48 protein-coding genes (1 of these 48 running past the window's edge) are annotated in these 57,671 nt (G+C 46.0%); 20 read left to right on the forward strand and 28 right to left on the reverse strand.

Annotated features, from left to right (window positions below; genetic code table 11):
* Positions 1–210: 210 nt before the first annotated feature.
* From L0U89_RS17970 to L0U89_RS18000, 7 genes are all read right to left on the reverse strand, one after another.
* A complete protein-coding gene (locus L0U89_RS17970) occupies positions 211–528 on the reverse strand; it encodes a nucleotidyltransferase domain-containing protein (RefSeq protein WP_234862783.1) in 318 nt (105 codons plus the stop codon).
* Between the two features lie 149 nt (positions 529–677).
* Positions 678–3,284, reverse strand: a complete 2,607-nt coding sequence (locus L0U89_RS17975) for an SIR2 family protein (RefSeq protein WP_234862784.1) — start codon at positions 3,282–3,284, stop codon at positions 678–680.
* A gap of 239 nt (positions 3,285–3,523) precedes the next feature.
* On the reverse strand, positions 3,524–4,435 hold the full coding sequence (locus L0U89_RS17980; RefSeq protein WP_234862785.1) for a helix-turn-helix transcriptional regulator: 912 nt from the start codon (positions 4,433–4,435) through the stop codon (positions 3,524–3,526).
* 76 nt (positions 4,436–4,511) lie between these two features.
* Positions 4,512–5,387, reverse strand: a complete 876-nt coding sequence (locus tag L0U89_RS17985) for a DUF5777 family beta-barrel protein (protein WP_234862786.1) — start codon at positions 5,385–5,387, stop codon at positions 4,512–4,514.
* A 12-nt stretch (positions 5,388–5,399) separates the two neighbouring features.
* Positions 5,400–5,948 (reverse strand): YceI family protein, encoded by a 549-nt coding sequence (locus L0U89_RS17990; protein ID WP_234862787.1) that lies wholly within the window; start codon positions 5,946–5,948, stop codon positions 5,400–5,402.
* Entirely contained in the window at positions 5,948–6,442 is a 495-nt protein-coding gene (locus tag L0U89_RS17995; RefSeq protein ID WP_234862788.1) for a QcrA and Rieske domain-containing protein, read from the reverse strand. The genes L0U89_RS17990 and L0U89_RS17995 overlap by 1 nt, the downstream gene beginning before the upstream one ends.
* 182 nt (positions 6,443–6,624) lie before the next feature.
* The gene (locus tag L0U89_RS18000) at positions 6,625–7,188 is read right to left on the reverse strand and encodes a hypothetical protein (protein ID WP_234862789.1); all 564 of its coding nucleotides are present in this window, start codon (positions 7,186–7,188) and stop codon (positions 6,625–6,627) included.
* A 211-nt stretch (positions 7,189–7,399) separates the two neighbouring features.
* Between L0U89_RS18000 and smc the strand changes: the two genes are divergently transcribed.
* Together smc and L0U89_RS18010 are read left to right on the forward strand one after the other, a co-directional pair.
* A complete protein-coding gene (gene smc, locus L0U89_RS18005) occupies positions 7,400–10,939 on the forward strand; it encodes a chromosome segregation protein SMC (protein ID WP_234862790.1) in 3,540 nt (1,179 codons plus the stop codon).
* Positions 10,940–11,117: 178 nt separating this feature from the next.
* A complete protein-coding gene (locus tag L0U89_RS18010; protein ID WP_234862791.1) occupies positions 11,118–12,521 on the forward strand; it encodes a TlpA family protein disulfide reductase in 1,404 nt (467 codons plus the stop codon).
* 128 nt (positions 12,522–12,649) lie between these two features.
* On the opposite strand, the gene L0U89_RS18015 is transcribed toward L0U89_RS18010, so the two are convergent.
* Both L0U89_RS18015 and L0U89_RS18020 read right to left on the reverse strand, forming a co-directional pair.
* A complete protein-coding gene (locus L0U89_RS18015) occupies positions 12,650–14,197 on the reverse strand; it encodes a DUF1501 domain-containing protein (protein ID WP_234862792.1) in 1,548 nt (515 codons plus the stop codon).
* 4 nt (positions 14,198–14,201) lie between these two features.
* Positions 14,202–15,929, reverse strand: coding sequence for a DUF1800 domain-containing protein (locus L0U89_RS18020; protein ID WP_234862793.1), 1,728 nt, complete (start codon positions 15,927–15,929; stop codon positions 14,202–14,204).
* Positions 15,930–16,279: 350 nt separating this feature from the next.
* On the opposite strand from L0U89_RS18020, the gene L0U89_RS18025 reads away from it, so the two are divergent.
* The gene (locus tag L0U89_RS18025) at positions 16,280–17,473 is read left to right on the forward strand and encodes an esterase (RefSeq protein ID WP_234862794.1); all 1,194 of its coding nucleotides are present in this window, start codon (positions 16,280–16,282) and stop codon (positions 17,471–17,473) included.
* Between the two features lie 94 nt (positions 17,474–17,567).
* Here L0U89_RS18025 and L0U89_RS18030 read toward each other — a convergent pair whose 3' ends face one another.
* Positions 17,568–18,938, reverse strand: coding sequence for an AGE family epimerase/isomerase (locus L0U89_RS18030; protein WP_234862795.1), 1,371 nt, complete (start codon positions 18,936–18,938; stop codon positions 17,568–17,570).
* Between the two features lie 106 nt (positions 18,939–19,044).
* On the opposite strand from L0U89_RS18030, the gene L0U89_RS18035 reads away from it, so the two are divergent.
* Positions 19,045–20,922: a DUF4139 domain-containing protein gene (locus tag L0U89_RS18035; protein WP_234862796.1), complete on the forward strand. Its 1,878-nt coding sequence runs from the start codon at positions 19,045–19,047 to the stop codon at positions 20,920–20,922.
* 104 nt (positions 20,923–21,026) lie between these two features.
* On the forward strand, positions 21,027–21,962 hold the full coding sequence (locus L0U89_RS18040; RefSeq protein ID WP_234862797.1) for a DMT family transporter: 936 nt from the start codon (positions 21,027–21,029) through the stop codon (positions 21,960–21,962).
* Between the two features lie 75 nt (positions 21,963–22,037).
* Here the strand turns inward: L0U89_RS18040 and L0U89_RS18045 are convergent, their stop codons facing one another.
* Positions 22,038–22,556, reverse strand: coding sequence for a hypothetical protein (locus tag L0U89_RS18045; protein WP_234862798.1), 519 nt, complete (start codon positions 22,554–22,556; stop codon positions 22,038–22,040).
* 87 nt (positions 22,557–22,643) lie between these two features.
* Positions 22,644–23,009, reverse strand: coding sequence for a hypothetical protein (locus L0U89_RS18050; RefSeq protein WP_234862799.1), 366 nt, complete (start codon positions 23,007–23,009; stop codon positions 22,644–22,646).
* Positions 23,010–23,131: 122 nt separating this feature from the next.
* On the opposite strand from L0U89_RS18050, the gene L0U89_RS18055 reads away from it, so the two are divergent.
* Positions 23,132–24,097 carry a calcium/sodium antiporter gene (locus L0U89_RS18055; RefSeq protein ID WP_234862800.1) on the forward strand — a complete coding sequence of 322 codons (966 nt, stop codon included), beginning with the start codon at positions 23,132–23,134 and terminating at the stop codon, positions 24,095–24,097.
* 54 nt (positions 24,098–24,151) lie between these two features.
* On the opposite strand, the gene dinB is transcribed toward L0U89_RS18055, so the two are convergent.
* From dinB to L0U89_RS18070, 3 genes are all read right to left on the reverse strand, one after another.
* Positions 24,152–25,261: a DNA polymerase IV gene (gene dinB / locus L0U89_RS18060; RefSeq protein ID WP_234862801.1), complete on the reverse strand. Its 1,110-nt coding sequence runs from the start codon at positions 25,259–25,261 to the stop codon at positions 24,152–24,154.
* Complete coding sequence (locus L0U89_RS18065; protein ID WP_234862802.1) at positions 25,258–26,514, reverse strand: anthranilate synthase component I family protein; 1,257 nt, start codon at positions 26,512–26,514, stop codon at positions 25,258–25,260. Before L0U89_RS18065 ends, dinB begins: the two co-directional genes overlap by 4 nt.
* Positions 26,515–26,581: 67 nt before the next feature.
* Positions 26,582–27,301 carry a YceI family protein gene (locus tag L0U89_RS18070; protein WP_234862803.1) on the reverse strand — a complete coding sequence of 240 codons (720 nt, stop codon included), beginning with the start codon at positions 27,299–27,301 and terminating at the stop codon, positions 26,582–26,584.
* 127 nt (positions 27,302–27,428) lie between these two features.
* On the opposite strand from L0U89_RS18070, the gene L0U89_RS18075 reads away from it, so the two are divergent.
* The 8 genes from L0U89_RS18075 (at position 27,429) to L0U89_RS18110 (ending at position 34,475) form a co-directional block, all read left to right on the forward strand.
* Positions 27,429–27,950 (forward strand): gamma carbonic anhydrase family protein, encoded by a 522-nt coding sequence (locus L0U89_RS18075; protein WP_234862804.1) that lies wholly within the window; start codon positions 27,429–27,431, stop codon positions 27,948–27,950.
* Complete coding sequence (locus L0U89_RS18080) at positions 27,947–28,432, forward strand: hypothetical protein (protein WP_234862805.1); 486 nt, start codon at positions 27,947–27,949, stop codon at positions 28,430–28,432. The genes L0U89_RS18075 and L0U89_RS18080 overlap by 4 nt, the downstream gene beginning before the upstream one ends.
* A 205-nt stretch (positions 28,433–28,637) precedes the next feature.
* Positions 28,638–29,351: an alpha/beta fold hydrolase gene (locus tag L0U89_RS18085; RefSeq protein WP_234862806.1), complete on the forward strand. Its 714-nt coding sequence runs from the start codon at positions 28,638–28,640 to the stop codon at positions 29,349–29,351.
* Positions 29,352–29,367: 16 nt separating this feature from the next.
* Positions 29,368–30,324, forward strand: a complete 957-nt coding sequence (locus tag L0U89_RS18090) for an ATP-grasp domain-containing protein (RefSeq protein ID WP_234862807.1) — start codon at positions 29,368–29,370, stop codon at positions 30,322–30,324.
* Between the two features lie 3 nt (positions 30,325–30,327).
* Positions 30,328–31,440 (forward strand): carboxylate-amine ligase, encoded by a 1,113-nt coding sequence (locus tag L0U89_RS18095; RefSeq protein ID WP_234862808.1) that lies wholly within the window; start codon positions 30,328–30,330, stop codon positions 31,438–31,440.
* Positions 31,441–31,535: 95 nt separating this feature from the next.
* Positions 31,536–32,360, forward strand: coding sequence for a type 1 glutamine amidotransferase (locus L0U89_RS18100; RefSeq protein ID WP_234862809.1), 825 nt, complete (start codon positions 31,536–31,538; stop codon positions 32,358–32,360).
* Between the two features lie 15 nt (positions 32,361–32,375).
* On the forward strand, positions 32,376–33,572 hold the full coding sequence (locus tag L0U89_RS18105) for a hypothetical protein (protein WP_234862810.1): 1,197 nt from the start codon (positions 32,376–32,378) through the stop codon (positions 33,570–33,572).
* Between the two features lie 117 nt (positions 33,573–33,689).
* Entirely contained in the window at positions 33,690–34,475 is a 786-nt protein-coding gene (locus tag L0U89_RS18110) for an AAA family ATPase (RefSeq protein ID WP_234862811.1), read from the forward strand.
* Positions 34,476–34,586: 111 nt separating this feature from the next.
* On the opposite strand, the gene L0U89_RS18115 is transcribed toward L0U89_RS18110, so the two are convergent.
* Positions 34,587–34,970 carry a hypothetical protein gene (locus L0U89_RS18115; RefSeq protein ID WP_234862812.1) on the reverse strand — a complete coding sequence of 128 codons (384 nt, stop codon included), beginning with the start codon at positions 34,968–34,970 and terminating at the stop codon, positions 34,587–34,589.
* Positions 34,971–35,375: 405 nt separating this feature from the next.
* Positions 35,376–35,801 (reverse strand): hypothetical protein, encoded by a 426-nt coding sequence (locus L0U89_RS18120; protein ID WP_234862813.1) that lies wholly within the window; start codon positions 35,799–35,801, stop codon positions 35,376–35,378.
* 461 nt (positions 35,802–36,262) lie between these two features.
* Between L0U89_RS18120 and L0U89_RS18125 the strand changes: the two genes are divergently transcribed.
* Entirely contained in the window at positions 36,263–37,660 is a 1,398-nt protein-coding gene (locus L0U89_RS18125) for a membrane dipeptidase (RefSeq protein WP_234862814.1), read from the forward strand.
* A 13-nt stretch (positions 37,661–37,673) separates the two neighbouring features.
* On the opposite strand, the gene L0U89_RS18130 is transcribed toward L0U89_RS18125, so the two are convergent.
* A complete protein-coding gene (locus tag L0U89_RS18130) occupies positions 37,674–38,132 on the reverse strand; it encodes a hypothetical protein (RefSeq protein ID WP_234862815.1) in 459 nt (152 codons plus the stop codon).
* A gap of 240 nt (positions 38,133–38,372) precedes the next feature.
* Positions 38,373–39,929, reverse strand: a complete 1,557-nt coding sequence (locus tag L0U89_RS18135) for an AbgT family transporter (RefSeq protein WP_234862816.1) — start codon at positions 39,927–39,929, stop codon at positions 38,373–38,375.
* Positions 39,930–40,009: 80 nt separating this feature from the next.
* On the opposite strand from L0U89_RS18135, the gene L0U89_RS18140 reads away from it, so the two are divergent.
* From L0U89_RS18140 to L0U89_RS18160, 5 genes are all read left to right on the forward strand, one after another.
* Positions 40,010–40,966, forward strand: a complete 957-nt coding sequence (locus L0U89_RS18140; RefSeq protein ID WP_234862817.1) for an endonuclease/exonuclease/phosphatase family protein — start codon at positions 40,010–40,012, stop codon at positions 40,964–40,966.
* A gap of 12 nt (positions 40,967–40,978) precedes the next feature.
* Positions 40,979–41,890 (forward strand): SMP-30/gluconolactonase/LRE family protein, encoded by a 912-nt coding sequence (locus L0U89_RS18145; protein WP_234862818.1) that lies wholly within the window; start codon positions 40,979–40,981, stop codon positions 41,888–41,890.
* 281 nt (positions 41,891–42,171) lie between these two features.
* Entirely contained in the window at positions 42,172–43,977 is a 1,806-nt protein-coding gene (locus L0U89_RS18150) for an FAD-dependent oxidoreductase (protein ID WP_234862840.1), read from the forward strand.
* Entirely contained in the window at positions 43,974–45,812 is a 1,839-nt protein-coding gene (locus L0U89_RS18155) for a 2-oxoacid:acceptor oxidoreductase subunit alpha (protein WP_234862819.1), read from the forward strand. Before L0U89_RS18150 ends, L0U89_RS18155 begins: the two co-directional genes overlap by 4 nt.
* Positions 45,787–46,839: a 2-oxoacid:ferredoxin oxidoreductase subunit beta gene (locus L0U89_RS18160; protein WP_234862820.1), complete on the forward strand. Its 1,053-nt coding sequence runs from the start codon at positions 45,787–45,789 to the stop codon at positions 46,837–46,839. Before L0U89_RS18155 ends, L0U89_RS18160 begins: the two co-directional genes overlap by 26 nt.
* 66 nt (positions 46,840–46,905) lie before the next feature.
* Here the strand turns inward: L0U89_RS18160 and L0U89_RS18165 are convergent, their stop codons facing one another.
* From L0U89_RS18165 to priA, 9 genes are all read right to left on the reverse strand, one after another.
* The gene (locus L0U89_RS18165; RefSeq protein ID WP_234862821.1) at positions 46,906–48,531 is read right to left on the reverse strand and encodes an FAD-binding oxidoreductase; all 1,626 of its coding nucleotides are present in this window, start codon (positions 48,529–48,531) and stop codon (positions 46,906–46,908) included.
* Between the two features lie 80 nt (positions 48,532–48,611).
* Complete coding sequence (locus L0U89_RS18170) at positions 48,612–48,947, reverse strand: Bor family protein (RefSeq protein ID WP_234862822.1); 336 nt, start codon at positions 48,945–48,947, stop codon at positions 48,612–48,614.
* A 247-nt stretch (positions 48,948–49,194) separates the two neighbouring features.
* Positions 49,195–50,352 carry a hypothetical protein gene (locus L0U89_RS18175; protein WP_234862823.1) on the reverse strand — a complete coding sequence of 386 codons (1,158 nt, stop codon included), beginning with the start codon at positions 50,350–50,352 and terminating at the stop codon, positions 49,195–49,197.
* A 144-nt stretch (positions 50,353–50,496) separates the two neighbouring features.
* Positions 50,497–51,126, reverse strand: coding sequence for a response regulator (locus L0U89_RS18180; protein ID WP_234862824.1), 630 nt, complete (start codon positions 51,124–51,126; stop codon positions 50,497–50,499).
* A gap of 41 nt (positions 51,127–51,167) precedes the next feature.
* A complete protein-coding gene (locus tag L0U89_RS18185; RefSeq protein WP_234862825.1) occupies positions 51,168–52,955 on the reverse strand; it encodes a tetratricopeptide repeat-containing sensor histidine kinase in 1,788 nt (595 codons plus the stop codon).
* A gap of 300 nt (positions 52,956–53,255) precedes the next feature.
* Positions 53,256–53,780 carry a YfiT family bacillithiol transferase gene (locus tag L0U89_RS18190; RefSeq protein WP_234862826.1) on the reverse strand — a complete coding sequence of 175 codons (525 nt, stop codon included), beginning with the start codon at positions 53,778–53,780 and terminating at the stop codon, positions 53,256–53,258.
* A 33-nt stretch (positions 53,781–53,813) separates the two neighbouring features.
* Entirely contained in the window at positions 53,814–54,530 is a 717-nt protein-coding gene (locus tag L0U89_RS18195) for a DUF3307 domain-containing protein (protein WP_234862827.1), read from the reverse strand.
* Positions 54,527–55,171: a hypothetical protein gene (locus L0U89_RS18200; RefSeq protein ID WP_234862828.1), complete on the reverse strand. Its 645-nt coding sequence runs from the start codon at positions 55,169–55,171 to the stop codon at positions 54,527–54,529. The genes L0U89_RS18195 and L0U89_RS18200 overlap by 4 nt, the downstream gene beginning before the upstream one ends.
* 133 nt (positions 55,172–55,304) lie before the next feature.
* Positions 55,305–57,671, reverse strand: the 3' portion of a protein-coding gene (priA, locus tag L0U89_RS18205; protein WP_234862829.1) for a replication restart helicase PriA. 153 nt of this gene lie beyond the right edge of the window; only the last 2,367 of its 2,520 coding nucleotides appear in the window; the start codon falls outside the window, past its right edge — the gene reads right to left on this strand; its stop codon occupies positions 55,305–55,307.

Raw genomic sequence — 57,671 nt, forward strand, 5'->3', positions numbered from 1 at the left:
TTCATAGCTTTAAGTGTGTGAAGGTATCCCGAAAAAGTTATTTCCGTAATTTTTCCAGGCCTTTCAAGGGGCCGAAAAATTCCAGAATAACTTTTCCCGCCAATTACACACTTATCGGGACGCTACCCGATTACGACCTGATTTTTCTTCTCCGAAAGCAGAAGGCTCTTTTTTAATCGATTTCCATTTTGGAAAACAGGATAAATGATGTCACTTTATAGTAGCAACCTCCTTTGCGTAAAATTCCTTCCCAACCCGATTGATATGCGAACGCAAGTCCTCGGATTCGATTTGGTGAAAAACGGCCAAATCAATCAAGTAAGGTGAATCAAGATCATCCAAATCTATCCAAACACGGGTGCGTGTCGTATCATTCACCCGGCTTCCTACCAAAACGAGATCGATGTCACTCCCCTCGCGGTAATTCCCCATCGCCCTCGAACCATAGATCAACACCTGATCGATTTCGGGGTATTTGGCGAATACCTCGCGGAACTTGAAAATCAAATCATCTTTCAATCCGAACATCATATCAAATTCTTCATCGTATTGTAAAACTCACTGAATAGGTCGAAATAGTTTTCGATATTGTTTTGTACAACTTTGTCGGGCTGTAGTTTGATCAAATTAATAAATCTTATGTTCAATTTTCACCAATTCGGGTAGGGTTAGACAATTTATGAGGGTAAAAATTTTGCAATTATTGCCTGAAAATCAGGGTTTCCATTGTATGATATCCAATCTTCATCTTTAATTACCTCGTTGACCGAAACTTCATTGTTTTTCAAGCCTACTTCCAAATAATGAAAAACTTCTTTGATGTTTCCTGTTTTTGCGAACATTGAAGCTAGACTATAACACCTCCCAGTTAATTCAAAGACTTTGAGAAATTTTTCAATCGCCTGTTGGTACAAATGTACTTGTTTCTCTCCCTCCTTTTGAAGTGCGAAGTCAAATAAACAAACTCCCCAATTGTTATATGCCTCAAAATAGTCCGCCTTAATGTCTACCGCTTCTTCAAACTTTCTAAAACATCTCAAATACAAATCGTCTTTTTCGCTGAGGTCTTTCTTCTTGGCAAGCGCTCCCAAAAAATTTCCCCAATTATAGTAGACTTGAGGATATTTCGGGTTAATTCTTAATGCCTCTTCATATTTCTTAAATGCCTCCAAAAATAAGCGTTCAGCTTCCTCTCCATTTTTTACTTCCGCCAACGCAGCAAGGTTATTTCCCCAAGAGAAGTATGTTTTTTCGTCATCGCAATCGAGTTCTATTGCTCTTTGGAAATAAGTGAAAGATTGCCTAAGCAAATTTTCTGAATCTATCCCATCCTTCGACTTCGCAAACATCCCCATATAAAAACCTAGGTTATAATATGCAGGTTGAAAGTTCGGATTGATCTGAATTGCCAAATTGAATTTCTCAAAAGACTCTTTGAATAGTTGATCCTGTTCCGATCCTTCTTTCCGATGTGCCATTTCAGCTAAAACGTAGCCCCAATTAAGATACGCCTCATAATCATCAGGTTTTTTTTCTAATGCTTTTTGGTACAATTCAACAGACTGGCAATTCAATTCATACGAATCCTCACCACTTTTCATTTTAGCATAACCCTGTAGGCAATTTGCGTAGCTGTAATAAAAACTGTAATCATTTGCGCCAAATTTTAATGCCTTACCAAATGTTTCGATGGATTTCTGAAACAATTCTTCTGCCACCTGTCCATCTTTGGTATACGCAAAATTTAAGAATGAAACTCCCAAATTCGAAAGGTACTGTGGATCATTTGGCTTCAATTCCAAAGCAATCAAAAGTTTAATTAACGATTGACTGAATAGGTCTTCGGACTCTTCTCCAGTTTTCATTCTCGCTAAGCTACGTAATGAAATCCCCCAATTATAGAATGCTTCCGCAAATTCAGGCTTTATTTCAGTTGCAAGCTGAAATTTGCTGAACGATTCTTTGTAAAATTTTTCGGTTTCGTTTACATCACTCATCCTTGCCAAGTTCACTAAAACTCCTCCCCAATTATTCAAAGCTTCGAATCTTTCAGGATTTATATCAATACATTTTTCGTATTTCTTAAGTGACTTAAAAAACAAATTCTCAGAATCTATCCCCGATTTGCTTTGCGCAAGTTTTCCTAAAAAGACTCCCCAGTGAAAATACAAATCACCCAATAACTTCGACGCCTCAGAATCCTTGCTGATGATTACTTTCTTTTCAATTTCACTAATCTCTGTGTCATCGAATTTTTCTGAGATTATCAAGTCGATAATTTCTCTTTTTAAAAGATCAATCTTGTTTTCATTAGAACTTCTAGAGGTTTCTGTTTCGCCTAACTCATATTGCAGTATCGCATCTTCTACCTGCCGTTTTGAAATGTCCAACCGTTCCTTTACACCTTTAAAGTGCTCCTCTTCATCGATATCAACAATTTCCTCTAGTAAATTTTGCATAGCGGTAAACGGCTTATCAACTATCGTAGGTTGCTCCAACCCGAGCTCTCTATTTAATTTTAACATGAAGGAATCAGAATCATACCCTCTTATAAGAAAGCCGTTCGAATTAACATCTGAAATGAATTCCAAGACGTTCTTATCTGGTAGATTATCCTTGTATATCACCCAATAAAGACCGTTATCAAATCGCCCTAAATTTCTAATATGCTCAAAAATCGGATCCTCTCCACTATATCCTAAAAAGATCCAGGGTCTCCGATTTTTTATAGAGTCAAAAATTTTCGGAACTGTCATTTTGACCCTTTCCATTTCCTCCGGAGTATTTAGCAACCATAGTCCGTGATGTTGCCCGTGTAAATAAACTACCGATTTTTCCTTAAAGGTTGACGTTGTTAGGTCATTCAGGATAGCCATATCGTATGTAGACGGAAAAATATTGTAGAGCGCTAATGCCCTTAACATCAAATTATCAAAATTCACAGTTAGAACATAATCTACGTACCCCTCTTTGATCAGCTGGGCCAAGTAAATATGTGTTACATTAATCTTAGCTCTATCTATGTATTCTTTAAGTAACTCATCCCTCTCGTTAGGAAGCAGGCAACCCATTAGTTTCGCATATGAACGTTCGGAGGCTGGTAATTCCTCGATGAACGGGTGGCCCGGATATTCCTTCAAGATTTTCCTAGCTATTTCATCCGCCAAGGGAATCTGCCCAGACTTAGAGGCACCAGCCCCCAAAAAGAAAATCGGTTGGGGCTTATTCTTAGCCCTTGCTTGTTTTAGATGATATGCTAAGTGTTCAATCTTAATTTCTCTCATATTAATTTCAAAAAAAAGACCATTGGCTCGTCGAAGAAAGGATTAAATACTCTATAAAAAACAAGTTACTAAAGATTTAACTTACTTGCATTATCTAGAAATAATTAGGCATTAATACAAACTTCACCAACAGGTGACAACGTTAGACTGTTAATTTTGCATCATCATACCGGAATCAATCCGTTTCCCGTCTAAAGATGAATTCACAAATGAGTTTCAAATTCGACTTTGGCTAAGCATCAAAACCTCACCTTCTGTACCTGCTCTTGCAGATATTCCTTTAGCTCTTCGCCTTCCAGGACTTTGATTTCACCGGGAAGGCCAAGGATAAACCTTGCCAAGCCGGGCAATTGGGGGATTTTTCCTTCAAAAAAGTATTGGTTTCGGTTTTTGGTGTAGGTAAAAGGCTTCGCATCCGGAAATTCCTCCACCATGTACTGGTAGGCTTTTTTACTCATTTTGAGCAGTACATAAAACTGGCTTTGTCCCGAAAACCCGAAAAGTCCCTGCTGCAATGGCTTGTGGAACTCCTTGAATCGAAAAGGCTTGGCCGTAAGCATCAATTCCCCGATTCGCTCGACTTTGAACATCTTCATTTCCTTGGTCTCCACCTCCAAGGCATAAATCGAATCAAAGTTCTTATTGAAAGCCACCGGCTCGACCAAGCGATCTGAGACAGAATCCGAACTGACGGAGTAATAATCCTTCAAGATCACTTGGTTTTCGTCCTTGATCGCCCGGGCAATCAGGTCCACGAATACGCCTAGGTTGGCATTGAATAGCTGATTGACACTTTGGCGAAAATCAGAGCGGATATTGATCTTTTGGAGAATGGAGTCCTTCAGCAGGTTTTTGCTTCCTTGTTTTGCAATCAACTCGTTCAGAAACTGGATTTCCTCATCGTTGAAAGTGCCAAAAGACAAATCGATCGGATTCTCGACCCGATCCACGATCCGGAATTTGGAATATTTTTTCTCGATCTCAAACCCCAGCGCCTCCAACAATTTGAAATAGCGGTAGATTGTTCTTGGATCGGTCTCCAAGGACTCTGCCAACCGGTGTACAGGCTTGCCGATGTTTCCCCTCAGAAGGTTGATGAGTTTGAAAACCCGAAGTATCTTTTGTTGTTCGATCGTGTTTGACTTTGCCATGGCTTTTTGGAAAAGGCAAAATATACGGCATCACTTCCACTCCCGCCAAACCAATGACACAAAATGTCACCAAATTCTATTCCCTGGCGGCCCTTTTTCTTCCCGTTGCAAAAATCCTGTTGACATTGAAGCCCAAGCGGAATTCCTCTCCCGGCACACCATTTCCACCCGCAAGGAGGTATTGCTCATTCAGGAATTGGGATGTGACAAAATACATCTGGAAAACATGGCCACCAGCTTCCAAATCGATTCCGACGCCAAGATTGTTACGGAGATCTGAGTTGAGATTGGGGATCCACTGTGCCGTGACAGATGCACGTTTAGAGACCTTGTATTTGCCGCTAAATCCCAAGGCAAGATAAAGGTTCTGATCTCCTTCGATGAAATAAATCTGTCGGGGATCCACAAAATAAGCCAACATCGGACTGACCTGTAGACTGAATTTGTCTGAAAATTTCCTTGCCAACATCAATTGCAAGGCGTATGAAGTTCTTTCCGAAAAGTTGGGCGCTTCGTTTTGTAGGAAGTCATAATTGGAAGTATTGACACCTGCACCGCCCATTACCGATAGCGATAGCGGCATGTTGTTGTTCTCGGTCTGCTTGAGTAAATGGTAGCGCCCGTACAGGTTGTATACTTTGTCTCGGCTTTGCCTGGCAATTCCGAGTGAGAATCTCTGCGAAAAACCATATTCAAAACTCAACTGGATGTTTGCGCCATTGTCCAATCCCCAAAGATTCTGCGCACCACCGTCCACTGTACCGAAGGTATGCATGATTGCAAAATGCAATCCACGCTTTTCCAAGGGCTCTACTGTCAGCAAATTGATGTGCCTCGGCGCGTGGAAGGTCAACTCTACCTCTTGATTGGCGTTGGCGAGTTTGCGCTCAAGCTGGGAAAAAGTGGGAAAGCTGATGAGCAAAGTCACAGCGACTGCAAAATATCTTTTCATAGGATGATGGGATTATTTTTTCAAGTTGGCCTGAATGGTCACGAGCTGTTCCTCGGCCAATTCATAGAAAACAACGGAAGGGATTTCGATTTTGAAATCGCCCAACAAAATCGGGAAGGACGCATCCAAAAGTAGCTCATTCGCAGACAACATCTTGATGGTTCCTTTGACGGAAATTTCCTTTTGCACGCCATGGATCTTAAAAACCCCCTTGGCGACTACAGGCCGCGACTCACCCACCGCCATTATGGGAATGGACTCCAATTTACCCGTAAACTCCGCAAACGGATACTTCTTTGTCTCGAGGTAATTGTCGCGCATATGGCTGTCGCGCAGTCCGATACCTGTTTTCAGGGTGTTCAAGTCGACATAAAAATCCAACAGGTTTTTGTCCAAATCAATCAAGCCATTTAGCTTGGAGGATTTCCCTGTGAATTCATTCATCGGCGCTTTTGACAAAAAAGTCACATTTCCGGATTCTGTCTTAAAAGATTGGGCCCGAAGTGCGGAACTCCATCCAATAAGGAATATCCAAATGATTACCGAGAGTCGGGACCTCATCAGCTTTTGGTAACGGTGAGCGTTTTGCCGTTGAGGCTAGTGGCATAGCTTCTCAATGGCTGAATCGCCGGCCCTGTCAATACTGCCCCGGAAGTATCGAATCTTGATCCATGGCAGGTACAGGTAAATACATTGCTGGCAAAAGTCCAGTTCCGATCGCAGCCAGTGTGGGTACATACCGATGTAAGCGCGCTGAAATTGTTGGAACCTGTGTTGACGATCAGCGTTTGGGCTTCCACTACCAATGCCCAACCACCAGTATTGGCTAATGCGGTCGCAAGGTCCAAGTTGACAGTGATGGTATTCCCGGAAACCGTGATTCCAGAGCCTCCAACCGGAGGATTTGGATTAGGCTGTGTGTCATCGTCGGAACTACAACCTGTAAAAAATGCTACTCCAAAAAGGGACATGGCGGCAAGCGCACCTGATTTTCTGATAAATTCTCTTCTCTCTGGGCTAAGTTGCCCTGATTTAGTTGCGGTGATCGTCTTCATTTGTTCAAATGCAGATTAAGGAGTTGATTTGGATGATTTTGAAACGCCCAAAAGCCCGTTTTGTTTGAACGGTTGCGTGATTTTCGAAAAAAAGAGCGTAGAGTTAAAAGGAGATTTTTAGTCCAATCCCTGTTGGACACTCATATGGCAATTAAAAAAATATCATGCTTACTTAGACCCTCTTAAAAATGCTTCCTCGCCAAGACCTCGCTTAGGATGATCGCATCCTTTGCTGTCTTGGGGTTCAAGAGCAGTTGTTTGTAGCGGTTCTCATGAACTTCCACTTGTTCCTTTTCTTGTAATATTGTCGACTTGATGCCCGAAATATGTGATGAAAGACGCTCTTGGTCCGCCAATTTGACCCTTTCGGGTGCTGTGCGCTCTTCTACCACACCTTCATAAGTCTGGTATTTGTTGGTTTTTTTAGCAGGCTTTGGGGCTTTTTGTTTTGGCTGCTCAAGGGGACGACCTCCCTTTTCACCCCGCATTTGCTCCGGTGTACGAGAAGGTGTAGGCTGGTTGATTTCACGCTCCCTTTGTTCCTGCCCTTGGCGGATTTCCTTCAACAGCTCTTCGAAAGAAACAGGCTTTTTCTTTGGTTCAGACATGGTAGGCTGACCAGGCTCCTCCAATTCTTCGCCATTTTTGTTCTTTTTGATTGCCGTGTAGATAAAATAAATGATGACGGCTGCCAAATAAACCAGATTCCCTGCGTCCACTTTTCGAATGGTTAAATTTCGAACCAATATAAAAAGAATTTGAGGAGATGCAATCCGTAGGGAGGAAGGATGTAGTCAGAATTTGGAATGATAAATGGTCTTTGCAAACCGGAAACTGATCTCTACAAACTGGTGACTGATCTCTGCTGTCTGAGCACTGAGCCCTGCCGACTTATCGGCCTTGGTTAATTTCCGAATTCAAGTAATTTTGTCGGGATACAATTCAAGGATATTTGGGATGCTGCTAAGCAAGCTGGAGATAAAAGGTTTCAAGAGTTTCGGTGACCGTATGGTCATTCATTTTGACAAAGGGATTACGGGTGTGGTCGGTCCAAACGGATGTGGAAAATCCAATGTGGTCGATGCAATCCGTTGGGTACTCGGGGAGCAAAAATCCCGCATGCTCCGCTCCGACAAGATGGAAAACGTCATCTTCAACGGCACCAAAAACCGCAAGCCCACCAACCTCGCGGAGGTTTCGCTGACCTTCGAAAACACCAAAAACCTCCTTCCCACCGAATACACGCAGGTCACGATCACCCGACGCTACTACCGAACCGGAGAAAGTGAGTACCTGCTCAACGGCGTGCCCTGTCGCCTGAAAGACATCACCAATCTCTTCATGGACACGGGCATCAACTCCAACAGCTACGCCATCATCGAGCTGAAAATGATCGATGAACTGCTCAACGACAAAAACAACTCTCGGAGGGAACTCTTCGAAGAGGCAGCGGGAATTTCAAAATTCAAGACAAGGAAAAAGGAAACCCTTCGAAAACTCGAGGATACAGATGCGGACTTGGAACGTGTGGAAGACCTCCTTTTTGAGATTGAAAAAAATCTGAAAAGCCTCGAAAAACAGGCCAAGCAAACTGCCAAGTATTTTGAAATCAAACAAGAATACAAAGAGGCAAGCATCAATTTGGCAAAAAAATCAGTTCAGAAACACGCCGATTCACTCCTCGAACTAAACAAGAGGATTAGTGCCGAGCAGGATCGTAAACTTCAAATCAATACCAAAATCGCGGAAAAGGAATCCTATCTTGAATCAAGCAAGTCCGATTTGATCCAAAAGGAAAAACTCCTCGCCTCCCGCCAAAAGACACTCAACGAGCACGTCAACAAAATCCGGCAGTTTGAGAGCGACAAAAAAATCAAAAATGAGCGCCTGCGCTTCCTCGAGGATCGTTCACAAAAGCTTCGCGAACAGATCGACATCGACAGGAAATCAAACGACAGGGCAGGGTTCAGCATCCGTTCGCTTGAACACGAATTAGAAACCGCCAGAAAAATACTCGCGGAAAAAGAAACCATTCTGGGAGAATTAAGGCAATCCTTTGAGACGCAAAAGCAAACCCAGTCCCTAACCCAAGAAAAACAGCGGGAATTGGCAAGGCTTCATGGTGCCAAGAAGGACCGGGTTTTCCATCTTTCAAAAGATCAGGAAATCAAGCAAATCCAGTTGTCGACGCTCAAGCAGGAACTGGAAAAAACCACCTCCGACGATAGCCATCAGGTTTCCAACTTGGCTGAATTTGAGGAAAGAATCACCGTATTGAAGTCCGATTTGGACGAAAAAATGGCCGCCTTGGATTCGCTCAAAACCAAACAGGAAGACCAAAACCAGAAAATCGAGGAGACCAACCGCATCATTGAGATGATCCGGGAAGAAGTCACGCAGACTTCCAGAAAACTCGATGCCAAGCAAAACGAATTCAACCTTACCAAATCCTTGGTGGAGAATCTGGAGGGTTTCCCGGAAGCGATCAAGTTTTTGAAGAAAAACTCCACTTGGGCCAAGGACATTCCCCTGCTTTCCGATATCCTGACGACCGAGGAAAAATACCGCGTGACGATCGAGAATTTCCTCGAAAACTACATGAATTACTATGTGGTCGACACGGAGGCACAGGCGATCGCGGCTGTGAACCTCCTCAGCGATGCGGCAAAAGGAAAGGCAAACTTCTTTGTTTTGGAGCATTTTCAAGCATTTCATCCTGGACAGACCAAGTTGTTTGCCAATGCAATCCCCGCCACCGAAATCATCGAATACGACGAAAAATATGGCAAATTGATCGGGTTCATCCTTGACAATGTCTACATCGTGAAGGGTGAATATGGCGATTTTCCGCAGGCAGATGGCGCGACGTTTATTTCCGAAAGCGGCAAATTCACAAAAAGGAAATTCAGCATTTCCGGCGGATCTGTCGGACTTTTTGAAGGGAAAAGAATCGGGCGTGCCAAAAACCTGGAAAAACTCGAAAAGGAAATCAAGGAACTCGGGAAGAAAGTGTCGGGCACAAGATCGAAATTGGATGAGAAAGTCAGTGACCTACTCAAACTCAAAGAGGTAAGCTACAAATCCCAAATCGAATCCCTTCAGCAGTCAATAAACGAAGTCAACCAAGACTACATCTCCATCCGCACCAAAAAGGAACAATTGGCGGAACTGCTCTCTTCCAATGCCAACAAACGGGAAGATATTCTGGACCGGATCGAATCCCTGCAGATCAGCCTTGCCACGATTTTGCCTGACTTGGAAGATGCAAAAGCAGCCTTCGAAACGCTGGAATTTGATTTGGAGGAAATCAATCACCTGCTGCAAACAGAAACAGACAGCCTTAGCCAAAAATCCGCCGCCTTCAACCAGGAGAACATCCTGTACCACCAACAACTGAACCGGGTCAATAGCCTTTCGCAGGAGATCGAATTCAAACAATCAGCTTTCGAAAGCAGCAAGGAGCGCATCGAAAAATCCCAATCAGAGCTCGGCCACATTGACGCGGAGATCAAAAACCTTTTGGAAAACAATGAAATCAAGGACGACGAATTGATCGAATTGTATGCGGAAAAAGAAACCATTGAAAAAGGCGTTAACGAAGCCGAAAAAGACTACTATGCCACCCGTGGCGAAATAGACCTAGCCGATAAGCAAATCCGTGAACTGCAAAAGTCCAAGGAATCCTTGGATGCGCTGATCCACGAAATGGAGAACTCCATGAACGAGGTCAAGCTCAAATTGGCAAGCCTGAAGGAGCGACTTAGCGTGGAGTTTGAGATTGACTTGGATGCGCTGATGGAAGAAAACCCAGCTTTGGATGCAAATTATATTGAATTGTCCGAGGCTGAAATCCGGGATATCGTGGGCAAATGCAGGGAACGACTTGAAAAAATCGGCCCGATCAACCCCATGGCGATGGAAGCCTACGACGAAATTAAGGAGCGGTACACCTTTATCAATACCCAAAAAGAGGACCTGATTAAAGCCAAAAACTCGCTTGTCCAAACGATCCAAGAGATCGACGAAGTGGCGAAAGAAACGTTTTTGGATGCATTCGGCAAGATCAAGGAAAACTTCGTCAAGGTATTCAGATCGCTGTTTACCGCAGAGGACGACTGTGACCTGAAACTCGTCGAACCGGAAAATCCCCTGGAAAGCCCGATCGAAATCATGGCCAAGCCGAAGGGAAAGCGTCCGCTGACTATCAATCAATTGTCAGGTGGTGAAAAAACACTGACTGCGACTTCCCTCCTATTCGCTATTTATCTGCTAAAGCCCGCTCCGTTCTGTATCTTCGACGAAGTCGATGCCCCGCTCGATGATGCCAACATCGACAAGTTCAACAACATCATCAAGACTTTTTCGTCTGAATCCCAATTCATCATCGTCACGCACAACAAGCGCACCATGGCGAGTACCGACATCATCTATGGCATTACGATGATCGAGGCTGGGGTGTCACGGGTGGTTCCTGTGGATTTGCGGGAGTTGGCTTAAGAATGTGATTTCATTTTTCCAATTTTTCGTGACTTTTTGAGTAGAAGATATTAGGGAAATCTTAATTTTTCTTAATTCCGTCAAATCTTAAGTTGTTTATCTTGCGTATTTAGGTATTATCAACTAAATTAGACGCACACATTTTCCATTTGCCACCTTTCAACAAAACTCCCTTTTTATGAAAACGATCCAAAAAATCCTAGCCCTCTCCACGCTGATGGCATGGGCATGTTCCAGCCCGCCGCAAGAACCGGATTACAGTATCACCATCGCCGGAAAAATTTCCAATCCGGGAGCAGCCACCATCAAGGTCTCCTTGGACGATGACTTGGCCACCGATTCATTGGATGCGGACGGCAATTTTGTCTTGAATTTCGAACACAAAGAAACCGAATCCTTCATGGTTCAGAGCGGTGACCTGCGATTCACGCTTTACTTGAGTCCGGGCGATAGCATTTTTCTGACCGGCGATGCGAAGGAATTTGGAAAAACATTCAAGGCGGAAGGATCCAAAGCGCTGGAAAATTCCTATTTGAGAAAAAAAATCATAACCAGCAATGAATCCGGATTGGACAATTGGATGGAGCTGATGAAGCATCCCAAGGATGTGTATTTCGCCAAAAAAGACAGCATGTTGGCCTTGGTAAAAAGGCCCTTTGAGGAACTTTCCGCCAATCCCCAAGCCGACCAGGCATTTTTGGAAATGGAAAACGCCTATTTCAAGTACCAGAGCCTTTTTATGGACGCCATGTATCCGATGTACCACGGGTATATCAATAAGATCCATGCGGACTCAGTCGATTTCCCGGTGGAGGAAACCAAAAAAGCCATCCGTAACCTCACATTGGATGATCCAAAGTTACTTAGGGTACAACCCTTCCTAAATATGTTGGACCTAAGAATCGGAGAAGCCACGACGGAAGTCTTGAAAATCGACAGCACGCTCAAGTATGAGGACGTCAATTGGAATGTGGTAGATACTTTGGTGAAAAACCAGGACGTAAAGGATTTCCTCAGGTTCCAAGCGATCAAGATGAACCTCGAATACCGTGGACCTGTGCACGCAGAAAAGGATATCCAAAAATTCAAAGCCTCAACCAAGTCTGAAAAATACCTAGGCAAACTCGACAGGCTCGTCGCCAAATGGGAACCAATCAGCCCCGGCAAACCTATACCTGATTTCTCCTTTACCGATATCAAAGGCCAGCCTGTCAAAATCAGCGACCTCAAGGGAAAACTGGTCTATATCGATATCTGGGCTACCTGGTGCGGACCCTGCATCGCGGAGCATCCCCACTGGGACAAACTCAAAGCTGACTACAAGGATAAGGATGTAGCCTTCCTGACCGTGTCGATCGACGACAGCCGCGAGCCTTGGGAAAAAATGGTTAAAGAAAAGAAAATGGACGGATTACAGTGGTTTGCGGAAAATGCCTGGCAGTCAGAATTGGCCCAACATTTCATGGTCAATGGTATCCCAAGATTTTTACTTTTGGATAAAGAGGGAAAAATCATCGATCCCTCAGCCGACCGTCCCTCCGGACCAATCCGCGAAACGCTGGACAAACATCTTCAAAGTTGAGGCATATGCAGCCTCAAAGAAAAACTCCCGTGAAGAAATCCACGGGAGTTTTTTTGTTTTATTTCAATCCGGGATAAATTACAACTAGCCGAAACAGGTAACTCTCTTAAAATCAATCGAAATTATTGTCAGAGCTTGATCACATGGTGCGTCCAAACCCTGTTTCCACTTCCAATCCTCAACACATACCTTCCGGTCGGAATCCGGCTGAAATCCAAATTGACCATCGCTGGGCTGGAAGCAACTTGACCTTCAAACAGGGTCATTGCCAATCTCCCCATTCCATCGATCAAATCCACCTTCAGCCAACCTTCGGCGTCTACTTTCAGTGTTGCAAAATCCCGTACGGGATTTGGATAGAATTTGATCGAACTGGCTTCCCGATCTTGGATGGAGGTCACTACGGCATTTTTCACGACGGGAATTTGGTCAAATTCCCGCAAAGTTGCCGCCATCGAAGCACTTTGGTCCGCCTTTAGCCACTGACTCAGGAGCGAGCCGTAGACTTGGCGAAAATCGACTTCCATTTCTAAGTTGTCCCTGTACACTTCAGTCCCTTTGATATTGGGGGTTTTCCCTTGGGAACCTCCATAGGACATATTTCCAAAAATAAACAGTGGTGCTGCCGCACCATGGTCGGTGCCCATACTCGCGTTGGAGACAATTCTTCTGCCAAACTCCGAAAAAGTCATCCCCATCACACGATCCGCTACACCTTGAAACTCCAAGTCCGCCATAAATGACATCACTGCGTCATTCAGGTTTTTGAGCAAGTCGGCATGTTCTCCTTTTGTCTTATCTCCCCCATCCACTTGGTTGTCATGGGTATCAAATCCACCCATTCTCACCAGGTACAATGGCGTCCTTAGCCCGCCGGATATCAAACGGGAAACGATTTTGAGTTGGTTGCCAAGTCTCGTGTCCGGATAGGGTTTTTGCTGGCCAATTTTATCTGCAGCCTTTCTGATCGAAGCACCATACTTCTGGGATTGCTGCGCAATGAGGCGGATATGTTTCAGCCGATCTCCCGCCATCGTATCAGGAACTTCGTCGACTGTATTGTTGACCAATTGATAAAAAGCATTGGTATTGTTGATCACCATGCTGCAGCCGGCTCTTTCGCCCTGGAAAAGCATCGAGGCACCGTAACCAATTTCAACTGCCAAAGGATCAGGAAAATCTGCGTTGGGGTATGCCTCCGGATACGCTGGATGCGCCGCCTCCAAATACCTGCCCGTCCAGCCGGTTGGGATGTTTTCATCTGCATCCGAGGCACTCATCCAAATGTCGGTTGAGCGGAAATGTGAAAAATTCTGCTCGGGATAGCCCACGGATTGGATTACTTGGAGACGGTTTTCCTCAAAAAGTGACCTGAATCCACTCAAGGAAGGGTGAAATGCGAAATCCATGCCGTCCAAGCTCAAGAGCCTGTTTTCCGGCATAACCACATGCGGGCGTACATTGGTAAGGCCACTGTAATTGGATAAAGGAATAACTGTATTCAAGCCGTCGTTCCCACCTTCGAGATAAATCAAGACCAAAGCCCGGTCGGTTTCATTGGCCAAATGCAGGAATGAATTCAGTGTTTTGCCAAAAGATTTCCCGCTGAAGGCACTCAAAAAGCCCGGTATCGCCAGACTGTGCGCTGCATGTTTGATAAATGATCTTCTTTTCATGGGATTACATCAGTTGTGCCTCGGCCAGTTGCAGCATGACCTGAAAAGCGGGTTTCAACCTATTGACGACAATGTTTTTTTTCTCTTGGTTGCCCGGCTCGGCCATAAAAGTCAGCCATGCCCCGGTCCAATAGTAGTCTTGATCTTGGCCATTGAGGAGAATCTTCTTGATAAAATCGACCTGGGTATCCGTCAGTTCGATGCCCATGTTAAGCAAGGCCACCTGCCGTACAAGTGCATTCGGATCTTCGGGCGTGTCAAACGTTTTGACATACTCGATCAGGTCTGCGGGAATCTCCACGCCATTGCCGATCCAAAAACCCCAATAAACCATCGAATCCGAGCTGAGCGCGCGCTTAGTGATAGAATCCGTATTGATCCAAAGTTTGTCATACATCGGCACTTGGTAATAGGGCGTCCAACCTGCCACATTGGGTGGATCTCCGATTTCCAGGCCGATTCCGCTCATCTGCCACAGCATGCTGGAATAAAAGCTTCGCTCAGCGGATGCTGAGGCCGCCCTTGGCATCTCAAAAGTCCTCCACAGTCCAATCGTATGGTCAATCGGTGTTTTGATCATCGCTCCCATTACTTCAGGATGGAAAAAATGCGCCGAACTCAGCAAGGCCCTGAGTGCCGGTAGGATGTTGTAGTTATTTTGCCTAATCAGGTTTGCCATTGGGGCAATTACATTGGCTTCCGCATTTTCGGAAATCTCCGTCGCAACGAAAAAGGCATAAAGTTTCCTAGAAATGTGCTTGGCACATTCCTCCGTACCAAAGATCATATCGAGCAGCTCGTCAAGTTCGCCTGCACCAGCGGCACCGGTTTTTCCGGTGATCAGCCTGTTTCCGTAAAATGCCGAAAACTGCTTGTTGCCTGTGTGGTGCATTTCCGGATTGAAATAGGAAACCGGCTCACCAGCCCTATGAATCGAATTCCAATCCACAGTCCAACCAGTCAATACCCTTGCAGTCGCCTGCACGTCCGACTCCTGATATCCAGCCCCGGGACCTTTTCCAATACAAAAGAGTTCTTGGATTTCCCTTGCATAGTTTTCGTCCGGCGTGTCTTTGTTGTTGAAAGCCCCACTCAGAAATACCAGCATCGCAGGGTCCATGGTCAATTCCTTGATCAGGGTCTTGAAATTTCCCAATGAGTTACGATAGAGCATTTTGATATACCGATAGCCCGACTTTGCCACGAAAACATCCCAAAGCTTGATCGGCAAAAAATTCCACCAAAAGAGCAGCATTTTTTCCTGTATTGTAGGAGTGGAAGACAATATCCTGCCAAGCAACCACGTCTTCATGGAAATGATCCGCTCTCCTTCGATATCTTGGTGGAAAGGAGCTTCGACAAAACTTGCTCCCAAGGGAACAACCGGATCGATTACACCCTCACCTGCATCATTATAGTTGTTGATAGGAGTACCAATGTTTTGGTTCACAACCAATATCTCATTGAGAATCGCATCTATTGATCTTCCTCTATGCCGGCGAATGTCCTCCATCTTCATTCCAAAAAGTGTCCGCTTAAGCAGATGGGCAATATGTCGATCAGTCAATTGTCCCGAAAAGGGCTCCAAACCTGTGGTGACAAACTGCAACCTCGCGTTGGAATAATCTGTGTTGGCGTCGAATTGCTGTCGAATGACTTCAAAATCTGGAGGCGCTACCTTGCGGTATTTGGCAGCCAAGTGGCGATACTGTCCACATCTGATCGGTTCCATAAAATAAAAATTCTAGGTTGAATAGAATTTGACAATGTGTACCAGTAGCCTGATATCGGCACCGGTTTTTACTATCCTATTTTTCAACGTTGGGGATTGGGTGATCAACATTTGAAAGTCCCAATTTAAAGCATTGATATTGAGTAAAAAAGATCAAACTAAAAGTATTTTTTAATCATATTTTTTTTGCCTTAACTGCCCACTTTTTTGGATTTTAAAACCTGAAACAAAAATTGACACGAACCGATCCGAGGGATTGCACCGGGTTCAAGTAGGAGCTCCGCAAAATTTAAATTGGAATTCCCAATCCAAGTTTCTATTTTCACAAAATGAGACAATAGAAAAACATCATGAGAAAAACTACCCTACTATTACTTATTCTATGCTTGTTTGGCTTTTCGGCCAATGCGCAGGAAGCACTTTTCCGAGCCCAACAGATTGTGTCGCCAGAAATACACTCGGACAATTCGGTTACCTTCCGACTGTTTGCACCCAATGCGACGGCTGTGCAGATTACAGGCGATTTTCTTCCAACGGAAAAAATCGAAACACCCATGGGTCAAATGGACGGTCCTGGAAAAACCAATCTGAAAAAAGTTGAAAATGGCGTTTGGGAATTCAAAACCAACCCACTCGGACCTGAGCTTTACAACTATTCCTTTATCGTGGATGGCATGCCATCCACGGACCCAAGCAACCCATTCTTGATTCGTGATGTCGCCTCAGTCACAAATATTTTCATCATTGGCGGCGGGCATGCGGATTTGTTCAAGACCAACGATATCCCTCACGGAACTGTCGCTCGGCGCTGGTACGATTCTCCAGGACTTGGCATGGATCGCAGAATCACCATCTATACACCTCCAGGTTATGAATCTTCCAATCAGAAATACCCAGTCTTGTACCTGCTACACGGCGCAGGTGGCGACGAGGAAGCTTGGATTGCACTCGGCAGAACGGCGCAAATTTTGGACAACCTCATTCACCAAGGCAAAGCCAAGCCAATGATTGTGGTTATGCCCAACGGCAACGTCATACAGGACGCCGCCCCAGGAGAAGGTAGCATGGGATTCTATAAGCCCCAATTCATGGTTCCCAAAACGATGGACGGAACCTACGAATCTACCTTCATGGATATTGTGAAATTTGTCGAAAGCAACTATCGCGTACATGCCGATAAATCCAATCGTGCGATTGCAGGCCTGTCGATGGGAGGCTATCACACGATGCATATCTCGAGATTCTATCCAAATACTTTTGATTACATCGGTTTGTATTCAGCTGCCATAATGCCACGGGAAGACGCCACCGGCAAAGTCTACAACGACATTGAAGGCACGCTCAAAACCCAAATGAAAAACGGCTACAAACTGTATTGGATCGCCATCGGAAAGACCGATTTCCTGTACAAGGCCAATGTCGAATACCGAGACATGCTCGATAAAATGGGCATGAAGTACGAATACGTGGAATCCGAAGGCGGACACACTTGGAGAAATTGGCGGGTGTACCTGACCCAATTTGCTCCCCGCTTGTTCCAATAATAGATTAAGCAAAACAAAAAAGCAGCCATTGACGGCTGCTTTTTTTATTCAGATTGATTTTCAAAAAAAGTGAGGATCAATTCAATAAACTGACCTAGTGCGATTTCCCAGCATTCCACTGATTCAGCCTGTCTATGCAGCCTTGCATGGACCTGAATTGGTGGTAATTGGCTTTCCAGATATGACCCTTATTTGCCGTCTTGAGATCAGGCTGTTTGTCAAGCCCGCCGGCAAACCAATCCCCGTGCTCTTTGTCAATAAGATAGTCCTGATTGTACCGCCAGAGTTTCTCAAATTTCCCAAAATAGCCCATCGTATCCTCAGGGTAATACTCTGCCATCATCAACAGCGTATTCATCCCCTCAGCTTGCGCCCACCAGTTTTTGCTTTCCTTGATTACCCTTGGCTCAGTCTCGCCAGCGAAATAGTAGCCTTCGTCGTAGAATCCACCCATTTCGCCATCCCAACCAAACCGAAGTGCATGGTCAACCATTTTCTTGGAGACGGTGAGGGTCTTTTCGTCATCACCCCATCCCAACACGTGGGCACTCTCCATCAGGAGGTAGGCTGTCTCGACATCGTGACCGTAGGATACATGGTCTAAATTGCGGTGGCGAAGGATTTCCTCTTCCGAAAGGTGTTGGAAAGAAACCGGCGTCCAATTGGGCTGCAGGAAAAGAACGAGCGAACCCTTATCGTTGACAATAGTGTCCCGGATAAGGACCAGCATTTCTTCCAAGCGGGTCTTCAGCAAGGGGTCTTTCCAAACTTGGTACAACTCCGTAAAAGCCTCCAGCAAATGGATCGAGCTATTTTGATCCTTGTAACCCAAATCGGAGGTGCTTGGCGTATACTCTGCCCTGGGTATTGGAGTACCGTTTTGGTCCAAATGTTGGAAATAGCCACCGTAAATAGAGTCATGGCTGTGCTTCTCAAGCCAACGGAAGGCATCAATCGCCAAAGCAAGTCCGGCGGAATCCCCGGTCGCCTCAAAATAGGCCGCGAGTCCGTAGATAGCAAAACTATTCCCGTATGCTGTTTTCATGGGTGATTTTTCCAACAATGGCTCACCCGAGCGACTTACCAATTGATAGAATCCGCCATGTTCCCTGTCCCACATCTTGTCCCTGAGGAAAGCAAATCCATGCTTGGCCCCATCCGCATAATGTTGGACATCGGGATATCGAATGGCCGCCTTTGAATTGGACCACAAATGGCGGGATTGGGTGACAATCATCTTCTCCTGCGCATCGTCCTTGCGCTGAAAATCATACGAAAAATTGCTGAAATAGCCCCCGGAATCCAGATCAAGGGCTTTTGGATACCAAGTTGCCAGTAGATTCTCTTGAAGCGATTTTTCCATTTCCTCCGAAATAACTGCGTAGGAACTTGCTTCTTCTGAAGACTGCTGCCGACAGGCAATAAGTAGAAAAACGAGAGATAAAAGGCTGAGAATGGACTTCATAGCTGGCTGGTTTGGGTTTGATTTGAAAAAATAAAAAAAATACAGCAGTAAATATGGAATTTTCACATGAACTACTACATTAGACTTTTGCAAAAACTACCCCACTATGAAACCGAAGACATTTTCTTTCCTTATCCTGCTTGCCATTGGCTACCATTTTGACGCTCAGGCCACTGAAAAAGAACTCAAGACAAATATCCAGCAAGTGACCATTTTCAGCAATGGCGCCCAGATTTTTGAAAATGGTTCGGTGCAGGTCGATGCCGGGGAAACGACGCTGATCATCAAAGGGAAATCTCCCTATATGGACGAAAAGAGCCTGCAAGTGAAATCCACGGGGGCCCTGACGATCCTTTCTGTCAACCACCGATCCAATTACTTGGAGAAAAAACTGGTATCCCAAAATGACAGCCTCGTCACACTCTTGGAAAAGGAAAACCTAAATCTTGACAAATTGGTCGCTGAACAGGATGTTTTGAAGGAGAAAATGGCCCTCCTCCAAAACAATAAAAACCTCGGCGGCGCCAATATTGGCCTATCGATGACCGCACTAAAGCAGGCGCTTGATTTTTTTGAAAAAGAAATCTCAGCCATCAAATCCGAGGAAATCAACAACCGGAGAAAACAGCAGGAAACCCGCCTAAAGATCCAAAGACTGGAAAAGCAAATCAATGATTTTCAGTCCGAGCCGATCACACCCGTATCCGAAGTCTGGATCAAAGTCAGCGCCCAAAGGGCAGGAACGGCTAATTTCGCCGTTTCCTATTTGGTATCGGGCGCGGGTTGGTTTCCCAAATACGACATCCGTGCGATCAATATCCAAAAGCCCATCCAAATCCAATACAAGGCCGAAATCTGGCAAAACACGGGCAACGATTGGAAAAACGTCAAGATCAAACTTTCCAACGCCCAACCCAACAAGAACAGCAGCCTCCCCGAACTCCAAAAATGGAACCTCACCTACGCTAGAAACACGATCGTAAGCTCAGGGGCACTCAATAAGGTAGATGGTGTGGTGAGTGGAATTGTCACGGACAGCAATGGAGAGCCCTTGCCCGGTGTAACAGTCTTAGTGAAAGGAACGACGATTGGAACAAGTACAGATATCAATGGGCGATACTCGATCACTTTGCCTAATGGAGCCAATCGATTGGTTTATAGCTTCGTTGGACTCATGCCAGTAGACATGGCGGTCGAAAGTAACCAGATGAATATCAGGATGGAAGACGACGTTAGAAACCTTTCAGAGGTTGTAGTTATGGGTTATTCATCCGACAGGCTGCAGGGGCGAGCGCCAGGGGTCAGTATCTCTACACCAAAAACGCGGAAAACCGAAGACGCCTATGAACCGCTGGAAACCGTGATCCGGGAAAACCAAACCACGGTGGAGATTGAAGTCGAGAAGCCTTACACCCTCCTGACCAACGGTGAAAAGCTACTCGTGGACCTGAAGACCATGGAATTACCGGCTAGCTATGAGTATTTTGCCGTACCGAAATTGGATCCCTCGGCCTTCTTGATCGCGCAGGTGACGGATTGGGAGCAACTCAACCTGCTGCCGGGTGAGGCAAATCTGTATTTCGAGGAGACATTTATCGGGAAGACGATACTTGACCCGGTGGCATTCCAAGATACCTTGAGCATTTCGCTTGGAAGGGACCAAGGCATCAACATCAAGCGTGAAAAGGTCGCCCAATTCAGTACCAAGCGCAATGTCGGCTCCAATGTGAACGAATCCCGTGCCTATCAAATCCAAGTCAGAAACTCCAAGAGTCTGCCCGTCAAACTCACCATCACAGATCAAATCCCGGTGTCCGTCGTCAGCGATATCACGGTAAGCGCAACCGAACTAAGCGGTGCCAGCAAGGATGATGAAAAAGGATTCCTGACTTGGAAGATGGAGCTCCCAGCCCAAGGCCAAAAAACGCTCGAATTCAGGTATGACGTGCGCTATCCGAGAAGGGAAAAAGTGATTTTGGATTGAACGGACAGCGGCGAAAATGCAAATGATTTTCGCCGCATTATTTCACTTGCTTGAAATCCACGCGATTGGCTACATTGCTCACTCAAACCTAGCGCCGCCTCTACATGCCGAGATTGACCAGTTCCAAAACCGTTTCAGGATTTATCATGGCCATTTCTTCGGCCATTTTTTGGGGGATATCCGGCACTTGCGCCCAATACCTTTTTGAGCAAAAGCAACTCAATCCCGCTTGGCTGGTGAGTTGGAGGCTGATGCTGGCCGGAGGGCTTTTGGTCGGGATCGCTTTTCTGCAAAAAAACTCAGACGCTGCCGCTATCTGGAAAAAGCCGAAAGACATCTTGCAGTTGTTGGTCTTTGCAGTCTTGGGCATGGTAACCGTGCAGTACACCTATTTCTACAGCATCAACCTATCCAACGCCGCCACGGCGACCGTCCTGCAATACACCGGGCCGATGTTTGTCGTGGCATTCTACGCGATCAAAAATCGACGCTGGCCCATCATGCTCGAGTACGCCAGCCTGTTTCTGGCAATCGGTGGGACTTTTCTGTTGGTAACCCACGGGAGCTTCAGCAGCCTCGTGATATCCGAAAAAGCCCTGCTTTGGGGATTTCTGTCGGCGGTCGCCTTGGCATTTTACACCATTTATCCGGTGGTTTTGTTGAGAAAATACTCTGCGGCGACAGTCACCGGTTGGGCGATGCTGATCGGTGGATTGGTACTTTCGGTATGGACCCAACCTTGGGAAGTCATTGGCATATGGGACATCGGCACTTGGTCCGCGTTTTTGTACATCATTCTTTTTGGGACACTGATCGCGTTCTACTCATTCCTGACGGCAGTGCCGGTCATTGGCGCGCAGACGGCCAGCTTGCTGTGCTCTGTGGAACCTTTGGCCGCTGCGGCGGTTGCGGTCATTTGGCTTAATGTACCTTTTGGCGGCTTGGATTGGCTCGGTACGCTTTTTATACTGATTACGGTGGTGCTGTTGACATTGGGAGCGAAAAAGGAAGGGGCAAAAAAATTGGAAGAATCAAATTGATAAACTCTAGGTTTTCTCGAAATTCAAAACTCAACCACCCGCCCATCTCACGACGGGCGGATGGCTTTTATAAAATCAGGATTTGACCAAGTTTTTGTTTTTGGCTACCCCTCGGAGGATTTCCTCCCACTTTCTCATGAGGACAATCTCGCCCATTTGGTCAGAAAAGAGCGCTGAGTTATAGAATTCCAAGGTGTAGTTCTTTGGAATCGGCGCCCTTAAGCTGATCTGGAAACCCATCCGATCCATAAACTTATCCGGCACAGGACCTTTTTCAGCCAAATTACTGTCCGTAACCTTGTAGCTTTTCAGCTCAAAAGGATATCCCAAATCCATTAGATGAACGGTTTCCTCCTCCCCAAACTTTACATAAAGCAACTGTCTCTGCCTTTCATCGAGGCCGAGGGCATATTTGTTACGCCAGAAATCCACCGTATCCGGCGAAATATGTGCGTCTTTGGCAAGCAGCGCAAAGCGGGCATGTTGCTGCCTTGTCGTTTTTCGCTGTTTGCGTATATGGTATACAAATGGTGCGCAAAACGCGGCAAACAACACCAAGGAAATAACCAGGGTGATAGGATCTATATCTAACATTTTTGTTGAGTTTTTAGGTGATAAATAGTAAATCAGGACTTTTCGCTACGGGAAAGTCCAAATGGGTGTATTCCAAAAATCATTTGATCACCAAAAAAAGTGGAAAGGATAGAGAACTCGCGAAATATCAAAAAACACGATTCGCTGCTTCCACCAACTTACCGTCAGGGAATTCGGTTCGGTAAAAAGTGCCGCATAGGGAAAGCCGAGAAAACAAAATTGGTCAACGGGAAATTTAAAGCTTTCAATCTGGCTTTGAAAAACCTTATAGCTCGGCTGGGCAATATCCGCACCGCCAGGAAAGCCAATTGACTCGGTCCAGCGCGACTCCTTATGGGATTCCTGATGCTTCAGATCCGAAAAATCACCAAGTCCCAAGCTAAGCAGGAGAATACTGAGCGCCAGGAAATTGGCGAATATCTTTCTAATTGAAGCCAATGGAATGGGAGCCAAAGATTTGGGTTAATAACGACTTACAAACGTAATAAATTCCTATCCCATACTTCAAAAAAATTGGTGCTAAGATTGCCAATCAATAAAACAATTGTATTTACCTTTCCCAAAAAACCGCTGATATGATACTTTCCATTGTATTGCTGCTCGTTGGCTTCGTCATTTTGATCTTTGGTGCGGATAAGTTGGTCGAAGCGGCATCGGCCTTAGCCGCCAATTTTGGGATTCCAAATATTGTCATAGGCTTGACTGTGGTTGCATTTGGCACCTCGGCACCAGAGTTGGTTGTAAACGTCTTCGCGGCAGTCAACAACTCCCCGGAGATGGTCATGGGCAACGTTTTGGGTAGCAATATTTTCAACGTCCTCGCGATTCTCGGCGTCTCTTCAGTGATATATCCGCTTGCAGTAAAGTCAAACACAACTTGGATAGAGATACCATTGGCATTTTTGGCGGCTTTATTGGTGCTAATCGTGGCAAGCGATCAACTTTTGGACAAAATGCCGGATGATTTGATTACGAGGAGTGAAGGCATCGTCATGTTGCTGTTTTTCGCCGTGTTTTTGGCCTATAATATCATTGTCTCAAAAAGCCCGGGCCAAAAGCCCGAGTCTATCGAAATCCCGAAGTATTCCAGTGCACAATCCTTGCTTTGGATCATTGTGGGTCTGACAGGATTGGTGCTTGGCGGAAAGTTGATTGTGGATAATGCCGTGTCGATTGCATCGACACTTGGAATCCCTGAACGAGTCATTGGCTTGACGATCGTCTCAATCGGCACTTCCTTGCCGGAATTGGCAACTTCTATCGCAGCAGTCCGCAAGAAAAAAGTCGATATCGCCATCGGCAATGTCGTGGGCTCCAATATTTTCAATATCTTCTTCATTCTTGGAGTATCATCGACAATCCTACCAATCACGATCCAACCGGAAAACTTTAGGGACATCTGGATGAATATCATTGCAGGACTACTCCTCTTTGTATTTATTTTCACTGGAAAAGAAAGAAAATTGGAAAGGTGGGAAGGTGTAATCTTCCTCGTGCTTTACACTGCCTATGTGACCTCCTTGGTCATGGATTCACTGTAAAATCGGTTTTGGAGCGGTGGCGGGCAACGAATTTCCGACATCGATTCAAGACAATCAGGACTGATCTTCAGCATATTCCCCATCGAAGTTGATCCAAAGCTGCTTTCCAGGAAAGTAATCCTCTTCCTCTAGGTTGAGATTGGATATGCCGATCCCCAAAAGGCGCACATCCGCCACGAGTGGCTCCTGATGCCACAGTTCCCAGATTATTTCTTTGATTCTCGCAGGTTCCAGAAACTTCTCGATTGTTTTGCTGCGCGTATGTATCGTGAAATCATGGTACTTGATCTTGAGTGTCACGGTTCTGCCTTTGACGCCGGATCGTTCCATCCTACGGACAACCTCTTCCCAAATCCGCTCCAAGGCATCCGCGATTTGCTCATCTTCGCTGATGTCTTTGGAAAAAGTGCTCTCGGCACTTAAGGATTTTCGGATGCGGTTGGGTTTGACCTCACTCAGGTGGATTCCGCGGACGATATTGTAAAAATGGAGCCCCGATTTTCCGAATTTCTTGGTCAAGTACTGTACGGAATATTGCTTCAGGTCAAATCCATTGTGGATACCCAACTCCTTCATTTTCTCCGCTGTCACCTTTCCGATCCCGTAAAAACGCTCAATCGGCAATTTTTCCAGAAATGCCTCCGCATCCTTTGGCAAAATCACGGCCTGACCGTTGGGCTTATTGATATCCGAGGCGGTTTTTGCAAGGAATTTATTGTAGGAAATACCAGCAGAAGCATTCAATCCCAACTCATCCTTGATGCGTTTTCTGATTTCCAAGGCGATTCGGGTCGCTGATGGGTTATTGACCTTGTTTTCCGTCACATCCAAAAATGCCTCGTCCAAGGAAAGCGGCTCGACAAGGTCCGTGTAATCCAAAAAAATTTGTCGGATCTGGCCCGAAATCTCCTTGTAACGCTCAAACCGCGGCCGCACAAAAATCAACCCGGGACATCTCAAAGCCGCAATCTTTCCAGACATCGCGGAGCGCACGCCGAATTTCCTGGCTTCATACGACGCGGCGGCCACCACTCCCCTTTCGCGATTACCTCCGACCGCAACGGGTTTTCCACGCAGGTCAGGATTGTCCAACTGCTCCACCGAAGCGAAAAACGCGTCCATGTCCACATGGATGATCTTTCGTATCGTGGATTGGTCAATCATCGTTGTCGAGTCAAAACTTCCAATATAGCCGAGGCCTTGAGAAGACATTCCTCATACTCATATGCAGGATCTGCATCATAAGTAATCGCCGAACCGACGGCAAAGTAGCCCTTACCGAGCGACTTGTCGAATACAATACTGCGGATGATCACGTTAAAATCAAAGTCCCCGTTCGGCTGCACGACACCCAATGTCCCGGAAAACCATCCTCGCGTGAAATTCTCATAGCGCTCGATCAGTTCCATGCACTTGATTTTGGGCGCCCCCGTCATGCTACCCATTGGGAAAGCGGCATGGAAAATCTCCTTTAGTGAAACTTTTTCCCTGAGAGTTGAACTAACCGTTGAAATCATCTGGTGAACTTTGGGAAATGCATAGACCCCAAACAGTTCATCCACATCGACTGTACCGATTTCAGAAACCTTGGAAAGGTCATTCCGCATCAGATCCACAATCATGAGGTTTTCCGCTCTTTCCTTTTCGGAATCTAGAAGCCGAAGTCTCAGCATCTCGTCTTCCGCCTCGTTTTTGCCACGTCGAATGGTGCCTTTGATGGGCTGCGCAATCAGTTTTCTGCCTGTCTTTTTGAGAAAACGCTCCGGACTGGCAGCAAGCAGGTACAAGTTATTGGCCTTGTAAAAAGCCGAAAAAGGCATCAAAGAGGTCCGCATCAGATCGAGAAATCCCAAAATTGGATTCCAGGAATATTGTTGAAAAAGAAACGCTTGGCAAAAATTCAGCTCATAAATATCTCCCTCCACAATATGCTGTTGGATTGCTTTGACTTTCTCCGAATAGGTTTCCTTGGACTCAAGTCCAAGAACCTCAACGCGGGGGTTTTTATCCGGCAAAACTTCCGAAAACCGCTCGAAATCCGTTGCCAGCATGCTGGCGTCTAGATGCGAAAAAACCAAAATGCCATCCTCCCATGAAATCGACAATTCAGCCTCCCAAAAAACATAATCCGGACAGTCGACCATGGTAGGATTTTCACTCTTCAACGCTTCGATCTTGTTTTTGAAGTCATATCCCACCAACGCCACCAGGTCGTTCTCGAACGGCACAATCCCGATCTGTCCCCAGGATATTGACTTGCTACCAGCTAAAATCCGCCCTTGGAATTCACCATTTGGATAGCCGAAGTGGGTTGTCGGGGAATACAAAAAAAATGGAAAACGGGCATCCAGCCATCCCAAGAGTTTGCGCTTAAAAAACTCAGACTGGCCCGTTGGTACTTGGATTTCTACTTTCACGCAGTAAAAATAAAAAAAAGGGTGACCCGAAAGTCACCCCTACTCCCAACTGGTGTAGCGATCTGAATCAATTGGTTGTAATCTCAAAACCAACGCTTACAGTATTGTAGATGAATTGGTCTTTAGCTTTGTCAACAGCGGCACTTTCATCGCCGTAGGACAATCCCCAAGCGGTTCTATCGATGTTGAATCCGGCTTTAGCGGAAACTTTGCCATCAGTGATTGTCACCGCAGCAGGAAACTTGATGTTTTTGGTTGTACCACGCATTGTCAAGTTGCCAGAGATCCAATGGGTAGGATTGGCAGGAGCAATTTCTGAATCTTTCTGAGGCGTGTTTGCTGATGGGAACTGAGTCAGGTCCTGAATAGCCGCAACACCAAAAGGTTCTACGCCGGTAACTTCAAACACTGCCTGTGGATGGTTGGCAGCGTCAAAGAAATCAGGAGATTGCAAGTGGCCCCACAGTTTTCCGTAGAATTCATTGGTCTCTTCCATGTCCTGGATTTTCAAACCCGTAATATCGAAAACGAATTTCGCTCCGGTCAACTCATTTCCCTTCACGATCACTTCTCCAGAAACCGCTGGAATGTAGCCAAAATGTTTCCCGGTCGGCTTGTATCCTGTCCAGTTGATTTTGCTTGTAGCTGGGTCAACGGTCAAAGTTGCTCCTTCTGCTTCCGCAACTTCCTGTGCTTCGCTGGTTTCTACTGTCTCGCCGGGCTTGCTGCATGAAAGCACCAAGAACGTAAATGCGACAAATAAGCCTGTTCTTTTTACTAAGTTCATAACGTTTGATTTGTTTGGTTTCGACATTAAATGTATATACACGTAAACTGATTTGCATAGAAAAAGTTCACGGTGCAGAAAAAAAAAGAATATTTTTGAAGAGAAAGAAAAACCATATCCGAGGAAAATGGCGCTCATAAAAAGTGTAAGGGGATTCCAGCCCAGTTTTGGAGAAAGTTGCTGGCTCGCAGATAACGCGACAGTCGTAGGCGATGTTATCATGGGCAACAATTGCACCGTCTGGTTCAACGCGGTCGTTCGTGGCGACGTCCACCAAATCCGGATCGGAAACGACACCAATATCCAAGATGGCGCAGTCATCCATTGTACCTACCAAAAAGCCGGAACGTATATTGGTAACAAAGTCTCCATTGCACACAATGCCATCGTCCATGGCTGTACGATTCATGATAATGTATTGATTGGAATGGGGGCAATTGTCATGGACAATGCGGTAGTACATTCGGGCGCAGTCATTGCAGCCGGTGCCGTTGTGTTGTCAGGTACGGTGGTCGAAGCCAACTCAATTTACGCGGGAATGCCGGCAAGGAAAGTAAAAGAAACGGGACCTGAAATGCTTGAAGTCATCCACCGGACAGCACGAAATTACCCTATGTATGCCGAATGGTTCAAATCAGAGAAAGAATGAATTTATTTTTTAAGAACAGTCAAAACAAGGTTTTGGCGATTTTGGGCGTATTGATACTTGTTTTCAACCTATGGCTGCTTCCATTAGGTACTGAGGGAAAAATCCCACTTGACCTCAAGTTTGGCTACGACACGAAGGAAGCTTTTGAAGTTTTGGAGGAGTTAGGCGCAACAATACTTCCAAAGTATAGATTTGGCCTTTTGGTCACGGACATGATTTATCCATTTGTTTATGGTGGATTTCTATCCCTGCTTCTGCTGAGGGTCTGGGGAAAAAGGTGGATTTTGATGTTTCCGGTTTTGGTGATGCTGCTCGATATCGATGAAAACCTATCAATTCTTACCTTGGTGGATACTTTTCCCCAGCTCTCAGATTCCGACGTGGAAAGGGCAAGCCTCTTAACCTCTGCAAAATGGGTAATGGTGGGAGTCACATTCTCAATCTTGATTGCCGGGTCGATCAAAGGACGCTTCCGCAAGTAATGCCGTGATAATTTAGCGCTGATTTCCAGTAAAATTACCCATTTCGTGATGAAACTATTTCTCACTGAATTCGAAATCCATCGATTACCAAAACCACGTTCAATATTTCTATCCGGATTTACCCAAACGCCCAAAATGTTTTAGGATTTTTTTTGTGAATCCTGAAAAGGGGGCTATTTTTAGTAGGAATAGACGATCCAATTTTATGAAAGAAGAATATTTCAAGTGGTATTCCCCGCATTTGCATCGGGATGTGCAAATGCTTGTTTTTGGCCACAGAGGGTATCCCGTCGTGTTGTATCCCACATCGATGGGCTCCTTTCACGAAAACAAGGATATGGGTCTCATTGGGTCCGCGCACTGGTTTATCGAGCAGGGGCTGATCCAGATTTACTGTCCGGAAAGCAATGACCGAAACAGTTTCTACAACAAGCATGTCCATCCTCACCAGCGTATCCAAAACCACATCGCCTACGACCACTTTATCCTCCATGATGTGGTGGAAAAAGTCCGGCATCACACCGCCGTCGGCAAAGTGGTGATGGCGGGTTGTAGTTTTGGGGGATATCATGCCGCTACATTCGCTTTCAGACATCCTGATGTGGTGAGCCACATGTTTTCGATGTCCGGGGCTTTCGAAATACGCAATTTCATGGATGGCTACAATCACGGCGACATTTACTACAATTCCCCATTGGAGTTTTTACCCGGCCTGCACAATCCTGCACTTTGGCAAATGGACATCGTGCTCGGTACGTCCAATTGGGACATTTGCTTCGATGCCAACATCAAGTTAAGCGATGTGCTCGAAGGAAAAAGAGTACCCCATTGGTTGGATGCCCGAAAGGACCGACACCACGACTGGCCACTTTGGAAGGAAATGTTTCCCCATTATTTATCCAGAATCAAGTTCAATTAACTAAATAACATCATTTATGAAAAAAATCGGAATCCTTTTTGGCATGGAAGACACTTTTCCCCATGCTTTCGTGGAACGGATCAATGAAAAGAAAGAAAAAGGCATCATCGCCGAGCCTGTGTCGATAGACAAAGTCATCCAAAACCAACTGACCGAGTACGCGGTCATCATTGATAGGATTTCGCAGGATGTACCCTTCTATAGGGCTTACTTGAAAAACGCGGCCTTGACAGGTACGGCAGTCATCAACAACCCCTTCTGGTGGAGTGCGGACGACAAGTTCTTCAATAACTGCCTTGCGGACAAGCTTGGTGTCCCCCTGCCGAATACTGTAATTCTCCCTTCCGCGGAACATCCAACAGATACCACCGCAAAGTCATTTAGGAACCTCAAAATGCCATTGGATTGGCAGGGAATTTTCGACTATGTAAAATTCCCCGCCTACATGAAGCCCTATGCTGGAGGTGGATGGAAAAATGTCTACAGGCTGGAAAATAAGGAGGAATTCTTCCAGAAACACAGGGAAACCGGCCAGTTGGTCATGTTGCTTCAGGAGGAAATCGTATTTGACGAATACTTCCGGGTGTATTGCTTGGGCGGAAAAGCCGTACGCATCATGGAGTACGAGCCCAGGAATCCACATCATCTGCGCTACGTCGTCAACCGACCACCTGCCTCGAAAAAACTGCTGGCGAAGGTTAAGGAGTATGCAATCGCCCTTTGCCAAGGTCTGGGATATGACTTCAATACCGTGGAATTTGCCGTCAGGGATGGAGTCCCGTATGCGATCGATTTTGGAAATCCAGCACCGGATGCCGACGTCAACTCAGTAGGTCAGGCCAATTTTGATTGGGTAGTGGAAGAAGCTGCTAAAATGGCCATTGCATATGCAAAAACCCAAAAACCAGGAAAAATCAACCTTACCTGGGGGACGTTCATGAAGGATGCAGTAGCCGACGCCAAAAGATTCTGATCTATGCTAAGAAAATTACCGGTATTTACCCTCGGGGTAGAGGAAGAATACCAAATCATCGATCCCAACACACGGGACTTGAGATCGCACATGTCCAAAATCGTGGATGGTGCCAAGATTTTTCTTAAGGAACAGGTCAAAGCCGAAATGCACCAATCGGTGGTGGAAGTAGGCACCAACATTTGCCAAAGTGTAGCTGATGCGAGAAAAGAAGTCTCTTTCCTCAGGAGAAAAATCGTGGATTTAGCCTCAGAACAAGGCCTGGTAGTAGGCGCTTCGGGCACACACCCCTTTTCCAAATGGCAGGACCAACCGATCACGGACGATCCCAGATACCATATGATTGTGAAGGAGCTTCAGGATACCGCGCGGTCCAATTTGATTTTTGGCCTGCACGTACATGTGGGTATCGAAAACCGGGAAATAGCCTTGCATATCATGAACCAGGCCTGCTATTTCCTCCCGCACATCTATGCGCTATCCACCAACTCCCCGTTTTGGGAAGGAAGAAATACTGGCTTCAAGGCATTTCGCGCACACGTCTTTGCGAAGTTTCCGAGGACAGGACTGCCGGAGTATTTCGATTCTGTCCAATCCTACGATAATTTCCTCGAGACTTTGGTCAAGACCAATTGCATAGACAATCCCAAGAAAATCTGGTGGGACCTCCGGATGCATCCTTTCTTCAGTACCATCGAATTCAGGATTTGCGATATGTGTCTGACGGTAGACGAGACGATTTGCATTGTGGCATTGATTCAAGCCGTTGTTGCCAAATTGTACAAGATGCACATGATGAACACCAGCTTCAACATCTACCGCATCGCCCTAATTCGTGAAAACAAATTCCGTGCGGCAAGGTATGGTACCGATGGATTGATGATTGATTTTGGCCAAAAAACCGAGGTGCCTTACAAAGAGCTCATGATCGAACTGTTGGATTTTGTGGATGATGTCGTGGACGAACTCGGAAGCCGAGATGAAATCAACTATGTGCATCAAATCCTCAAAAACGGAACCGGTGCCGACAAACAGCTCCAGGTCTTCGAAGATGGGGGCCATGACCTAACCAAAGTCGTTGATTTTATTGTGGGAGAGTTCACCAAAGGAATATAAACCCGCTTGGAACCGAAAAATGGTAATGCAAAATCAACCTAGCTTATCCAAAGCGATTTTGCGTTACCTTTCGCCCTCATCCAAATGTTGAAACCATGCATGAAAAGATCAAAGTAGCCGTCTTGGACATGTACAACGGCAAGGCAAACCAAGGCATGCGTTGTATCCATGACATCGTTGGCAGGTTTCCAAACGACCTTAGCCTGGATGTCTTTGATGTGAGGCAGCGGGCCGAGGTACCCAATTTGGAAGATTACAACCTATATATCTGTTCTGGAGGCCCAGGAAATCCCTTGGAAGGCGATGGAATTTGGGACAAAAAATTCTACGGGCTCCTCGATGGCCTATGGAATTGGAACCAACAAAATGAACGAAAAAAGTACGTACTGTTCATTTGCCATAGTTTCCAAATGGCGGTGCAGCACTTCGGCTTTGCGGAAGTCTGCAAACGTAAATCGACATCCTTCGGGGTGATGACAATTCACAAAACTGAGGAAGGAATGATGGATCCGCTATTCGAGGGATTGGACAATCCTTTTTGGGCGATAGATTCCCGGGATTACCAAGTTGTACAACCCCACCACAAACGTTTCAAAGAAATCGGTGCGGAGATCATCGCGCTCGAAAAGATTCGGGACCACGTGGTCTACGAAAGGGCAATCATGGCGATCCGATTTTCTCCTGAAATGGTGGGCACCCAATTCCATCCGGAGGCTGACCCAGTTGGCTTCCTTAACCACCTCAAAAAACACGAGGTCCGGGATGAAATCATCGAACTGAAGGGGAAACAGAAATACCTCTTTATGCTCGAACATCTTGTGGAAGAAGATACGATCTACAAAACGAATGAAACTCTTATTCCCAATTTCCTCCGCCAGTCCATTCAGGCTATCCGCGCCCAACATGAAGTTTTACTTTGAAAGAAACATGATGCTATGATCGAGCAGCACCGCCAATTTTTCAACCACGCTTTCAGCAAAGAGAAATACAAGGCATTCTTGGATGATATCGCCTCGGACTTTGATTACCTACCTACATTTCGTATCGCTGAGACACCGCTTTTTATTACTGATAAGCTAAAACAGCAATTGCTGGAAGGTTGTCAACAGGTAATTGATTTTATACAAAGACCTGATTTCAATGAACTTACCGAAAAGGCTGTGGAAGTAAACTTCAACGTGCCAAACCAAGACGCCCATACCCAGTTCCTGGCAATTGATTTTGGGATTTGCGAGGAAGATGGCGAGATCGTCCCGAAGCTGATCGAAGTGCAGGGCTTCCCGTCCGTGTTCAACTTCCAGTTCAACATGTTTGAAAAACTCAAAAAGGCCTACCCTTTTCTGGAGGACTTCAACCCCTACCTAGAAGGATTGGATGCAAATGGTTACTACGACAAATTCAAAGAGACTGTGCTCAATGGGCATTCGCCCAAAGAAGTGGTTTTGTTGGAAATCGAGCCGGAAAAGCAAAACACCAAGATTGACTTCTACTATTGCAAGCGGGACTTGGGGATTCCTTACCTCTGCGTCACCGAGATCATCAAGCATGGAAAAAAGCTGTTTTACAAAGACGCCTCAGGCAAGGAAATCCAGATCAAGCGTATCTACAACCGCGTGATTTTTGACGAATTGGTGACAAGGACTGACCTTCCGATGCAATTTTCGTTTTTGGAAGAACTTGACGTGGAGTGGGCTGGACACCCTAACTGGTTTACACGCATCAGCAAGTTTATCCTTCCCTACCTCAAGGGGCCCTATTTCAATGAAACCACCCTGCTGTCAGACCTGCAAGAAATACCCGAGGATTTGGAGAATTACGTACTGAAGCCACTGTTTTCCTTTTCAGGAAGTGGCGTGATTTTCCACGTTCAAAAATCCGATGTCGAGGCCGTCAAGGAAAAGGACCTCTATGTGCTTCAGCGCAAGGCACACTATGCGCCCATTCTTCAGGCACTCGAAGGTCGAGTGAAGGCCGAGGTACGAATATTGGGCGTATGGCCTGAAAAAGACAGCCAACCAACATTGATTGGTAACCTGGTCCGCCTCAGTCGCGGCGAGATGATCGGCGTCAAGTTCAACAAAGACAAGGATTGGGTCGGCGGTACGATTGGCTTGTTTGAGAAAGAAAAATAAGCTCCTGATCGACAAAAAGGCATAATTGCCATCACGGATTGGAATCCAACAATCCTAACTATCTGGCTACAAAGCCCGTAATCCTTTATGGGCCTAATGCCCACTAACCAAAAATCGATGTACTACCTGGAAAGCATTTTGGTAGCAAAGGGTGAAGAAGGCCGATTCCCCTACAACATTCCCGCATTCCGCGCAATGGGTAGGATGGTTTTTGACAGTCCGATCACAGTATTTGTGGGTGAAAACGGTGCGGGAAAATCCACGCTTTTGAAGGCCTTGGCCATCAAACTCAACTTGCCGGCTATCGGAAGTACGGATTTAGAGAGCGATGAGACCTTGTCTGGATTCCAAAGTTTCAGCAATTCCATCAAACTTTCCTGGCGGAACCGTGCATACCGGGGCTTCTTTTTTCGGGCTGAGGATTATTTCGGTTTTGTAAAACGCCTGCGCAGCCTGGACCAAGAACTGAAGGGAGATATCGTGGACTTCGAAAAGCGACTGAGTGGCACAGGATTGAAGTTGGCGGTCGGTGCCGTGCATGGCCAAAAAGAAGCCTTACAAAGGAGATACGGTGACCTGACAAAGGTGTCCCATGGCGAAGGATTTCTGAAAGTACTGCAAGGGAGGCTTCAGTCTGAGGGAATTTACCTGATTGACGAACCCGAGGCAGCGCTTTCCCCACAGCGTCAACTTGCACTTTTTTCATTGATCAAAAATCTGGCGCAAAACGAGGGCTGCCAGTTTATCATCGCAACGCACTCCCCCATCCTGATGTGCCTACCCAAGGCCCAATTGTTTCAATTTGACGATACGGTTCATCCCGTTTCCTACGAAGAAACCGAGCATTTCACGATTCTGAAAAACTTTTTGAACAACCCCGAGGCGTTTTTGAGGTATTTGTGATTATTCCGAATTTGTCAATTTCCAAAAATCATTTTACCGACCACGTGCTCGCAAAAATGTACACAGTTGATGCCCAAGGATTTTCCAGGTATCTGGTCAAGGATAACTTTCCTACCCTTCAAATGCCACCATAAGTATTAAAAGAGGCATAACTACCACGCTCACTATACCGAGGCCAATCGAACGCGGCGCATTGAACTTGCGAACCTTTACAAATTCAATTTCATCAATTGGAATACCAATCATATACCGGTCAGATTTCCCAAGTCTTGCTTGGGTTAACGGATTTTTTTCAAGCAAACCTTTTAACTCCCCATCTTCCAACTCATCGTATATCAGGATAAATCTTGACTTATATGTCTGCACTATAATCCTATCTCCCTGCCTGAGTTTGCTGAGATTCTTGGAATTGAACTTTCCATCCGTTGATTTTGCTTCCGATTTCGGCTGTATTGATTCGATATTATTGTAAGATGCACAGGAATCAAGAAGCAAAACTAAGAGGTATATACAAAAAATTAACTTGCCCGAAAAGTTGGGTATTCGCTGAGAGAACGTGTTTCGTTTCATTGGTCCGCCAGAGTTGATATTCAATCTAAAGTTATGACCCCTGTACCGATTCAAATAATTTCAAACAATTGATTTATAGCATTTTATAATAAATAGAAAATTAAAAAAACGGAATCTTAATTTTGAATTGGCTTAAAAAAATCGGGTATTAAAAATTTGCAAATCGTACCAACCTGGGGTTGAATAAATAATAGAGAAAACTCAAGACTTCCCAGCAAAAAAGCCATCCAAAGTTTCAAGTCACATTTTGACAGAATACATTTCAGCATTTAAATTGATGACTCCGCATCACGTAAAAATATCCGAGTTTTAATTATATGCCTGCTTACCTCACATATTGTATTCTGAGTTCCGTAATGAGATAGCAAGCATGGCATACAATGAAATGACAATAGCAGCAGGCAATGCAAGTCCCGAGATGTAGTTGTACTTTCGAATCTGGACTTTCTTAATCTCGGTGACCGGAATCCGCATTTGGTAGCGATCCTTCACTGCAATAGGGTCGTTTGTTACAGGTTCGCGCATCAACATACCTTTGAGATGTTGCTCGTCAGTTTCTTGATAAATCAAATAGTAGCGCTGTGCCTGGTAAGTTGTGACCAAAATGATATCCTCCTGGTCCAATTTTTCAATCTGCCGGAGGTCAAAGACATCATTTGATTCCGGCTTATCAAGCCTTGGTCTGGTGTTTTCGATGTTTCTGAAAGTGACGCAGGAACTTGTAAAGAGAAGTCCAAATGCGAGGAAAATATACATGAAACTTAAACGAAACCTGTTCATAGCAACCTCTTAAATGGATTTTGATGAGTTTCACAAAAATCAGATCAACTAAGTTACACAATTATCCCAAGCGGACAGCATCATCCCCACATTTGACTTTACATTTTCCAACAACACGACCTATTGAAAACCATCAGTCTTGCTTGACACAAGACTTACTTGATCCGGAAAGCCTTCCCAAAAGCCTCCCTCGAAAAGAGTAGCTGTCCCCTTTTTGGACCACATATGTAGGGTCAAAAAAATCCAAGTAACAAACTACCGCTGACTTTGTATGACCTCCCACTTTTTTGATCATCCAAAACTCCAGTGATTCGCCAATTACTCATGAATTCTACGCGTGGGAACTTAAAAAATGTGGAAAATATTCAATAAAGCGCATTTTTCAATTTGGGCTTCCTACGCATTTGGACTAAATTGGATCAATCAATCTCCCCAAAATGCCGTCATTCCCAATTGCCGATTTCCATGTGCATCCAAACCTAAAGACATATGGAAGAACCTTTGATAGGCGAGCAAAGGGTACCGAACAACTTTGGATGGAATCCAAGCCCGGCTTTTGGCAACTCAAGAAAAATGCACTTCTCGGACTGACCCATTTCAGCCAAGCGACCTACCTGATGTTGATAAAGGGCGGCGTGCGGGTTGCGATGGTTTCTTTGTATCCGTTCGAGAAGGGCTTTTTCGAAAATGGACGTTTGAAGGGCACACTCGCTGCGATTATCGCCAATTTCATCACCCAGATTGGGTTTAGCAGAATCCGCCACCTTCAGAAACAAATGGATTATTTCCAGGAACTCGCAGGAGAAATGGACTTTTTGCTTAAAGTGGATCAGTCTTTCGAGCAAAATGGTATTTCCTACAAAGCGAAATGGGCGGAAAATTGGACAAATGCCCAAGAAATTCTAGCAACACCAAACAGTCTGGCGCTCATCCCGACCATCGAAGGCGCACATGTATTCAATTCCGGCTTGGGAAAATTTGGCAAAAACCCTGATCGGGAAGAAATACTGAACAACATCCGAAGTGTAAAATCATGGAAGTTCCCTCCGTTTTTCATCACGTTCGCCCATAATTTCAATAATGACCTATGCGGCCATGTAAGAAGCCTCGAAAAGGCTGGCAAACTTCTCGACCAATCCGAAGGCATCAATCTCGGATTCTCTGAATTGGGTTGGGAAGTGCTGGAACATTTGACGTCAACGCAATTTGGCCGGCCAATCCTCATTGACGTGAAGCACATGAGCGTGAAGTCCCGAAAGGAATTCTATGCTTGGAACAATCGCCTACCGAGTCCCCTGCCCGTTTTGGCGAGCCACTCGGGCGTTGCCGGCTTGAACTTTTCGAAAACATCCAAAAACCCAAATACCCCAACTTGGCTTTGCCACGATGAGATCAACTTTTTCGATGAGGATATCTTGGAAATCGGAAAAACAAAAGGCATACTCGCCCTACAACTCGACAGCAGTCGCCTCGCCAATGCGGCTAAAATCAAAAAAAACCTTATCAGCAAAAATCGGGAGACGGCAATTGGCGAATCCTGCCAAATCCTTTGGGCAAACATCCAACACGCCGCTGAAATACTCGATCAAAACGGACTCGATGCCTGGGATTCCATCGCAATCGGCAGCGACTTTGACGGGACCATCAATCCCTTGGAGGGAATTTACACCACGCTTGATTTCCAGGATATGGCCAATGCGCTGCTGGAATTGGCAAAGAATTATCACAAAAACAGTTCGCTAATATCTCCGAAAAACCGACAAATTGAACCGGAAGCTATCATTTCCAAGATTCTATTTGAAAATGGCGGGAATTTCCTTCAACGGAATTTCTAATGAAAAAAGCGAATCAAATACCTGCATCGTCCCATGGACTAAAGTTAAGGGATATACTTTTAAACATAAAAACAAAGCCAACAATCGACGCAACTCCTACCACTCCCCACACCACGTAATTTTTCTTCCAAACCTCCACTTTCTGAATTTCCTCCAGCGGGATCTTGATCAAATAGCGATCATTCAGCTTCAGGATATCACCAGTTACCGGTTCCTTCCAAACCAGCCCAATCAAAGTACCATTTTCGACCTTTTTGTAAAGGACATTATAATCCCGCTCTGCAGTTTTTGCGATTATCCGTTCATTCGCACCCATCTTCATGAACTCACTTTCTGGAAACTGCTCAAATTGAGGGCGCTCTTTTGTTTTTGGCGCAACGTCCATGACGTCTTTGTAAATCATACAACTTGTGGTCAAAAAGAGAAGCGCCATAAAAAGGGCCAGCGAACGTAAAAAAGGATTAATTCTCATCGGTCGTAGAGTTAAGGTTAAAAATCAAAAGCCATTTTCCTACATTTTTTTTGCTGGAAAAATGGACTTTACTGGCATTTGCCAATATCCCTAAATTACCGACTTACTTCGGCAGCTGAAAAACAGCCCGATACTCGTTTTGGCAATTTCCACCAAAATGCCAAAATAGATTGGCGAAAATCAATAAAATCCTCTGTTTTACGGAAATCTCGTCTTTTTCATACCTATTCGCATGGAAATTTACGGCTTCACCAACATATACTCATAGGTGCTCTGAAGGCCCAAAGGAATCCCCAAGGTCCAATACAAAAGCAGAAACAAGGTCCATGTCACCAACAGCATGATCGAATACGGAATCATGATCGACACCAAAGTGCCGATTCCCGTGGACTTGACATAGCGTTGGCAGAAAACTACGATCAATGGAAAATAGGGCAAAAGCGGTGTGATGATATTGGAAACAGAATCGCCGACACGGTAGGCCGCCTGCGTCAAATCCGGCGAAATTCCCAACTGCATCAGCATCGGGACGAAAATCGGACTGATCAATGCCCACTTGGCAGAAGCCGAACCCACGAGAAGGTTAACCAAGGAGGTCAGTATGACAATTCCGACAATAGTGATTTGCGCGGGAAGATTCATGGACTGGAGAAAATCCGCTCCCTTCAACGCTGTCAAAGCACCGATATTGGACTTTGAAAATGAATCGATGAAAAGTGCACAGAAAAAAGCCATCACGATGTAATAAGCCATACTACCCATGGACTTGCTCATGGAGGCAATCATGTCCTTCATCGTCTTGTAGGTACCACTAGTAAAGCCGAAAATCAAGCCAGGAATCCAAAAAATCACAAAAATCAGCGGAACGATGGACTTCATCAGCGGCGCATCCCTTGAGGTCAGTTCACCTACCGGATCCCGGAGCGCTGAGTCATTCGGATATGCCCAGAAAAACAAACCTGCCAAGCAAATGGCCATCACAGCGAACGCGACCCAAAATGCCTTTCCTTCCTTCTCGGTCAAAGATTCCATCTTGGGAACATCTTCAAGATTCGTATCAACCTGGATATTTTTGTTCAATCTGGGTTCGATCACACGATCCGTCAAAAACCAAACCACAGCAATTACGACTACACTCGAAAGCCCAGTGAAGAAAATATTGTTCAATGGATTCAATACGATCTCGGGATCGATGATCTGGGCTGCTGATTGGGTGAAGCTCTGGATCAAAGGATCAATACTTGAGGGAATGAAATTGGCACTAAAACCGCCCGAAACCCCTGCAAAAGCAGCAGCAATGCCAGCCAATGGATGCCTACCTGCAGCATAGAAAATCACGCCCCCAAGCGGAATCACCAGTACATAGCCCGCATCAGCCGCTGTATGGCTCACGATTGCCACCAGTACAAGAATCGGCGTGAGTAGCATTTTGGGAGTTACCCCCAACAAGAATTTCAAGCCCGCATTGATAAAACCCGAATGTTCAGCCACACCGACACCCAGCATCGCCAACAATACCACACCCAGCGGCGGGAAATTGATAAAAACCGAAGTCATATTGGCAAGAAAAGAAGCCAGGAAGGTCCCCGTCAACAAATTTTGAATCCGCAACTCCCCACCTGACCGTGGGTCTACCGCTCCAAAATCGATCGGAGCAAGTAATGCCGACAAAACCCAGGTGAGCAACATCAAAGAAAAAAACAACATAGCCGGATCGGGAAGCTTGTTGCCCGCTCTTTCGATAAAATCCAAGAATCTATCCAAAAAGGTACGGGGCTTTTGTTCGATTTTGCTCATAAAGGATTAAATTGGGTTCATCCAAAAATAACAAGCCTTCACTATTTTCAAGCATACCTTGCCTACTTTCTACGCTTTCGATGAATATTGACCCCGCCACCGCCCCAAAGGAGGTCAAAGACGACCTTATTGGACTCAAAGGATTTTTAGACCAAAGTCTTCCCGCCAAAAAATTGGACCAAAATGTCCTGATATGTGCATGGAACATCCGCATGTTTGGTGGTCTGACGATGAAATGGGAGTCAGAACCAAACGATTCCCCAAAGCGGGACATGCATTCCTTGCTGTGCATTGTCGAAATCCTGCGGAGATTTGACATCATCGCCGTACAAGAAGTCCGAGGAAAATTCAAATGCCTCCGGGAAGCAATGAGATTACTTGGGCCGAATTGGAGTTTCCTCATGACCGACGTGACCAAAGGAGACAAGGGCAACAATGAGCGACTCGCCTTTATTTTTGACAATAGAAAGGTGAAACTCTCAGGTCTTGCCTGTGAAATCGTCATTCCGGACGATGAATTGGAAAAAAACAAAGCGATCAATGCAGATGCCCTCCAACGCCAATTTGCCCGAACTCCCTATGCGGTGAGCTTTCAGGTCGCCAATCATACCTTTGTGCTTTTGACGCTGCATGTGTTGTTTGGAAAAAAATCTGCTGACCGTGTCGCCGAAATACAGGCCATCGCCGACTGGATCAAAGGCTGGGCAGAAGAAATGAATTCGTGGAATCACAGCATGATTACCTTAGGGGATTTCAACCTGGAGCGTGGACACGACCCGACGCTACAGGCATTTCTTTCGACGGGATTGCACATACCACCCGACTTGGACCCGCACGCGAGGACGATATTCAAAAAATCCACCACCTATTACGACCAGATTTCTTGGTTTAAAAATAACACTTCACTGCAATACAATGGCGGCGGAATTGTTGATTTTCGGGATAAGCTCCTCACAAACAGAACCCATACATTGCAGGAGCTATCCTTTCGGATTTCCGACCATTTCCCCCTTTGGGCTGAATTTCTCACACCTTAAAATAAACCCAGCATGAAAAAACACCAATTACTCCCGATTTGCCTTGCCGGCCTTTTGCTTGCTTCAGGATCCTTTGCCCAAATCGAAGACAAAACTTCCATCGTAGCCAAAGGCGCGAAAGTGGAAAAAGCGGCTGATGGCTTCAACTTTACGGAGGGTCCAGCAGTTGCCAAAAACGGTGACGTGTACTTCACCGACCAACCCAATGACCATATCCACAAGTGGTCGGCGAAAGACGGAAAGGTCAGCCTTTTCATGGAAAATACCAGCCGCTCAAACGGTACCTATTTCGATAAAAATGGTATGCTGATCTCCTGTGCTGATTTGGAAAACGAACTTTTGGCGATAGGTCCGGACGGAAAAACCGAGGTTTTGGTCACAGACTACCAAGGAAAAAAGCTGAACGGACCGAACGACGTTTGGATCGCTCCCAACGGCACGATGTACGTCACAGATCCACTTTATAAAAGGGCTTGGTGGAAACGCAGCCCAGAAATGCAGCAGGATGGCGAACATGTGTATATGCTTTCTGCCGATCGAAAGACATTTACAAGAGTCGCCGATGATTTAACCAAACCCAATGGCATCATAGGCACGCCTGACGGTAAAAAATTATATGTAGCCGATATCGGCGCAGGCAAGACCTATTCCTTTGACATCCTGTCCGACGGCAGCCTCGCCAACAAGCAGCTTTTTGCCGAACTCGGTTCAGATGGGATGACAATTGACACAAAAGGCAACATCTACCTCACCGGCAAAGGCGTGACCGTATTCAATCCGAAGGGAGAGCAAATCGCCCAAATCCCCATTGAAGAACGATGGACAGCCAATGTGGTGTTTGGCGGCAAGGACCGAAAAACGCTCTTTATCACCGCGATGGGTTCTGTCTACACTTTGAAAATGAAGGTGAAGGGAGCTTATTGATTTGGCTATTCCTTTACTCCCCAAGGATCCGAAATCCTTGGGGAGTTTCCTATACAATCGGAAACCTATTGGCGTCAGTAGAACTGTTTAGCTGAAAAGCATTCTGTCTTTTTTTCAAACATATTCACACCCAAAAGCAAGATCATTCTGTACAAAACGTAATTTTCCATATAAACAGATATTTTTCATCTGATTGGTCTTTATTGAATTTTGAAATTTAGTAGATTTAAAAAACGTTGCATCCGATATAGTTCGGGTGGATTTTGCCCAAAACAACCATGATGAAACCTACGAATACCAAAGATCCCGAGTATTACCACAAAGTGGTGGATTGCCAATACGCTTGTCCCGCCCATACGCCAGTTCCCGAATACATCCGCCTCATTGCAGCCGAAAAATACACCGAGGCCTATATGGTCAACTGGGAATCAAACGTGTTTCCAGGAGTCCTTGGCCGAACTTGTGACCGGCCTTGCGAGCCGGCTTGCCGTCGGGTGCGTGTTGAAGAAGAGCCGGTAGCAATTTGTCGCTTGAAAAGAGTCGCCGCAGACAACAAAGGCGACGTGAAGAATTACATGCCACAAGGCCCATTCCAACCAAATGGCAAGAAAGTCGCTTTGATTGGCGGCGGTCCTGCATCCCTGACTGTAGCGAGGGATTTGGCACCCTTGGGCTACGAAGTCCATCTATTTGACGAACAACCGGCAGGCGGTGGCATGATGCGCAGCCAAATTCCATCCTTCAGGCTACCCGAGGAGGTATTGAATGAGGAGGTGAATTACATTTTGGATCTCGGCATCCACACGCAATTCCTCACCTATGTAAACAGCCTCAAAGACGTCCTGGAGGGCGGATATGATGCGGTTTTTGTCGGAACCGGCGCTCCAAAGGGTAGGGATTTGCCAAAACTGCCTGGCAGAAAAGAAGGGGATAAATTCATCCATATCGGCATAGAATGGCTGGCCAATGTGGCTTTCGACCATATCAAGTCCATTTCCAAAAAAGTCATTGTTTTGGGTGGAGGAAATACCGCCATGGACTGCTGCCGAACATCCCGGCGATTGGGCGGAAAGGACGTCAAAGTCGTTGTCAGAAGCCCATTCGATGAAATGAAAGCCTCTCCATGGGAAAAGGAGGATGCATTGCACGAAGATATCCAAATCATCGACAACCATGTACCGCTCAGTTTTGAAGTGGAGGATGGGAAATTGATCGGCATGAAATTCCAGAAAGTCCGACCTGTATATGACGAAAACGGGAAAAGGCAATTATTACCGACGGATGAACCGGAAGTCTTTATCGAAGCAGATGAGGTATTGATCGCGATCGGTCAGGAGAATAGTTTCCCGTGGATTGACCGGAACATCGGGCTGGATTTTGACCAATGGGGCATGCCTGTAGTCAATGAGAAGACATTCCAATCTACATTGCCAAAGGTCTTCTTTGGCGGGGACGCAGCTTTTGGACCCAAAAACGTCATCACCGCGGTGGCGCAGGGACACCAGGCGGCGGTGTCGATTCACCTTTTCTGCGAAGGAAAAGACCTACTCGACCGTCCATCTCCCTACACGAATCTCATCAGCCAAAAAATGGGAATCCACGAGTGGAGCTACGACAGCGCCGTGACTATTGACCAGCGATACATCGTGCCACAGGCCAAAAAGTCCGTTACGCTCAAGGACAGGAAGAAAGAGGTGGAATTGGGATTCGATGTTCCCACAGCCTACAAAGAAACCCAGCGTTGCCTAAATTGTGACGTGCAGACGGTGTTTACAGCCGACCGATGTATAGAATGTGATGCTTGCATGGACGTTTGCCCTACCTCTTGCATCACGTTTACGGCAAATGCTGAAGAACCCGAACTTCGTCAAAATCTCCTTGTACCCGCCGAAAACCTCAGCCAAGACCTATTGGTATCCAAGGAACTTAAAACGGGACGGGTGATGGTCAAGGACGAGGACGTCTGCTTGCACTGTGGCCTTTGTGCCGAAAGGTGTCCAACCTCCGCTTGGGATATGCAGAAGTATTTCTACTCGGTCACCAAAGCCTACCAAATGCCCTCACCCCTACCAGCCATCCAAAAATGAAGAACAGCGTCAACGATCTTATAGTCCGTTTTGCAAATGTCAACGGAACGGGCTCTGCCAGTGCAAATTACCTTTTTGCAAAATCCATCTTTCGGATGGGCATACCAGTTACTCCAAAAAACATTTTCCCCTCCAATATCCAAGGTCTTCCAACCTGGTATGAAGTACGGGTGAGCGAAAAAGGTTACCTGGGGCGTCGTGAAGGTGTGGATCTAATGGTCAGCGTCAATCCCCAAAGTATGGCACAAGATGTGAAAAACGTCAAATCAGGAGGTTACTTTATCTATGACAGCACCAAGCGACTTGCACCGCCACTTTTCCGGGAAGATGTAAATTACCTCGGCATTCCCATGATGGAAATGGCCAACGAGGCATTTTCCGATCCCAGAAAACGGCAATTGCTTAAAAACATCATCTACGTCGGTGCCCTTTCACGATTGCTTCAAATCGATATGTCCGAGCTGGAAAAGCTCATCGCTGAGCAATTCGACGGAAAAGCGCAATTGGTTGAGGCCAATATGGAGGCGCTTCGCTTGGGAAGAACTTATGTAGAGGAGAATTTCACCTATCCCCTGCCGTTTTTTCTTGAGAAACGCGACCTGATAAAAGATAAAATCCTTGTCGATGGCAATACCGCTTGCGGCCTCGGGGCAGTATTCGGGGGAGCAACGGTGATGGCCTGGTATCCGATCACACCTTCTACCTCGGTGGCAGAGGCGTTTGAGGATTATTGTAAAGTTTATCGCATTGACCCCGATACGGGAACCCACAAATATGCAATCGTGCAGGCTGAGGACGAGTTGGCAGCAATGGGAATGGTCATTGGGGCCAATTGGAACGGAGCACGTGGTTTCACGGCAACAAGTGGACCGGGAGTCTCATTGATGAATGAGTTTTTGGGCCTCGCATATTTTGCCGAGGTTCCCGCCGTCCTGATTGATGTGCAGCGTGCGGGGCCGAGCACCGGTATGCCAACACGAACCCAACAGTCGGATTTGCTATTGGCGGCATATGCGTCCCACGGAGACACCAAGCATGTGCTTTTGCTACCATCCACGCCTAAGGAGTGCTTTGATATGACCGCTCAAAGCTTTGACTTGGCCGAAAGGCTCCAAACACCCATCATGGTGATGACCGATTTGGATCTGGGCATGAACGACCATGTGTCGGAACCGTTTCATTGGGATGAAAACAAGAAGTACGATCGTGGTAAAGTACTCTCCGCGGAGGAATTGGAACACATCGGCAAATTTGGTCGATACCTGGACGTAGACGGAGATGGCATTCCCTATCGCACCTATCCGGGTACCCACCCGACCAAGGGTTCGTTCTTCACAAGAGGTACCTCCCGCGATGAATACGCGGCCTATACCGAAGATGGCGCGGCCTACAAACGCAACATGGATCGGCTTTTGGTCAAATGGGAAACAGCCAAGAAAATTGTGCCTGCAGCCCAGTTGTACCAAGAAAACCAGCAATCCGAGCTCGGCATGCTATTCTTCGGCACATCCCAATTTTCCGCAGAGGAAGCCAAAGACCTGCTCCAAGAAGAAGGAATAACACTTGATGCAATCCGGATCAAGGCATTCCCCTTTGGAAAGGAAGTCGTGGACTTTGTCCAAAGCCACCGCGTCATCTTTGTCATAGAACAAAACCGGGATGGCCAAATGCGTAAGATGATGATCAATGAATTGGAAACCAATCCGTCCACATTGATACCGATTCTCAACTATGATGGCATGCCCATCACGGCTGACGCGATCAAAAACCAAATCAAAAAACACCTTCACCAAGCCTCCAACCTGCACCATGAGCTATCTGAAACCACTGTTTAGACACCCGAAACTCCCAAAAAACAAACTGGGCTACACGCTCAAGGAATACGAGGGTTCGCTCTCCACACTTTGTGCCGGCTGCGGCCATGACAGCATATCGGCGGCAATTGTCCAAGCCTGTTTTGAGCTTTCCATCGAACCGCACAAAGTCGCCAAAATCTCGGGAATTGGATGTTCCTCAAAAACCCCGACCTATTTTCTCGGCAATTCGCACGGCTTCAACTCCGTGCACGGGAGAATGCCATCCGTAGCGACCGGTGCCAACATGGCCAACAAAGACATGGTGTATTTCGGGGTATCGGGTGATGGTGATTCTGCTTCCATTGGTATGGGACAATTGGTCCATGTGATCCGGCGTAATCTCAACATGGTGTACATTGTGATGAACAATGGCTGCTATGGCCTGACAAAAGGGCAAGACTCCGCCACCGCCGACCAGGGTTCCAAAAGCAAAGCAGGCAGTATCAATCCATTTCAAGCAATCGACTTGGCGAGTTTGGCAATAGAACTGGGCGCATCCTTCGTTGCCCAAAGCTTCAGCGGTGACAAGCTTCAGTTGGTACCCTTGATCAAAGCCGCACTCCATCACAAAGGTTTTGCATTCCTCAACGTGATTTCGCCCTGCGTGACGTTCAACAACAACCCCGGCTCTACCAAATCATACGACTACGTCCGTGAACATATCGAAGCAACATCCAGCTTGGACTTTGTCCCGGAAATGCCTGAAATCAAAACCAAATACGATGAGGGCAAATCTACCCGCGTAGCCATGCATGATGGCACCTTGATCCAACTCAACAAGCTGGCAAACGATTGGGACCCGGAGGATCGCATTTCAGCAGTGAACGCACTCCAACAGGCAAGGTCAAAGAATGAAATCCTGACCGGACTACTCTATGTCAATACGGAGTGGAACGACCTCCACGGCACGCTCAATACCCATCAAACACCATTGAATAAATTGAAGGAAGAAGACCTTTGCCCTGGCGATGAAGCGTTGAAGGAGATAAATGATGGATTTAGGTAACGAGATTTGAGACACAGGATTTGAGATACATCGTTTTCACCTGAATTCGATCGGTTCAATCAGTTTTCAGGGAAAAGGCACATAAGTATCCAACCCACATTGCTGCATAAACTCATTGTTGAAAAGCTGCTGCACCTCCCGGGCCATAACCCGGGAGCGTTGTTTTTTCCAGGCTTCGATTCTTTCGGGACCATACATGTAATTGACCCTGTCCTTGTCCAGAAGTCGATTGACTTTCCCCCAATGTACGGTGTATGGAATTCCCTCCTGTTGCATTTGATCCAACAACAACTTGAAAAACTGATGGTTGATCGCCGCGTCCACACCATCCAATTCCATCACGACTGATTCCGGAAAGCGGGTAAAGGCCAACGTAGATCGACATCCCTTGACAAAACGAAAAGCCAACACGCCCGCCAACTTGATGTCTTTGTTGATTTCCAAGCAGATTTCAATGGTGCGCACGATATCCTTTCGATCCAAACAAACCCCGGCACTAAAAAGCTGTCCGCGAAAACGCGTATTCTTAAAGGTCTCAGCGATAGTGCCTGTCTGATCCTCAGGCCTGCTGTAGGCCAAATTGAATAGGGAATTGACAAGTTGAGGCACAAGCAATCTATTCAAAAAACCCGCATAGGCCTTGATGCGATCCAAAATAGACTGCATAATACCAAGCGTCTCGTCCCCATAGGTATACCCTTCCGTCACCGTATCGATCGGCGTATAGTCATCCCTGTACTTGACTTTGAACATGGTCCGCATATAGGCCCCCTTGTCGGGATTGTGAAACTCAAAGTCATGGGGATTGATGGCCAATTCGAAATGGTAAAGGTGATGATCCGGATCATTCCAAGGGTATTTGAGTCGATAATTGATCTTGGAAAAATCACTGGCTGTCACTGCATCCATCATGTCTTGGTCAAAAGGCACCCGATTGAGCTTCTGCTCCAGGAGAAATTTGTCCTCCACCTCGACCAACACACCGTGGATGATGCTAAAACTCCCAAAACTCACCAAAATGGCATTGAACAGGTCATCATCAAGGATAGCCTGCGTCTTCAGTTTCTGGTGAAAAGCTTCGGAGGCAACTTTCCTACTGGCTCTTTCCACATAAAAATGCCTGTCTGGCCCGGTAATCACGTGCATACCTACAACCATTTCAGGCAATGCTCCTTTGAACACAGCCGCCCCATGGGTTCCGGTAGAAAACGCACCGACGATGGTTTGTCCATTACTACCGCCGCTGACCATCAAGGATTTGGGCGGATTGCTCTGCTTTTCAAGATATTCATTGATGTTGATGATGGTATTGCCGCACTGGAGAAACCGAAAATTGTCCGGTCTTCCGCCTTTTGCCAGAAAATCAGGGTCAAAATTATCAGGACCCAAGGCAAACTTGTGCCGAAGTCGTTTGGTGTTGATGATCGAATCCTCGCTTACCGCAACCTTGCTAAATGACCAACCGCTACCCATTGCCCTTAGATTCATGCTTTTCTCAAGCGCCTGTTGGATGATCCATTGAAAATTTTCCGTGCATTTGTTGTACTGCGAAAGTTGGTTCAAGGCCTGCCAACTTGGGTCATCCAGAAACATGTCAAACGACTGGTCTTCATCGAGCGGTTGGGTAAAATTCTCATGTGCATTGGTAAAATCCTTGATTTTCCAGGGCTTGATTCCAGCGGGATAGGTCATTTTGAGGGGAGGGGTTAAAAATCAACTTGAAATGAACGATGTTTGGAAAGTCTTTAATTGTCTTTGGTCTTGACCAGGTTTCAGGGTTCTATCTCACCGGGCTTTGGCTCCGTGGCACAACAATAATACTCCATCGTCTGGGGAAGAACGATTCCCAAAGTAATCGCGGATAGAAATACCTGTCCAAAATTCGTCTTTACCTTGACTTGGCACATGGACTTGCAATCGGGTCCCGTGACCACGTCCAACGGCTGCTGTAATCCCCAGAAATAGGATACCCTTGTGACTTTTACTGGAACGGGGTTATCTGAATCATACTTGGAAATCACCCGCAGATTAGCACAGGAACTAAGCGCGAAAACAAGGTTGATGGCGACCATCAAATACCTGATCGTTTGAATCGATTTCATTTTCATACATACCAAAATTTGACCCATAATCTTCAAAAAATCTCTTAACTATCTAAATTTCAGGATAATTTATGGAAAAAATTAAAGTATTCGAAGCTTTTTTTCAAATCGAGGTTGCAAGATATAATGTCAAGTCAATCACAAAAGTGAATTCCCGATCAGTCCAGGGCAAATCCACCCCAAGTTTAAGTGTCGATGAAAAAAAAAACGGCCCGCGTTTACGGGCCGTCTTTCTCTGTGTTTCCGTGAAAAATCAGGGATCAATAATGATGGTCGCGAGTTGGCCAGTACTGGTTCCACAATTGGTACGCATAATCAATTGGTATGAACACCCAATCTTCATAGTTGACAGCGGAATTGTGACAACTGTTTCCTCAGGACCGATAGGGACGGGTGAAATGGAAGTAGTTGTACAAGTTGATCCGACGGCCAAGAACCTCGCTTCTGAAAACCAGTTAACATTCATGCCTTTTATCCGAATTTCCGGGTTTCCTGCCTTCGACCATGAAAACCGCTGGGAAGGAACAGACTGCACGGTGATTTCCGGAACAGAAGCTACTGGGTAGCTGAATGGCTCCGACTTGATCGAGGTATTATCTATAGATACCACAAAATCCTCTTTACGCGCAAATCTCCCGGAAAGAATTGGATCAGGAGTACATTCTCCAGAAGCCAGAGAAGCTGGAAGCCTGAACTTAAAAGCACCGGAACATGTCGCCAAAGATTGCTCATATACCTCTAGCGGAACCGACTCTGACAAGATGCTCAATTTCAATTTTTTGTCTATCCCGGCATCATCCGCGTACAGCCCTAATCCCCCCAAACTCAGAATATTGTCCTGATCCTTACCTGGAATCACACCTGCGCCTTTGAAGCCTGAATTGGGCACACATATCTCCCTTATGAACGGCAATCCGATCAATTTCAAAGGCTGAGAAACTGCAGTACTTTTTCCGACTGTAACCGAGACCCTAGGTGTAATCGCTCCACATGGCCGTTTTCCATCATTTTGCGCGGCAGTTTTGTAGGGAATCTTGATCTTAAGGGACGTCGCTGTTGCTGTGACAATCGTCGCTTTTCTCCATCCCAAAGAATCAGTAGGACTCTCTCCCAAGCAAGTTCCCAAAGCGGCTACTTCTTGTTTGATCCAAACAAAATTGTCCTCCACTTTAGTACTGAATCCAGATCCGCTTATGGTAAGTTCCTCTCCCCAGAAAACATACTCAGGTGAGGTACCCGTGATTTCAACTTTTGCCGCAACCGGCGGGTTGTTGGGATTATTGTTGTTGGGATTATTTGGGTCTTGTTCCTCGGCACAAGCGAACAACAAAGACCCCACCAACAGTGAGAAGGCTAGATGCCAGAAACTCTTGACCGTTTTACGATTTTTTAAATGATTAACAGTATCCATAGCGCGTGTGTTGAAAAATGAGGATTGATACAAAAGAAAAGGACTTTTCGATCGGCTTCTAAAACCAAAAATCGAATGCTCCTTTTTATTTGCTAAGTTGCCTGGATCGACACCCCGAAACAATACCCTAAAAGGGTGATTTTTTTATACCAGTTTTTCCTGAAAAGCCTTGCTGACGGCTTCCACTTGTGAGTGGACATGGAGTTTTTCGTAGATTTTCTTGATGTGGGTACGGACAGTTTCCAGGCTAATTCCCAAATCACCAGCGATCATCTTGAAGCTGTTGCCCAAAGCAAGGGAACGAAGAATCTCTTTTTCCCGGTCGGAAAGGTTGTATCCTTGGGTAGCTCTCGCATTGCGCATATTTTCAATGACCAAGCGTGCAATAGATGGGCTCATGGGTGCACCGCCGGATAGCACATCCTCAATGGCGGAAATCAACCGATCCGAAGCGTGGCGCTTCAAAAGGTACCCGTTTGCCCCAGCCTGTAGGGCTTCGAAAACATGTCCTTGGTCATCAAATACGGTCAACATGATAATCTGACAGCGCTGATTGAGGGTACGTATCGCCTTGACGGCTTCCACGCCACTGCCGCCCGGCATTTCAATATCCATCAAAACCAAATCCGGATTCAAATCCCTTACTTTCTCTTGTGCCAAAAGTCCACTGGAGAAACTGCCCACTACCTCAAACTCATCCCTGAGCATCAGTAGGTGCGATATGCCCTCCCTCAGAAAGTCATTATCCTCAAAAATGATGATTTTGGTCTTCATGGAATCATGAGTAGATTTTGAAGGTAGCGTTCTTTCTTGATTCAACCAATACCCCAATGGGGGGAGGGTACTTTCAGCCTGATGTGGGTCCCTTGCCCGATTAGACTCTCAAAAGTCAAGGTTCCCTTGATTTGTGCGGCACGTCCCTGCATGTTTTTCAATCCATTACCTCGGTGTTGCTCATCCTCCACAGAAAATCCCTTTCCATTGTCCGAAACAAACAGGAACAGGTCTCCATCTTGAATCGTGATCTTGGCTGTGATTTCGGTTGCCTTGCTGTATTTGGAGGCGTTGTTGAGGGATTCCTTGAAAATCAAGTAAAGGTTTTTCCTGACCACCGGACTGATTTTTGCCTTGAGGTCCAAGGATTCGGCATCAAACTGGAAATTGATCCCCAAAGGCTCAAGCATCTCAGAAGCAAAATCCTTCATCTTGAAGACCATCATGTCCAGACTGTCGTTTGCGGGATTGATCGACCATACGATATGGGACATGTTGTCCAAAATAGCCTTTGAGTTTTGCTGGATTTTCTCCAGTTGTTTGACAACAAAATCCTTCTCCTCCATCTTCATCAAGGCAATGCGGCTGTTGATGCTGATACTCGACAAGGTTGAGCCTATATCATCATGAAGGTCTTTTGAAAGCTGGTTGCGCAAAGTTTGCTCTTGGAGTTTTTGCTTCAACTGGGCCCGATTAAAGATCAAATAACCAAACCCAACCAATACCGGAATCAGGGCCAACAGAAAATATTGTAGCTGCCGCTGCCGCCGGGACTTGATCGCTTCCAGCTCCATGTTGGATCTCAACAGCGCGATTTCCTGCTCTTTTTTCTCATTTTCATATTGGGCCGTCAACTCGGACATCTTTTGAATCTGCATGTTTTGGGCCAGTGTGTCTTTGAGTTGCAGTGTCAATTGCAATTGGTCCGTTGCCTTTTTCCACTGTTGGGTTTGCTGATAGAGTTGGGAAAGCTCACTGGAAGCATCGAACTGGTAGTTCCGCAGACCAAGGCTGTCAGATAGATGGTAGGACCTCAGCAAAAATTCCTCTGCCTTTCCAAAATCACCCAACGAACCATAGGCTTTTCCCACGACCATCGCCTCATAGGCCACATCTGCCATGTTTCCCAACTTCACAAACAAGGCGTATGCTTTTTCATATTCCGCAAGGGAAGCCCGCACTTGCCCTTTCATGAAATAAGTCTCTCCCAAATGCTCCCTCACCATGGCCATTTGGTAGAGGTTCTCCTCTTGTTCTAGCAGCCTTAAGCAGCGGTTGAGGACCGACAGGCTGCTGTCAGGAAGATCCATTTTTCGCAACAAAATACTCAGGCTGATCGCCGTATTGATGCTCCTTCTCGTGTCCTTTTGTTCTTCGAAGCCTTTGATCGCGGCTTGGAAATTTTCCACCGACTTGGCATATTCCCCCTTTTCCCGGTACAGGATGGCGAGCAAACGTTTGGTATCGGTCAGCAGCGGGATATTTCCCAATTGCTCGGAGAGGCGTTCCGCTTCCAAAGCAGACGCCAATGCCTCCGCAAACCGCGACTGCTTACTGTACACCTCCGACAAATTGATCGCTACGCGCGCCAAATCAAATTCGAGCTTTTCTTGGGTGAAAATGTTTTTGGCATGCAAAAGGTAAAAAACCGCGGAATCCAAATTCCCTTTGTGCATCCAGGTCCAACCCAGTGCATTTGCGGCATTTGCCTCGCCTCGCAGAAAGTCACTTTCCCGAGACAATTCAAATGCTTGTCTACCTAATGACAGTGCAGAATCGGAGGCGTGGGAAGCCAGTGCAAAAGCCTTTGAGCCCATCTCCAACGTCAAGCTGTCCCGGGATTGACCTCGGGCCGAAAACCCAAAGAAAAAAACTCCGCAAAAAAAGATACTGTGTATCGCAAATCTCATTGGAAACCAGAAAACAATATATCTAATAACGGTGATTCATTTACCAACTGACCTGATGGAGCGGGTTGAGATACATCTATCAAGTAGCTGACAAAAAGGTAATAAAATCCCTTGAATCTTCCTTCACCGCTCAAAAATGAAATTTTTTAAGAAAGCATCCGCCCCCCAACAACGCCGAAAATCAGTACCGAATCTCAGTGAAGGTCAGAACTCCCCCTTTTATTCAGGATCGGTCACCAACATGACATGTGCCAAGTGGTGCTTACAATGCCAGGCATAGAGGGCCGTGGCTTCGTAGAGTGACAAGCTCCTCTTCTTCTCAGGATGAAAAAAAGTCCTTTTGTAGTCCTCCTCAGTCATTGATTTCAACAAAACCACCCACCTGAAATGGAGTGCCTCCAAAATCTTCAAGCTATGCGTCAATGGAACATTCAAATAGTCCTCCATTTCGGCCCACTTATCCTCGTGGTAGGGCTTTATCGTAGGATTTTCCTCGGTAAGCGCAAGTTTAAAGCGGATAAAGCTGTTCATATGGCTGTCCGCACAATGGTGGACCACCTGCTTGATTGTCCAACCTTCAGGCCTGTAGGGCTTATTCCAAGTCACCCGCATGATCTTGCTGATCTCCGATGCCAATAGTCCCGGAAACCGCTCAATCGTGTAAATAAAAGAATCTAGTTCTTCCTTGTTGTAGGCCTTTGGAGCTTGGAAGCGTCCGATGGGATAGCGAAGGTCTTTGGTCATGGTTTTTTTAATTTCTGTGTTAAGTCGAACTGTTTAAAGGTAGGCTGAAATTTTCAAAATCAACAATCCGGTGAATATTGCGATTCCAAAACTTAGTAAAGTTCCAATGAGGATATATTCCGTGAGTTTCCGGTCCTTGGATTCCTTCAAATCCCCAAATCGAAAAACCGACTTGGCTGCCAAAAGAAATCCGACCGCCTCCCAGTGGTCAGTCACGATGAACACAAAAGTCAACAGCCGCTCCAAAATACCAATGTATCTACCCGCTTCCGCGAGCGATTTGTTCTTTTCCTTTTGGATGTCAGCAGTCCAATTTCCCATCACCACTTGAATTCCAAATCCAACTCCGAAACTCAGAAACACGAAAGCCGTCAGATAAAGCCAAAGTAAAGGGCTTTGTACCCAATCAAAAAAATGCACTTCGGGCCGCGCCCAAATCATCCACAACACCAACAGGCTGGCCAGGTGTAAAGCCTGATCACCCAAAAACCACCAACCTGCATTTTTCGGCTTCTGAAGATATAGCTTGAGTAAGTCTATGACTGCATGGATCAATGCGACCAAAACAGCAAGTAACCAATAGTCCAAATCCCAAAGCAAGACCATGGCAAAAACGCCGTGAAGAAAACAGTGAATGTATAAGTACGGTGATGCGATTTTACGTTTTTGCTTGCTTTCGACCCATGCAGAAGGCTGCAAAACGAAATCCCCAATCAGGTGCGCAAGAATGAGTTTTGTCAACAAAATCATGGGAAACACTGCTTGATTTTATGCCTAAACATCAGCTCGACTTCCAGCAATTCATCCACTTTGGCCCTATTCCAGCGGCCACTTACAGAGTTTTGCTTGATCCCCAGCATATTCCCAAGCGCTTCTTGGTTGGCCGCCGGACGCTTGAGCACCATGCTGACAAGTTCAGCTGAGGAAATCGTCCATTCATCCATAAACAATCCTGCAAGCTTCAAGTACAGGTCGATCTCCCGATCAAAATCTTCGCTCGGACTTTGAATTCCTAGATTGACCCGGTCTTTTTTGAGTTTTTCGAACCGCTCTCCGGCGTAGACAAAGGCTGGGCCGTTGCTTTCCGATATTCGCTCCCCTGTATAAGTTTTCTCTCCAATTCCAATTGCCATCCGCACGTCTATCGGACTTGATTTCCGCTGCGGGTCATCTGCTGCGACATGCTTAACAAGCGCCTTGATTTGCAGGGCACGATGGAGCGCCTCTTCGGGCTGCGTAATCTCAAATTGGAAAAAATCACCCCAAACAATCTCCCATTGCCAGGTCGTTAAGCCCCAATCGGCAAAAAGATGTTTCAATGGGGCAAGCCATTTGTCCGGATGTTCCAGATTTCTTGAACCGATGATATCTCCTTTGATTACCGCAATCATATATCCAAATATCGTTAAAAAAGACGATATTTACAATTATCTTCTAATTAAATGATATACATAAATATCATCGTATCAAAGGATATTGTAGTATATCACTTCAAAAGACGATATTGAATTAAGCGTCATAGATTCAATACGGATCCACATCCACCACAAACCGCACCGATTTGAAGTCTTTGTGCGCCTGCATTTCCTCCAAGGCTGCTTGGAGATCATGTTTGAACTGGGCTTGTGCTTGGGAAGTACGATCCAACTTGGCCACCGACTCAAAGATGTATTGATCCTTGATTTTTCCGATCAAGCCTTTCTCTGGACCCAACATGATTTTCTTCACTGGAATTTCTGCCATCAATTGGTGCAGGTGTCGGGCAGCTTTTTCAGCCACTTTGTACTCTTTGTGGCGCGTGCTGACTTTGATGATCTTGACAAAAGGCGGGTAAAAAAAACGCTGTCGCTCCCCCATCTCCTGCAGGTAGAAATTGACATAATCGCCCGCCATGATTTGGGTAAAAATCTGATCATCCGGCCGTCGCGTTTGAATAATGACGTTGCCCCTCTTATCCCTTCGGCCTGCCCTCCCTGCGACCTGCGTGATCTGCTGAAAAGCCCGCTCACCGGCCCGGAAATCCGGGAAATACAATATCCTATCCGCATCCATAATTCCCACGACGGTCACACGATCAAAGTCCAAACCCTTGGTAATCATCTGTGTCCCGACCAAAATATCTACATTGCCACTTCCAAAATCCTCCAACAGGCGCTGGTAGCCATACTTGCTCCTTGTGGTATCCAAATCCATCCTGGCAATCCGAGCCTCGGGAAAAAGCAAGGCCAAACTTTCTTCTATCCGCTCTGTACCCAATCCGACTGCCCCCAACTTGGTACTTCCACAGGCTGCACAGGTATGGGGGACTTTTTCCTTAAAACCACAGTAATGGCAGCGCATTTCCTCCCCAAATTGGTGATAGGTAAGGCTGACGTCGCAGCGATCGCAACCCGGTATCCATCCACAATCCTCGCAACAGATGTAGGGGGCATACCCCCTCCTATTTTGAAAAATCAAGACTTGCTCCTGCCGCTGCAAGGCCTCTTGGATTTTCTCCCGAAGCAGCCGCGTGGAATCGAGTTTGAGCAGGTTTTTCTTTTTGTCCGCTAGGATATCTGCCAAATGAAACTCCGGAAGCTGCGCTTCGCCGTAGCGGTTCTTCAGTTGGACGTAGCCGTATTTTTTTTGCCTTGCATTGTAAAACGACTCAAAAGACGGCGTTGCAGAACCCAAAAGCGTATTTGCCTGATGCAGCCATGCGAGCATAATGGCTGCATCCCGGGCCTGATACCTCGGTGCGGGATCAAACTGCTTGTAAGACGACTCGTGTTCTTCATCTACGATCACCAAACCCAAGGAATCAAAAGGCAGAAAAATCGAAGACCGTACACCTACGACAAAGGAAACTTTCCCACTCAGGACTCCATTCCATACTTCGACGCGTTCGTTGTCGGAATACTTGGAATGAAAAACCCCCATCCTGCCTCCAAAAACCTTCCGAAGTCGATCCACCATATGCGTGGTCAAGGCAATCTCGGGCAACAACAACAAGACCTGCGAACCACCTGCCAAGGCCTCCTCGATCAAGGTAATGTAGATCTCCGTCTTTCCGCTTCCCGTGATGCCGTGCAATAGGACAGTATGTTTTTCCTCAAACTGTTGCTTGATCGATGCCTTCGCCGCATCCTGTTCTTGGGACAATTGAATCGGATCGGAAGCAGTCAACTCGTCTTGGAATCTGCTGACCACAACCTTGAATTCCTCAAGCACCCCATTTTTCATCAAGGTCTTGAGCGCAGATTGGGACAGTCCGGCTTGGGCGAATATGGATTTCTCCAAACCTTTCTCATTCAACGCTACCTGATGAAATACGGGAACTTCCTGGAGGTACTTGAGTAGGATTTCCTCCTGCTTCGGTTTGCCGGAAATGCTGGCAAAAAGCCCTTCCAATGCATCGCGATCCTCCGCATAGCGTTTCACCAATCTCACCCTGCTCTCCACCTTTGGGCTGAATTTATCCTTGACTTCCTCAAAAACCAGAATTGCTTCCTTTACAACAAGACTTTTGATAATACCATGTATGGATTTGATTCCCAGGATATTTTCACAATCTTGGTAACTCATCTTTTCACGCTGTACAAGGGCCTCCAGAATCACCAACTCCCGATCATCAAGTGGATATGCTGATGTCTCTTGATCAAAAAGTGGATTGATCTGGATCTTGCTTTCGCTGCTGAGTTTCAATCCCGAGGGTAGCGCAGCATTCATCACTTCGCCGATATGGCAGCAATAGTATTCCGCCATCCAAGCCCACAGTCGGATTTGGAGTGGATTGACCGTGGCCTGCGCATCGAGCACATCCAAAATCGGCTTTGCTTCATAAGCCTGGGGAGGTTTGGCATGGACCTTACCGACAATTCCGGTAAGAACCTTCTTTTTTCCAAACTGTAC

Source organism: Mariniradius sediminis, from assembly GCF_021491425.1.
GTDB classification, from domain to species: Bacteria; Bacteroidota; Bacteroidia; order Cytophagales; family Cyclobacteriaceae; genus Mariniradius; species Mariniradius saccharolyticus.

Coding starts and splice junctions, on each gene's coding strand:
- L0U89_RS17970 (WP_234862783.1), bottom strand. CDS start 528: ATGTTCGGATTGAAAGATGATTTGATTTTCAAGTTCCGCGAGGTATTC.
- L0U89_RS17975 (WP_234862784.1), bottom strand. CDS start 3,284: ATGAGAGAAATTAAGATTGAACACTTAGCATATCATCTAAAACAAGCA.
- L0U89_RS17980 (WP_234862785.1), bottom strand. CDS start 4,435: ATGGCAAAGTCAAACACGATCGAACAACAAAAGATACTTCGGGTTTTC.
- L0U89_RS17985 (WP_234862786.1), bottom strand. CDS start 5,387: ATGAAAAGATATTTTGCAGTCGCTGTGACTTTGCTCATCAGCTTTCCC.
- L0U89_RS17990 (WP_234862787.1), bottom strand. CDS start 5,948: ATGAGGTCCCGACTCTCGGTAATCATTTGGATATTCCTTATTGGATGG.
- L0U89_RS17995 (WP_234862788.1), bottom strand. CDS start 6,442: ATGAAGACGATCACCGCAACTAAATCAGGGCAACTTAGCCCAGAGAGA.
- smc (WP_234862790.1), top strand. CDS start 7,400: ATGCTGCTAAGCAAGCTGGAGATAAAAGGTTTCAAGAGTTTCGGTGAC.
- L0U89_RS18010 (WP_234862791.1), top strand. CDS start 11,118: ATGAAAACGATCCAAAAAATCCTAGCCCTCTCCACGCTGATGGCATGG.
- L0U89_RS18015 (WP_234862792.1), bottom strand. CDS start 14,197: ATGAAAAGAAGATCATTTATCAAACATGCAGCGCACAGTCTGGCGATA.
- L0U89_RS18020 (WP_234862793.1), bottom strand. CDS start 15,929: ATGGAACCGATCAGATGTGGACAGTATCGCCACTTGGCTGCCAAATAC.
- L0U89_RS18025 (WP_234862794.1), top strand. CDS start 16,280: ATGAGAAAAACTACCCTACTATTACTTATTCTATGCTTGTTTGGCTTT.
- L0U89_RS18030 (WP_234862795.1), bottom strand. CDS start 18,938: ATGAAGTCCATTCTCAGCCTTTTATCTCTCGTTTTTCTACTTATTGCC.
- L0U89_RS18035 (WP_234862796.1), top strand. CDS start 19,045: ATGAAACCGAAGACATTTTCTTTCCTTATCCTGCTTGCCATTGGCTAC.
- L0U89_RS18040 (WP_234862797.1), top strand. CDS start 21,027: ATGCCGAGATTGACCAGTTCCAAAACCGTTTCAGGATTTATCATGGCC.
- L0U89_RS18045 (WP_234862798.1), bottom strand. CDS start 22,556: ATGTTAGATATAGATCCTATCACCCTGGTTATTTCCTTGGTGTTGTTT.
- L0U89_RS18055 (WP_234862800.1), top strand. CDS start 23,132: ATGATACTTTCCATTGTATTGCTGCTCGTTGGCTTCGTCATTTTGATC.
- dinB (WP_234862801.1), bottom strand. CDS start 25,261: ATGATTGACCAATCCACGATACGAAAGATCATCCATGTGGACATGGAC.
- L0U89_RS18070 (WP_234862803.1), bottom strand. CDS start 27,301: ATGAACTTAGTAAAAAGAACAGGCTTATTTGTCGCATTTACGTTCTTG.
- L0U89_RS18075 (WP_234862804.1), top strand. CDS start 27,429: ATGGCGCTCATAAAAAGTGTAAGGGGATTCCAGCCCAGTTTTGGAGAA.
- L0U89_RS18080 (WP_234862805.1), top strand. CDS start 27,947: ATGAATTTATTTTTTAAGAACAGTCAAAACAAGGTTTTGGCGATTTTG.
- L0U89_RS18085 (WP_234862806.1), top strand. CDS start 28,638: ATGAAAGAAGAATATTTCAAGTGGTATTCCCCGCATTTGCATCGGGAT.
- L0U89_RS18090 (WP_234862807.1), top strand. CDS start 29,368: ATGAAAAAAATCGGAATCCTTTTTGGCATGGAAGACACTTTTCCCCAT.
- L0U89_RS18095 (WP_234862808.1), top strand. CDS start 30,328: ATGCTAAGAAAATTACCGGTATTTACCCTCGGGGTAGAGGAAGAATAC.
- L0U89_RS18100 (WP_234862809.1), top strand. CDS start 31,536: ATGCATGAAAAGATCAAAGTAGCCGTCTTGGACATGTACAACGGCAAG.
- L0U89_RS18105 (WP_234862810.1), top strand. CDS start 32,376: ATGATCGAGCAGCACCGCCAATTTTTCAACCACGCTTTCAGCAAAGAG.
- L0U89_RS18110 (WP_234862811.1), top strand. CDS start 33,690: ATGTACTACCTGGAAAGCATTTTGGTAGCAAAGGGTGAAGAAGGCCGA.
- L0U89_RS18120 (WP_234862813.1), bottom strand. CDS start 35,801: ATGTATATTTTCCTCGCATTTGGACTTCTCTTTACAAGTTCCTGCGTC.
- L0U89_RS18125 (WP_234862814.1), top strand. CDS start 36,263: ATGCCGTCATTCCCAATTGCCGATTTCCATGTGCATCCAAACCTAAAG.
- L0U89_RS18130 (WP_234862815.1), bottom strand. CDS start 38,132: ATGAGAATTAATCCTTTTTTACGTTCGCTGGCCCTTTTTATGGCGCTT.
- L0U89_RS18135 (WP_234862816.1), bottom strand. CDS start 39,929: ATGAGCAAAATCGAACAAAAGCCCCGTACCTTTTTGGATAGATTCTTG.
- L0U89_RS18140 (WP_234862817.1), top strand. CDS start 40,010: ATGAATATTGACCCCGCCACCGCCCCAAAGGAGGTCAAAGACGACCTT.
- L0U89_RS18145 (WP_234862818.1), top strand. CDS start 40,979: ATGAAAAAACACCAATTACTCCCGATTTGCCTTGCCGGCCTTTTGCTT.
- L0U89_RS18150 (WP_234862840.1), top strand. CDS start 42,172: ATGAAACCTACGAATACCAAAGATCCCGAGTATTACCACAAAGTGGTG.
- L0U89_RS18155 (WP_234862819.1), top strand. CDS start 43,974: ATGAAGAACAGCGTCAACGATCTTATAGTCCGTTTTGCAAATGTCAAC.
- L0U89_RS18160 (WP_234862820.1), top strand. CDS start 45,787: ATGAGCTATCTGAAACCACTGTTTAGACACCCGAAACTCCCAAAAAAC.
- L0U89_RS18165 (WP_234862821.1), bottom strand. CDS start 48,531: ATGACCTATCCCGCTGGAATCAAGCCCTGGAAAATCAAGGATTTTACC.
- L0U89_RS18170 (WP_234862822.1), bottom strand. CDS start 48,947: ATGAAAATGAAATCGATTCAAACGATCAGGTATTTGATGGTCGCCATC.
- L0U89_RS18175 (WP_234862823.1), bottom strand. CDS start 50,352: ATGGATACTGTTAATCATTTAAAAAATCGTAAAACGGTCAAGAGTTTC.
- L0U89_RS18180 (WP_234862824.1), bottom strand. CDS start 51,126: ATGAAGACCAAAATCATCATTTTTGAGGATAATGACTTTCTGAGGGAG.
- L0U89_RS18190 (WP_234862826.1), bottom strand. CDS start 53,780: ATGACCAAAGACCTTCGCTATCCCATCGGACGCTTCCAAGCTCCAAAG.
- L0U89_RS18195 (WP_234862827.1), bottom strand. CDS start 54,530: ATGATTTTGTTGACAAAACTCATTCTTGCGCACCTGATTGGGGATTTC.
- L0U89_RS18200 (WP_234862828.1), bottom strand. CDS start 55,171: ATGATTGCGGTAATCAAAGGAGATATCATCGGTTCAAGAAATCTGGAA.